Source organism: Lentzea aerocolonigenes (genome assembly GCF_000974445.1).
GTDB classification, from domain to species: Bacteria; Actinomycetota; Actinomycetes; order Mycobacteriales; family Pseudonocardiaceae; genus Lentzea; species Lentzea aerocolonigenes.
Map to the genome: position 1 here is coordinate 228984 of NZ_BBOJ01000002.1, position 55367 is coordinate 284350.

The 55367-nt window shown below is 69.3% G+C and carries 56 protein-coding genes and 1 tRNA gene (2 of these 57 cut by a window edge); 27 read left to right on the forward strand and 30 right to left on the reverse strand.

What is annotated here, in order from left to right:
- Positions 1-305 carry the 5' portion of an acetoacetate decarboxylase family protein gene (locus AOM45_RS04905; protein WP_162185709.1) on the reverse strand. The gene continues 286 nt to the left of window position 1, outside the view, so only the first 305 of its 591 coding nucleotides appear in the window; its start codon is at positions 303-305; its stop codon lies off the left edge, out of view.
- 268 nt (positions 306-573) lie between these two features.
- On the opposite strand from AOM45_RS04905, the gene AOM45_RS04910 reads away from it, so the two are divergent.
- On the forward strand, positions 574-1698 hold the full coding sequence (locus AOM45_RS04910) for an alpha/beta hydrolase (protein ID WP_051784111.1): 1125 nt from the start codon (positions 574-576) through the stop codon (positions 1696-1698).
- Here the strand turns inward: AOM45_RS04910 and AOM45_RS04915 are convergent.
- On the reverse strand, positions 1668-2522 hold the full coding sequence (locus AOM45_RS04915) for an alpha/beta fold hydrolase (protein WP_030470140.1): 855 nt from the start codon (positions 2520-2522) through the stop codon (positions 1668-1670). The genes AOM45_RS04910 and AOM45_RS04915 overlap by 31 nt on opposite strands.
- Positions 2523-2590: 68 nt before the next feature.
- Here AOM45_RS04915 and AOM45_RS04920 point away from each other — a divergent pair, with 68 nt between their 5' ends.
- Positions 2591-2977, forward strand: coding sequence for an SgcJ/EcaC family oxidoreductase (locus AOM45_RS04920; protein ID WP_236703143.1), 387 nt, complete (start codon positions 2591-2593; stop codon positions 2975-2977).
- A 10-nt stretch (positions 2978-2987) separates the two neighbouring features.
- Here the strand turns inward: AOM45_RS04920 and AOM45_RS04925 are convergent, their stop codons facing one another.
- The gene (locus AOM45_RS04925; RefSeq protein WP_051784112.1) at positions 2988-3983 is read right to left on the reverse strand and encodes a chitinase; all 996 of its coding nucleotides are present in this window, start codon (positions 3981-3983) and stop codon (positions 2988-2990) included.
- A gap of 111 nt (positions 3984-4094) precedes the next feature.
- Positions 4095-4673, reverse strand: coding sequence for an Lrp/AsnC family transcriptional regulator (locus tag AOM45_RS04930; RefSeq protein ID WP_269083627.1), 579 nt, complete (start codon positions 4671-4673; stop codon positions 4095-4097).
- Here AOM45_RS04930 and AOM45_RS04935 point away from each other — a divergent pair.
- Both AOM45_RS04935 and AOM45_RS04940 read left to right on the forward strand, forming a co-directional pair.
- Complete coding sequence (locus AOM45_RS04935) at positions 4672-5562, forward strand: EamA family transporter (RefSeq protein WP_030470144.1); 891 nt, start codon at positions 4672-4674, stop codon at positions 5560-5562. The genes AOM45_RS04930 and AOM45_RS04935 overlap by 2 nt on opposite strands.
- Positions 5562-6542: an aldo/keto reductase gene (locus AOM45_RS04940; RefSeq protein WP_030470145.1), complete on the forward strand. Its 981-nt coding sequence runs from the start codon at positions 5562-5564 to the stop codon at positions 6540-6542. The genes AOM45_RS04935 and AOM45_RS04940 overlap by 1 nt, the downstream gene beginning before the upstream one ends.
- Positions 6543-6708: 166 nt before the next feature.
- Here AOM45_RS04940 and AOM45_RS04945 read toward each other — a convergent pair whose 3' ends face one another.
- The 3 genes from AOM45_RS04945 to AOM45_RS04955 are packed head-to-tail and all read right to left on the reverse strand — an operon-like array spanning position 6709 to position 9029.
- The gene (locus tag AOM45_RS04945) at positions 6709-7140 is read right to left on the reverse strand and encodes a GNAT family N-acetyltransferase (RefSeq protein WP_030470146.1); all 432 of its coding nucleotides are present in this window, start codon (positions 7138-7140) and stop codon (positions 6709-6711) included.
- A gap of 18 nt (positions 7141-7158) precedes the next feature.
- Positions 7159-8088 carry an SDR family NAD(P)-dependent oxidoreductase gene (locus tag AOM45_RS04950; RefSeq protein WP_030470147.1) on the reverse strand — a complete coding sequence of 310 codons (930 nt, stop codon included), beginning with the start codon at positions 8086-8088 and terminating at the stop codon, positions 7159-7161.
- Positions 8085-9029 carry an SDR family NAD(P)-dependent oxidoreductase gene (locus AOM45_RS04955; RefSeq protein WP_030470148.1) on the reverse strand — a complete coding sequence of 315 codons (945 nt, stop codon included), beginning with the start codon at positions 9027-9029 and terminating at the stop codon, positions 8085-8087. The genes AOM45_RS04950 and AOM45_RS04955 overlap by 4 nt, the downstream gene beginning before the upstream one ends.
- Positions 9030-9142: 113 nt before the next feature.
- On the opposite strand from AOM45_RS04955, the gene AOM45_RS04960 reads away from it, so the two are divergent.
- A complete protein-coding gene (locus tag AOM45_RS04960) occupies positions 9143-9733 on the forward strand; it encodes a TetR/AcrR family transcriptional regulator (RefSeq protein WP_063757115.1) in 591 nt (196 codons plus the stop codon).
- Here AOM45_RS04960 and AOM45_RS49185 read toward each other — a convergent pair.
- Entirely contained in the window at positions 9630-10139 is a 510-nt protein-coding gene (locus tag AOM45_RS49185; RefSeq protein WP_236703148.1) for a GbsR/MarR family transcriptional regulator, read from the reverse strand. The two genes, AOM45_RS04960 and AOM45_RS49185, sit on opposite strands and share 104 nt — an antisense overlap.
- A gap of 66 nt (positions 10140-10205) precedes the next feature.
- Between AOM45_RS49185 and AOM45_RS04965 the strand changes: the two genes are divergently transcribed.
- From AOM45_RS04965 to AOM45_RS04975, 3 genes are read left to right on the forward strand one after another with little or no spacing between them, the layout of a single operon-like run.
- Complete coding sequence (locus tag AOM45_RS04965; protein WP_030470150.1) at positions 10206-10751, forward strand: FAD-dependent oxidoreductase; 546 nt, start codon at positions 10206-10208, stop codon at positions 10749-10751.
- A gap of 11 nt (positions 10752-10762) precedes the next feature.
- Positions 10763-12277, forward strand: a complete 1515-nt coding sequence (locus AOM45_RS04970; protein WP_030470151.1) for an alkaline phosphatase D family protein — start codon at positions 10763-10765, stop codon at positions 12275-12277.
- Positions 12274-13395 (forward strand): hypothetical protein, encoded by a 1122-nt coding sequence (locus AOM45_RS04975; RefSeq protein ID WP_236703150.1) that lies wholly within the window; start codon positions 12274-12276, stop codon positions 13393-13395. Before AOM45_RS04970 ends, AOM45_RS04975 begins: the two co-directional genes overlap by 4 nt.
- Before the next feature lies 1 nt (position 13396).
- Here the strand turns inward: AOM45_RS04975 and AOM45_RS04980 are convergent, their stop codons facing one another.
- Positions 13397-14431, reverse strand: coding sequence for an aldo/keto reductase (locus AOM45_RS04980; RefSeq protein ID WP_030470152.1), 1035 nt, complete (start codon positions 14429-14431; stop codon positions 13397-13399).
- Positions 14432-14718: 287 nt separating this feature from the next.
- On the opposite strand from AOM45_RS04980, the gene AOM45_RS04985 reads away from it, so the two are divergent.
- Both AOM45_RS04985 and AOM45_RS04990 read left to right on the forward strand, forming a co-directional pair.
- Complete coding sequence (locus tag AOM45_RS04985; RefSeq protein WP_081902400.1) at positions 14719-15108, forward strand: MerR family transcriptional regulator; 390 nt, start codon at positions 14719-14721, stop codon at positions 15106-15108.
- 10 nt (positions 15109-15118) lie between these two features.
- A complete protein-coding gene (locus tag AOM45_RS04990; protein ID WP_030470154.1) occupies positions 15119-15787 on the forward strand; it encodes an MOSC domain-containing protein in 669 nt (222 codons plus the stop codon).
- A 92-nt stretch (positions 15788-15879) separates the two neighbouring features.
- Here AOM45_RS04990 and AOM45_RS04995 read toward each other — a convergent pair whose 3' ends face one another.
- Both AOM45_RS04995 and AOM45_RS05000 read right to left on the reverse strand, forming a co-directional pair.
- Positions 15880-16269: a DUF1304 family protein gene (locus tag AOM45_RS04995; protein ID WP_030470155.1), complete on the reverse strand. Its 390-nt coding sequence runs from the start codon at positions 16267-16269 to the stop codon at positions 15880-15882.
- Positions 16266-16652 (reverse strand): cupin domain-containing protein, encoded by a 387-nt coding sequence (locus AOM45_RS05000; RefSeq protein WP_236703156.1) that lies wholly within the window; start codon positions 16650-16652, stop codon positions 16266-16268. Before AOM45_RS05000 ends, AOM45_RS04995 begins: the two co-directional genes overlap by 4 nt.
- Positions 16653-16756: 104 nt before the next feature.
- Here AOM45_RS05000 and AOM45_RS05005 point away from each other — a divergent pair, with 104 nt between their 5' ends.
- Together AOM45_RS05005 and AOM45_RS05010 are read left to right on the forward strand one after the other, a co-directional pair.
- Positions 16757-17755 carry a helix-turn-helix transcriptional regulator gene (locus AOM45_RS05005; RefSeq protein WP_030470157.1) on the forward strand — a complete coding sequence of 333 codons (999 nt, stop codon included), beginning with the start codon at positions 16757-16759 and terminating at the stop codon, positions 17753-17755.
- Between the two features lie 50 nt (positions 17756-17805).
- Entirely contained in the window at positions 17806-19254 is a 1449-nt protein-coding gene (locus AOM45_RS05010) for an FAD-dependent oxidoreductase (RefSeq protein ID WP_162185710.1), read from the forward strand.
- Here AOM45_RS05010 and AOM45_RS05015 read toward each other — a convergent pair.
- Positions 19220-19705 carry a hypothetical protein gene (locus AOM45_RS05015; protein WP_030470159.1) on the reverse strand — a complete coding sequence of 162 codons (486 nt, stop codon included), beginning with the start codon at positions 19703-19705 and terminating at the stop codon, positions 19220-19222. The genes AOM45_RS05010 and AOM45_RS05015 overlap by 35 nt on opposite strands.
- A gap of 29 nt (positions 19706-19734) precedes the next feature.
- The gene (locus tag AOM45_RS05020) at positions 19735-20145 is read right to left on the reverse strand and encodes a VOC family protein (protein ID WP_035911811.1); all 411 of its coding nucleotides are present in this window, start codon (positions 20143-20145) and stop codon (positions 19735-19737) included.
- 91 nt (positions 20146-20236) lie between these two features.
- Here AOM45_RS05020 and AOM45_RS05025 point away from each other — a divergent pair, with 91 nt between their 5' ends.
- On the forward strand, positions 20237-21202 hold the full coding sequence (locus tag AOM45_RS05025; protein WP_030470161.1) for a helix-turn-helix transcriptional regulator: 966 nt from the start codon (positions 20237-20239) through the stop codon (positions 21200-21202).
- On the opposite strand, the gene AOM45_RS05030 is transcribed toward AOM45_RS05025, so the two are convergent.
- Positions 21156-21806 carry a Clp protease N-terminal domain-containing protein gene (locus AOM45_RS05030; RefSeq protein ID WP_030470162.1) on the reverse strand — a complete coding sequence of 217 codons (651 nt, stop codon included), beginning with the start codon at positions 21804-21806 and terminating at the stop codon, positions 21156-21158. The two genes, AOM45_RS05025 and AOM45_RS05030, sit on opposite strands and share 47 nt — an antisense overlap.
- 91 nt (positions 21807-21897) lie before the next feature.
- Here AOM45_RS05030 and AOM45_RS52220 point away from each other — a divergent pair, with 91 nt between their 5' ends.
- The 5 genes from AOM45_RS52220 to AOM45_RS05055 all read left to right on the forward strand — a co-directional run bounded on the left by AOM45_RS52220 (position 21898) and on the right by AOM45_RS05055 (position 27082).
- Positions 21898-23610: a serine/threonine-protein kinase gene (locus tag AOM45_RS52220; protein WP_035911814.1), complete on the forward strand. Its 1713-nt coding sequence runs from the start codon at positions 21898-21900 to the stop codon at positions 23608-23610.
- 7 nt (positions 23611-23617) lie between these two features.
- Entirely contained in the window at positions 23618-24355 is a 738-nt protein-coding gene (locus AOM45_RS05040) for an SDR family NAD(P)-dependent oxidoreductase (RefSeq protein WP_030470164.1), read from the forward strand.
- 114 nt (positions 24356-24469) lie between these two features.
- Positions 24470-25798 carry a glycosyl hydrolase family 18 protein gene (locus tag AOM45_RS05045; protein ID WP_030470165.1) on the forward strand — a complete coding sequence of 443 codons (1329 nt, stop codon included), beginning with the start codon at positions 24470-24472 and terminating at the stop codon, positions 25796-25798.
- A 55-nt stretch (positions 25799-25853) separates the two neighbouring features.
- Positions 25854-26729 carry a 5'-nucleotidase gene (locus AOM45_RS05050; RefSeq protein WP_030470166.1) on the forward strand — a complete coding sequence of 292 codons (876 nt, stop codon included), beginning with the start codon at positions 25854-25856 and terminating at the stop codon, positions 26727-26729.
- Positions 26730-26788: 59 nt separating this feature from the next.
- Positions 26789-27082 carry a YiaA/YiaB family inner membrane protein gene (locus AOM45_RS05055; protein WP_030470167.1) on the forward strand — a complete coding sequence of 98 codons (294 nt, stop codon included), beginning with the start codon at positions 26789-26791 and terminating at the stop codon, positions 27080-27082.
- Here AOM45_RS05055 and AOM45_RS05060 read toward each other — a convergent pair.
- The 4 genes from AOM45_RS05060 to AOM45_RS05075 form a co-directional block, all read right to left on the reverse strand.
- The gene (locus tag AOM45_RS05060) at positions 27066-27539 is read right to left on the reverse strand and encodes an HIT family protein (protein WP_201779890.1); all 474 of its coding nucleotides are present in this window, start codon (positions 27537-27539) and stop codon (positions 27066-27068) included. The genes AOM45_RS05055 and AOM45_RS05060 overlap by 17 nt on opposite strands.
- A 2-nt stretch (positions 27540-27541) precedes the next feature.
- Complete coding sequence (locus AOM45_RS05065; RefSeq protein ID WP_030470169.1) at positions 27542-28252, reverse strand: DUF2625 family protein; 711 nt, start codon at positions 28250-28252, stop codon at positions 27542-27544.
- A 62-nt stretch (positions 28253-28314) separates the two neighbouring features.
- On the reverse strand, positions 28315-33783 hold the full coding sequence (locus AOM45_RS05070; RefSeq protein WP_030470170.1) for an ATP-binding protein: 5469 nt from the start codon (positions 33781-33783) through the stop codon (positions 28315-28317).
- 160 nt (positions 33784-33943) lie between these two features.
- On the reverse strand, positions 33944-35167 hold the full coding sequence (locus tag AOM45_RS05075; RefSeq protein WP_051784116.1) for an MFS transporter: 1224 nt from the start codon (positions 35165-35167) through the stop codon (positions 33944-33946).
- A 50-nt stretch (positions 35168-35217) separates the two neighbouring features.
- Between AOM45_RS05075 and AOM45_RS05080 the strand changes: the two genes are divergently transcribed.
- Complete coding sequence (locus AOM45_RS05080) at positions 35218-35784, forward strand: GNAT family N-acetyltransferase (protein WP_051784117.1); 567 nt, start codon at positions 35218-35220, stop codon at positions 35782-35784.
- Here AOM45_RS05080 and AOM45_RS05085 read toward each other — a convergent pair.
- Positions 35744-36235 (reverse strand): LysM peptidoglycan-binding domain-containing protein, encoded by a 492-nt coding sequence (locus AOM45_RS05085; protein WP_030470173.1) that lies wholly within the window; start codon positions 36233-36235, stop codon positions 35744-35746. The two genes, AOM45_RS05080 and AOM45_RS05085, sit on opposite strands and share 41 nt — an antisense overlap.
- Positions 36236-36314: 79 nt before the next feature.
- Positions 36315-36397, reverse strand: a tRNA-Tyr gene (locus AOM45_RS50580).
- 122 nt (positions 36398-36519) lie between these two features.
- On the opposite strand from AOM45_RS50580, the gene AOM45_RS05090 reads away from it, so the two are divergent.
- Positions 36520-39090 carry an ATP-binding protein gene (locus tag AOM45_RS05090; protein ID WP_201779891.1) on the forward strand — a complete coding sequence of 857 codons (2571 nt, stop codon included), beginning with the start codon at positions 36520-36522 and terminating at the stop codon, positions 39088-39090.
- A 50-nt stretch (positions 39091-39140) separates the two neighbouring features.
- A complete protein-coding gene (locus tag AOM45_RS05095; protein ID WP_030470175.1) occupies positions 39141-39419 on the forward strand; it encodes a hypothetical protein in 279 nt (92 codons plus the stop codon).
- Positions 39420-39602: 183 nt separating this feature from the next.
- Here AOM45_RS05095 and AOM45_RS05100 read toward each other — a convergent pair whose 3' ends face one another.
- The 6 genes from AOM45_RS05100 to lnt are packed head-to-tail and all read right to left on the reverse strand — an operon-like array spanning position 39603 to position 44542.
- Positions 39603-40079: a TspO/MBR family protein gene (locus tag AOM45_RS05100; RefSeq protein WP_051784118.1), complete on the reverse strand. Its 477-nt coding sequence runs from the start codon at positions 40077-40079 to the stop codon at positions 39603-39605.
- On the reverse strand, positions 40076-40372 hold the full coding sequence (locus AOM45_RS05105; protein WP_030470177.1) for a hypothetical protein: 297 nt from the start codon (positions 40370-40372) through the stop codon (positions 40076-40078). Before AOM45_RS05105 ends, AOM45_RS05100 begins: the two co-directional genes overlap by 4 nt.
- Before the next feature lie 10 nt (positions 40373-40382).
- A complete protein-coding gene (locus AOM45_RS05110; protein ID WP_030470178.1) occupies positions 40383-41171 on the reverse strand; it encodes a MerR family transcriptional regulator in 789 nt (262 codons plus the stop codon).
- A 58-nt stretch (positions 41172-41229) separates the two neighbouring features.
- On the reverse strand, positions 41230-42183 hold the full coding sequence (locus AOM45_RS05115) for an aldo/keto reductase (RefSeq protein WP_030470179.1): 954 nt from the start codon (positions 42181-42183) through the stop codon (positions 41230-41232).
- 60 nt (positions 42184-42243) lie between these two features.
- Entirely contained in the window at positions 42244-43011 is a 768-nt protein-coding gene (locus AOM45_RS05120; RefSeq protein ID WP_030470180.1) for a polyprenol monophosphomannose synthase, read from the reverse strand.
- Entirely contained in the window at positions 42995-44542 is a 1548-nt protein-coding gene (gene lnt / locus AOM45_RS05125) for an apolipoprotein N-acyltransferase (RefSeq protein ID WP_051784120.1), read from the reverse strand. Before lnt ends, AOM45_RS05120 begins: the two co-directional genes overlap by 17 nt.
- Before the next feature lie 37 nt (positions 44543-44579).
- On the opposite strand from lnt, the gene AOM45_RS05130 reads away from it, so the two are divergent.
- On the forward strand, positions 44580-45965 hold the full coding sequence (locus tag AOM45_RS05130) for a class I adenylate-forming enzyme family protein (protein WP_030470182.1): 1386 nt from the start codon (positions 44580-44582) through the stop codon (positions 45963-45965).
- A gap of 27 nt (positions 45966-45992) precedes the next feature.
- The gene (locus AOM45_RS49190; RefSeq protein ID WP_081902403.1) at positions 45993-46598 is read left to right on the forward strand and encodes a TetR/AcrR family transcriptional regulator; all 606 of its coding nucleotides are present in this window, start codon (positions 45993-45995) and stop codon (positions 46596-46598) included.
- On the opposite strand, the gene AOM45_RS50585 is transcribed toward AOM45_RS49190, so the two are convergent.
- On the reverse strand, positions 46502-47764 hold the full coding sequence (locus tag AOM45_RS50585; RefSeq protein ID WP_030470184.1) for a hypothetical protein: 1263 nt from the start codon (positions 47762-47764) through the stop codon (positions 46502-46504). The two genes, AOM45_RS49190 and AOM45_RS50585, sit on opposite strands and share 97 nt — an antisense overlap.
- 137 nt (positions 47765-47901) lie before the next feature.
- Between AOM45_RS50585 and AOM45_RS49200 the strand changes: the two genes are divergently transcribed.
- Positions 47902-48096: a PspC domain-containing protein gene (locus AOM45_RS49200; RefSeq protein ID WP_030470185.1), complete on the forward strand. Its 195-nt coding sequence runs from the start codon at positions 47902-47904 to the stop codon at positions 48094-48096.
- On the opposite strand, the gene AOM45_RS49205 is transcribed toward AOM45_RS49200, so the two are convergent.
- From AOM45_RS49205 to AOM45_RS05150, 3 genes are all read right to left on the reverse strand, one after another.
- A complete protein-coding gene (locus AOM45_RS49205; protein WP_081902405.1) occupies positions 48074-48241 on the reverse strand; it encodes a DUF397 domain-containing protein in 168 nt (55 codons plus the stop codon). The two genes, AOM45_RS49200 and AOM45_RS49205, sit on opposite strands and share 23 nt — an antisense overlap.
- An 11-nt stretch (positions 48242-48252) precedes the next feature.
- Positions 48253-49050, reverse strand: coding sequence for a helix-turn-helix domain-containing protein (locus AOM45_RS05145; RefSeq protein ID WP_030470186.1), 798 nt, complete (start codon positions 49048-49050; stop codon positions 48253-48255).
- Positions 49051-49155: 105 nt separating this feature from the next.
- Complete coding sequence (locus AOM45_RS05150) at positions 49156-49920, reverse strand: bestrophin-like domain (protein ID WP_030470187.1); 765 nt, start codon at positions 49918-49920, stop codon at positions 49156-49158.
- 262 nt (positions 49921-50182) lie between these two features.
- Here AOM45_RS05150 and AOM45_RS05155 point away from each other — a divergent pair, with 262 nt between their 5' ends.
- The 3 genes from AOM45_RS05155 to AOM45_RS05165 form a co-directional block, all read left to right on the forward strand.
- A complete protein-coding gene (locus AOM45_RS05155) occupies positions 50183-52192 on the forward strand; it encodes a hypothetical protein (protein ID WP_030470188.1) in 2010 nt (669 codons plus the stop codon).
- A 64-nt stretch (positions 52193-52256) separates the two neighbouring features.
- Complete coding sequence (locus AOM45_RS05160) at positions 52257-52973, forward strand: GNAT family N-acetyltransferase (RefSeq protein ID WP_030470189.1); 717 nt, start codon at positions 52257-52259, stop codon at positions 52971-52973.
- A 53-nt stretch (positions 52974-53026) separates the two neighbouring features.
- A protein-coding gene (locus AOM45_RS05165; protein WP_030470190.1) for an ATP-binding cassette domain-containing protein crosses the window boundary here: on the forward strand, positions 53027-55367 show its 5' portion. It continues 38 nt past the right edge of the window; the window shows 2341 of its 2379 coding nt (coding positions 1-2341); its start codon is at positions 53027-53029; the stop codon falls past the right edge of the window.

Genomic DNA, 55367 nt, shown 5'->3' on the forward strand with positions numbered 1-55367 from the left:
TTCGGAATCGCCCACAGCTCGCGCCCGCCCAACCGTGAGGCCTCGCTGTCGACCCAGATCTGCGGCACCGACACGGCCACCGCACCCCGGTCCCACACCGGGACCGCTACGAGCAGCTCTTCGTAGGTGAGCACGCTGCCCGGTTCGTACGAAACGAACGCCACAGCCACGAAAGCGTTGCCCGCCAAAGTGATCACCCGCGCACCGACCGGCAGGTGGTCGTCCGGCACCAGTCTTCGCGGCACTCGGAACACCGAGAGCACGACGGTCCCCTGCATGTGCCACGGTTCCGGTGGATAGCGCACGATCACGACCGTACCGCTGCCACCTGCCATTTCCCGGTACCAGGACCGCAACGTCAGGAAAGTCCCAAGTTTGTGCGAGTGAACTGGACCACATGCCGGGCCGGACCCACGATTCCCGCCATGAACGTCCTGCTGGCATTCGCACTCACCGCGAGTCTCACGTCGCCGGTGCACCTGCCCCCCGGCCGCGCCGTGCCCGGAGAACGTCCCCAGCGGCACCACCTGCTACGAAGGCCGGGACGCCAACGGCGCGTACTACACGATCGCCGTGCCGAAGAAGTGGAACAAGACGCTCGTCGTGCACTCGCACGGCGGACCCGACCTCGGCGACCCCACCCCCGACCGCACGCGGGACGACCTGAACCGCTGGGCCGTCATGGTGAAGGAGGGCTACGCCTGGGCGGGCACCTCGTACCGGCGTGGCGGCTACGGCACGCGAATGGCCGCGGAGGACACCGACAACCTGCGCAGGACGGTCAGCGCGATGCTCAAGCCGCACAAGGTGTACCTCCACGGGCAGTCGTGGGGCGGCAACGTCGCGGCGAAGACCATCGAGCTGTACCAGGGCTACGACGCGGCCCTGCTCACCAGCGGCGTCATGGCGGGCGGCTCACGCGGCTACGACTACCGCGTGGACCTGCGCGTGGTCTACCAGTACTACTGCGGCAACCACCCGCGGCCGTCCGAGGTGCAGTACCCGCTGTGGCAGGGACTTCGCGCCGGCTCCACGATGACCACCGCGGGCCTGCGCGCCCGCATCGAGGAATGCCTCGGCACCGCGGGCAACCGCACCCCCGAACAGCAGCAGAAGCTCACCGACATCCTCACCGTCACGAAGATCCCCGAGGAGACGCTGAACTCGCACCTGAACTTCGCGACGTTCACGTTCCGCGACATCGTCCACAACCGCCTCGGCGACAAGAACCCGTGGAGCAACGCGGGCGTCGTCTACAAGGGCTCGCACGACGACGCGGCCCTGAACGCGGGCGTCGAACGCTTCTCCGCCGACCCCGAGGCACGCGCCGCCCTGGCCTACGACAGCGATCTCACCGGCAAGATCGACATCCCGGTGCTCTCGGTGCACGCCATCGGCGACCCGACCGCGTTCGTCGAACACGAGTCCGCCTACCGCGACACGGTGCGGAAAGCCGGCCGCTGGTGGAACCTCGTGCAGACGTTCACGAACGAGGCCACGCACAGCGCGTTCAGCGACTCCGAGTACGCCGCGGCCATGCAGGCGTTGCAGGCGTGGGAGAAGTGGGGCGTGCGCGCCAACCCGTACCTGGTCGCGGCGAGCTGCCCCGGCCACGACACCAGGTACGGCACGGGCTGCTACTTCAACCCGGGCTACCGGCCGAACTCCTACGAGTCCCGGGTCGCACCCCGCACGTGACCCGCGTGCCGGGACAGGAACCGGCGCACGAGATCGAGCACCGGACCGGGCGCGTCGAGCTGCACGAGGTGCCCGGCCCGCGGCACCAGGTGCAGCTCCGACCGCGGCACGGCAGCGGCCAGCTGCTCGCCCTTGGCCGGCGGGATCCACTCGTCGTCCTCGCCCCAGCACACGGTGACAGGGATCGAAATGTCCCCGTACCGCTGCTCGATCTCGTCGGTGTAGCGCTGGTCGGCCTGAGCGATCTGGCGGTAGAACGCCGGTTGCCCCGCCTCACCGGTCCAGGGCGACACCAGCTCGTCGAGCACCTCCGGAGCCAGTCCAGGGCTGCTGGCCGAGCGCACGTACTCGCGCACCAACGCCTCGTGCAGGTTGCCCGGCAACCGTTCGAAGACGGCGGAGTGCTCCTGCACCAGCCGGAAGAACGGCGATCCCCAGGGCGCCAGGGCAACCGGGTCGAACAACGCCAGCGCGGCGTATTCGGCACCGTGCAACAAGTGCGCGCGCAGGGAGACAGCACCACCGAAGTCGTGGGCGATCACCACCGGCCTGTCGAGCCCCCACTCGGCCAGCAGATCGGCGAAGATCCGCCCCTGAGCCCGCAACGAGACGTCCTGCCCGGACCGCATCTCGGATTGCCCGTACCCCAGCATGTCCCACACGAACACCTCGTGGTCGGTGGCCAGGTCCGCGGCGATCGCCCGCCACACAACCGAACTGAACGGCGTGCCGTGCAGGAGAACCACCGGCTCTCCCGCACCGCGACGGTCCCAGCGCACGACGCCGTCCGCGGTGACGAACTCCTCGGAAAGTTTCCAGTCCATCGTCCCCACGTTACCCACGTCACTCCGAGCTTGACCTCCACCATGGTCGAGGTACCAAGATCATGACCATGAACGACATCGCAGAGATCGAGAAGCTCGTCGCCACCGTCCAGCACGCCCAGCAGAACGAACTCACCGAGGAGTTCATCGACCAGTTCCGCGAGGACGCGATCTGGACGACCGCACACGGCAAACGCCTCACGGGCCGCGACGAGATCGCCACCTTCACCCGCCAGGTCCTCCCCGGCGCCACGAAGCTGGGCACCGCCACGTACGAGGTGGTGCACGTCGTGTTCATCAGACCGGACGTGGCGGCCGTCAAGATCCGCCAGCGTCCGTTCAAGCCCGACGGCACTCCCGCGACCGACGAGAACGAGGGATCACCGCTCTACGTCCTGTCCAAAGAGGACGGCCAGTGGAAGATCGCCGCCGGGCAGAACACGAAGGTGCTCTAGCAGCGACACACTACTGGCGGCCCTGCAGCGACTTCACCTTGTCGCCGAAGGTCCAGTTCTTCGAGCCGTCCCAGTTGATCGACCAGGTCATCAGCCCCTTGAGCTGACCGCCGAAGCTGCCCCACGCCTGCCCGACGAGCGACGGACTCAGGTAACCCCCGCCCGCGCCCGGCTGGGCAGGCAGGCCCGGCACCTGCTTGTCGTAGGGCACCTTGATCGTGGTGCCCTGCACCACCAGTCCCTTGTTGAGGCACTGGGTCTGCGCCACGAAGCCCTGCACGGTGCCGGCCTGGTAGCTGTCGCCGGAGCAGCCGTACATGGAACCATTGTAGTACTGCATGTTCAGCCACCACAGGCGCCCGTTGTCCGCGTACTTCTTGATGATCGGCAGGTACGCGCCCCAGATCGAGCCGTAGACGACACTGCCACCCGTCACGTACGCGGTCTCGGGCGCCATGGTGAGCCCGAAGCCCGACGGCATCGCCGCCAGCACACCGTCGATGATGCGAATGAGGTTGGCCTGCGACGGCGACAGCTGGTTGATGTTGCCGCTGCCGACCAGCCCGGTCTCGATGTCGATGTCGATGCCGTCGAAGTTGTACTTCTTCAGAATCGGCACGACGGTGGCGACGAACCGGTTGGCCACGGTGGCGGAGCTCAGGTCGATCCCCGCCGCCGCACCCCCGATCGACAACAGGATCGTGGCGCCGGCCGCCTTCGCCGCACACATCTCCGCGGGCGTGGCGACCTTGACGCCGGCGTCCATGCCGTCCTCCCACAGCACGGTGCCGTCGGAGCGGATCACGGGAAACGCCGCGTTGATGACGTTGTAGCCGTGCTGCTTGATGCGGCTGTCGGTGATGGGAGTCCAGCCGAACGGCGGGTGCACCCCGTTCGACGCGCCGTCCCAGTTCTCCCAGTAGCCGTGCAGGACCTTGCCCGCGGGCCGGGATTTGAGCGCACAGGTGTCGGCCGCTTGGGCGGTGGTGGGGAGAACGGTGGTCATGAGCAGAAGCAGGGCTGTCAGTGCCCTCAGCAACAAGCGGGCAGACATTCGCTCACCTTTCGCGTTCAGGCGGCGACCCGTTGTCATTGAAGCACGAAATGGTCCAGACCTCTACTGGCGGCGCTGGCCCGAGGCGGAAACGGGAAGCGGCCGCCGCGGCACCGGCTCGGACACGACGATGGAGGTGGTCGTCTGCCCGAACACGAGGAACCGGTCGAGCACCTCCTCGAGCTGACCGATGGACGGCCCGTGCACCTTGAGCAGGAAGCAGTCCTCGCCCGTGATCCGGAAGCACTCGACCACCTGCGGCGTGTCCCGTGCCGCCGCCACGATCTTGGGGAGCTGGCCGGGACCGGGCCGGATGCGGACGAGCGCGGTGACCGGCATGCCGAGGGCCGCCGGGTCGACCTCCATCCGGAAGCCGGTGATCACGCCGGCGCGCTCCAGTCGCTGCACCCGCTCGGTGACGGCCGGCGCCGACATGCCGACCCGGCGGGCGAGTTCGGACATCGACAGCCGCGGATCGCTGTGCAGCTCGTTGAGCAGCCGCACGTTCACCTCGTCCAGCAGCGGCGAACGTCCGGTGAAGGAATTTTGGCCGTTTGAGCTTGATTCTCCAGGCAACTCGCGCCGTCTTCCTGGATAGTGCCATTCCGGCAGTGGATGTTGCTTTTGGAAGATACTCCGCATGACAACACCGCCCGGGAGCGCAGCGCGGCTCACGGCGCCGTGGCTGCCGGCACCGGCGTACTTCGCCGTCAGCGCCGTCTTCCACTACCTCGGACCGGCTTTCGCCGTGGTGCTCTTCGCCCGTGTGGACGTGCTCGGCGTGGTCTGGCTGCGAATCGCGGCCGCCGCGGTGGTGTTCGCACTGTGGCGCAGACCGTGGCGGGCGATCCGGCACCTCGGCGCGGAGCAACGACGAACGCTGCTCTTGCTGGGCGTGGTGCTCGCGGCCATGAACACGACGTTCTACCTCGCCATCGCCCGGCTGCCCCTGGCAACGGTCGGCGCGATCGAGTTCCTCGGCACGATCGTGCTCGCCGCGATCGGTTTGCGCAGCCGCCGCAACGTGATCGCCCTCGTGCTCGCCGTGGGCGGGGTGGTCGCGCTGACCGACCTCCAGCTCACCGGTGCGCCCCTGGGGCTCCTCTTCGCCTTCGTCAACTGCGCGCTGTTCATGCTCTACGTGGTGCTCGGCCACCGGATCGCCAACACCGGCACGGGATTCTCCGGAATCGACCAGCTCGGCGCCGCCATGCTCATCGCCGCGGTGATCGCGGCACCGTTCTGCGCCGCCGCCGCAGCCCCTGCCTTCACCAGCCCGGCAACGCTGCTGGCCGGGGCAGCCGTGGGCATCTGCTCGTCGGTCATCCCCTACGTGACCGACCAGCTCGCCATGGCCCGGTTACGCCGCAGCACCTTCGCGCTGATGCTGAGCATCCTGCCCGCGGTCGCGACGGTGATCGGGATCGTGGTGCTCGCCCAGATCCCCACCGCCCAGGAGCTGGCCGGCGTCGCGTTGATCGCCGCGGGCGTCGCGGTGCACCAGGAACCACAGGAAGACAAGGAGAACTGATGGACCACGTCCGGTTGGGCACGTCGGGCCTCACCGTGTCCCGGATCTGCCTCGGCATGATGAGCTACGGCAGTCCCCACGCGCGGGACTGGGTCCTCGGCGAGGACGCCGCGGAGCCGATCGTCCGCCAGGCCGTCGAGTCGGGAGTGACGTTCTTCGACACCGCCGACATGTACTCCGACGGCGCCAGCGAGCTGATCACCGGCCGGTTGCTGGCCAAGCTGTTCCCCCGCCGCGACGACTACGTCCTGGCCACCAAGGTCTACTTTCCGACGGGCCCCGGCCCGAACGACAAAGGCTTGTCCCGCAAGCACATCATGGCCGCCATCGACGCCTCGCTCGACCGGCTCGGCGTCGACCACGTCGACCTGTACCAGATCCACCGCTGGGACCACGAAACGCCGATCGAGGAAACCATGAACGCGCTCAACGACGTGGTCACCTCCGGAAAGGCCAGGTACATCGGGGCGTCGAGCATGTACGCCTGGCAGTTCGCCAAGGCGCAGCACGTCGCGGAGACGCACGGCTGGACGAAGTTCGTGTCGATGCAGAACCACTACAACCTCGTCTACCGCGAGGAAGAACGGGAGATGATCCCGCTCTGCCTCGACCAGGGCGTCGGCATCATCCCGTGGAGCCCACTGGCACGCGGCCTGCTGACCGGCTCGCGCAACCGCGGCGGCCACCACACCACCACACGGTCAGGCTCCGACCCCATCGCCGACAGCATGTACACCGACGACGACTTCGACGTGGTGGACGCGGTGCGCACGATCGCCGCCGAACGCGACCTCCCTCCGGCGCAGATCGCGCTGGCCTGGCTGCTCGGCCGGCCCGGGGTGACCGCGCCGATCATCGGAGCAACCAGGACCGAACACCTCGACGACGCGATCGCGGCGGTGCGGACACAGCTGAGCGAGGACGAGCTGGAGAGGCTGCACGCGCCGTACCGGCCGCATGTGGTGCTGGGCCACGGCTGAGAGGCCACCTCTGCCCGGATTGCTGTCGCGGGCCGGCTTTCCGCCGTGTGGTCGGACTCCTACACAAAACGGATCGCCGCCGCGGTGACGCTTCATGCCTTTGCCGCAGCGGGGGTTCGTCGCACGCTCGTTCCGTTCGTGCAGTGATGTGTGGTGGTTGGTGCGCTCAGCGCAGCGTTCGCTGGTAGAACACCGCGGAGTCCTCGTAGCCGAGAGCGAGGTAGAAGGCACCTGCTCGCTGGCTCGCGAGGGCGACGTAGGCGGCGTCGATGGACCGCGCCCAGTCCGCGGCGTGGTCCATGAGTCGACGGCCAACGCCTGAGCGTCGGTGGCTGCGTTCGACCATCAGCTCCTCGACCCAGGCCACGGGGCCGTTCGCGAAGAACGTTCGATGGCTGTTGCCCAAGAGGTAGCCGATGATGCCGTCCGTCTCCGCGACGAGCACGAGTGTGCCGGCAGCGGCCACTGCCTCGTGCCACGTCATGTCGAACGCCGTGCGCTCGGGGGTGAACGACGTGGCGAAATCCTGGACGAGAGGCCAGACACCCTCGGCGTCCTCGGGCCGGGCGGGACGGATCAGCTCGTGACGGTTGGACATATGGTCGGCGCGGAATGGTTAGAGGGAAAGGGTTTCTGTTGAGACCTTCCAGAGTTGGGAGGCCGCTTCTGGGTCCTGGGCGTAGGGGGCCACGCCGGAGAGGACGCCACCGGTGTTCGGCTGGGCCTCGTTGCAGTCTTCGAAGTAGAGGCCGGAGCGGCCTTGGAGCAGCGGGGAGGTCGCTACCACCAGGGTGGTGGCGGCGCCTTGTTCTGGAGTCTTCACGCGGCGCTTGGTTGCGGCGCCGCTCTGCCTGATGCGCTCCTGCAGCTCCTCCTGGGTCAGGTGGCGCTGGAGGTTGGTCGCGATGCTGCCCGGCATCAGGGCGTTCATCGTGATGCCTTCGGAGGCCCAGCGCTTGCCCGCCTCCACGCCGAACAGGATGTTCGCGGTCTTGGACTGGCCGTACGCCTGCCAGCGGTCGTACTCGCGGCGCTCGTAGTGGAGGTCGTCGAAGACGACCTCGCCCATCAGGTGGGCGGAAGAGCTCACGTTCACCACGCGGGCGCCTTCGGCTCGCAGCGAGTTGAAGAGGCCCAGGGTCAGGGTGAAGTGGCCGAAGTGGTTCGTGGCGAACTGGAGTTCCCAGCCCTCCGGCGTGCGCGTCAGCGGGGTGGCCATGACGCCCGCGTTGTTGATCAGGAGGTGGAGAGGGCCGTCCCAGTTGCGCGCGAAGGCTTTCACGGAGGCCTGGGAGGACAGGTCCAGCTTCGCCACCGAGATGTACTTGTTGCCCGTCGCCTTGATCAGGGACGACGCCACGCGCTGGCCCGCGTCGACGTCGCGGGCGGCGATCGTGACCTCGGCGCCGGCCACGGCCAGGGCTCGCACGGTCTCGACGCCGATGCCCGACGCGCCGCCCGTTACGACGGCGCGGCGGCCCGCCAGGTCGGCCACCTGGGCGACTTCCAGGGCCGTCGTCTCGAATCCGAATCCAGTGGTGATCATGCCTGCACCTTCAGCGTTTCCTCGGACACCTTCCACAGCTGCGCCGCGGCCTCGGGGTCGGCCGCGTAGGCGGCGAGCCCGTTGGTCATGCCGGCGGTGTGCGGCAGTGCCTCGTTGCAGTCTTCGAAGTAGAGGCCGGAACGGCCTTCGACCAGTGGCGACACGGCGAGCACCAAGGTGGTGGCCGCGCCCTGCTCCTGCGTCTTGAGCTTCAGCGGCTCGTCGCCGCCGCGCAGCCGGATGCGCTCCTGCAGGTCCTCGGGTGTGATGTGCCGCGCCAACGCGGTCAGGATCACGCCCGGCATGAGCGCGTTCATCGTGATGCCCTCCGACGCCCAGCGCCTGCCCGCCTCGACACCGAACAGGACGTTCGCGGTCTTGGACTGGCCGTACGCCTGCCAGCGGTCGTACTCGCGGCGCTCGAAGTGGAGGTCGTCGAACACCACCGGGCTCGTCAGGTGACCGGCCGAGCTGACGTTCACGACGCGGGCGCCCTCGGCGCGCAACGCGTCGAACAGGCCCAGCGTCAGCGTGAAGTGCCCGAAGTGGTTCGTGGCGAACTGGAGCTCCCAGCCCTCCGGCGTGCGCGTCAGCGGGGTCGCCATCACGCCCGCGTTGTTGATCAGCAGGTGCAGCGGTCCGTCCCACGAGCGGGCGAACTGCTTCACCGAGTCCTGCGAGGTCAGCTCCAGCGGAGCCACGAAGATCGCCTTGTTGCCCGTCGCCTCGGCCAGCGTCGCGGCGACGCGCTCGCCCGCCTCCACGTCGCGAGCCGCGATGGTGACCTCGGCGCCAGCGGCGGCCAAGGCCCGCACGGTCTCGACGCCGATGCCCGACGCCCCACCGGTGACCACGGCGCGACGGCCCGAGAGGTCGATGCCCTCGACCACCTCGAGAGCGGTGGTCTCGAAGCCGAACGGCGTGGTGATGCGTTCACTCATCCGATTTCCCCAGCCTGTGTCGTACACTGAAACGGAGGTTCCTCCGGTTCGGGTTCCACCGTAAACGGAGGGCCCTCCGTTTAGCAAGTGACGTACCCCATAGGAGTGAAGAAGTGCGCGCTGACGCCGTCCGCAACCGAGGGTTGCTGATCGAGGTGGCGCTCGACGCGTTCACGCACCAGAAGGACGTGACGCTCGGCGCCATCGCCAAGAAGGCGGGCGTCGGCATCGGCACGCTGTACCGGCACTTCCCGACGCGCGAGGCGTTGATCGAGGCCGTCTACCGCACCGAGCTGGAGAAGCTCTGCGACGCGGCCCCCGAACTGCTCGAGACGCACGGGCCGGAAGCGGCGCTGCGAGAGTGGATGGATCGCTTCATCGCCTACGCGGCAACGAAACACGACCTCAAGGAAGCGCTCCAGGCGGTGATCGCGGCGGGCATGAACCCGTTCGAGCACAGCCGCGCGAAGATGACCGAGGCGGTGTCGGCCCTGCTGGCCCCGCTCGGCGCGCGCACGGAGCCGATGGACCTCCTGGCACTGCTCATCGGAGTCGCCCAGAACGGCGACCCGGATCAGGCCGAGCGGATGCTCGACCTGATCATGGCCGGGGTCCTCCACGACGCCGAGACCCGGAACCCCGAGAACGCTGGGACCCAGCACGTTGCTGCTCGAACCGCTCCACCAGCGCGGGAACCTCGTTGAGCAGGAACGTGTAGAAGTCGCGCATGTAGAGGAGCCGGTCACGTGCCAGCCCCGGCCCGACCGCGTCGACCCCCTTCTCCGCGGCACTCAGCACGTCGTCGACCATCGAGTGCTGCCGCGAGTACACCGTCGTCCAGGCGTTCTCCCGCATCCGGAAGTGCTCGCGACGACTCCCCGCCACGAAGCTCCGCTCGATCAGCCCCAGCTGCGCGAGCGTCCTGATCGCGCCCGACACAGAGCCCGCGCTCACCTCCAGCTCGTCGGCGAGATCCCCCGCGGTCAGCGACTCCTCGTCGGAGAACAGGAACGCCGCCAGCGCCCGCGCCGCCATCCGCTGCATCCCGACGGCGACCAGCGCGAGCGCCAGGCGCTCGGCCGCTTCCCTGCGATCTGTCTCGCCCGTCACAGTCACCCTGTCTTCAGAAATTTCTGAACGTTCGCTAGCCTCAATCCTAGGGGGAAGGGGCTGGTCATGGCCACAGCGCACATCGGCACAGGGCACAGCTCAGCACTCGTGGTGGGTGCCACCATCTCAGGCCTCGCCACCGCGCTCCGGCTCGCTCGCAGCACGTGGAACGTGGTCGTGCTCGACCACGGCGTGCACCACGAACCGGTCACCATCACCGGCCCTGACCTGCGCGCCGCGAAACGGCTCGCCGCCCTCCCCCACCCGCTGCACTACGAGACCAGACGCAGCACCGTCACCGCGCTGCACCCGGACCGGTTCGGCGTCACGGTCGCGTTCAACGACCACGACGACGAGTGGTTCGACCTCGTCGTGTGCGCCCAGCCGTGCTGCGAGGCCGACCGATTACCCGGCCTGCGCCTCGAGTCCTGGTCCCGCGACCACGTGGCCCTGCTCCACCGCGCCGTCCGCGACACCGGCATGCCGCTCTGCGCGGCCGAGCTCCTCGCCGACGCGTTCGACATCCATCCCGACGACTACGCCGCTTTCGCCTGGCGGGAAACCACTCTGAAGCCGCATGCAATTAGGCGGCCCTTTACCCGCGTCCGGTAAGCCTGCGGGTCATGAGCACGTTACGGAGACGCACCTTCATCGTGGGTGGCCTCGCGGGAGCGGGCGCCGGAGTCCTCCTCCCCAAACTGGCCAACGCGATCGGCTACCCCTTCACCCTGGGTGTCGCGTCCGGCGAACCAGCGGCCGACGGCTTCGTCATCTGGACCCGCCTGGCCCCCAGCCCCCTCAACGCCGACGGCCTCGGCGGCATGCCGAACACCAACACCGCCGTCGAGTGGCAGGTCGCCACCGACGAGCGCTTCACGAGCATCGCCCGCACCGGCACGTTCACCACGACCCAGGCGAGCGCGCACTCCGTGCACGTCACCCTCACCGGCCTCGAACCCGGTCGCGAGTACTGGTATCGCTTCCGCACCGGCGGCCACATCTCCCCAGTCGGCCGCACGCTTACCGCGCCGGCCGTCGGCACCTCCCCCGAGCTGACCATGCTGTTCGCGTCGTGCGCGCACTACGAGGAGGGCTACTTCACCGCCTACCGGCGCATGGCCCAGGAACACCCCGACCTGATCCTGCACCTCGGCGACTACATCTACGAGGGCGCGGCCACCACCACGAAGGTCCGCGAGTTCGCACCCGACGCCGAGATCAGCACGATCGCCAACTACCGCGTCCGCCACGCCCAGTACAAGACCGACCCGGACCTGCAGGCCGCCCACGCCACCGCACCCTGGCTCGTCGTCTGGGACGACCACGAGGTCGAGAACAACTACGCGAACCTCGTCCGCAACGACACGAGCCCCGCCGGTGACTTCAAGGCCCGCCGCGCCGCCGCCTACAAGGCCTACTACGAGCACATGCCGCTCAGAAGCGCCCAGGCTCCCAGCGCGGAGAACATGCTGCTGCACCGCAGGGTCCGCTGGGGCAGCCTCGCCACGTTCCACATGCTCGACACCCGCCAGTACCGCGACGACCAGGCCTGCGGCGACGGCACGAAGGTCTGCCCGGAAGCCGACGCCGCCACCCGCACGCTCACCGGCACGTCGCAGGAGACGTGGCTGATCGACGGACTGCGGCAGAAGCTCGGCACCTGGGACTTCCTGGGCCAGCAGGTGTTCTTCGCGCAACGGCTCGCGAACGCGGACGGCGCGAAGAGCATGGACGCCTGGGACGGCTACACCGCCAACCGCACCCGCATCCAGAACGCCTGGGACACCAACGGCAACAAGGGCACGGTCGTGCTGACCGGCGACGTGCACCGCAGCTGGGCCGCGAACCTCATGCAGAACTACGGGACGCAGAACCGCATCATCGGCACCGAGCTCGTCACCACCTCGGTCACGTCCGGCGGCGACGGCAACGCGGCCGACAACAGCCTCAACCCGACGCTGAACCCGCACGTGAAGTACTTCAAGAACCTGCGCGGCTTCGTGAAGACCCACACCACCCCCACCGAGATGCGGGTCGACTTCCGCGCCGTCGACAAGGTCACCGTGCGCGACTACCCGGTGAAGACCGTCGGCAGCTACGTCGTCGAGGCGAACAACCCCGGATTGCAGGCACCGTGAAGACACTGCTGATCGCCAGCCTCCTGCTGGCCCCCGCCCCCATCACGTGGTCCACGGTCAACAGCGCCTCGACCGGCGACCAGGACAACGCGTCCGTCTCGGCCACCCGCAACGGCTACACGGCCGTCGTGTGGGAGGACGACCGCGACACCACCGACCCCGCCGACCCGGTCCACTCCGACGTCTGGATCCGGCTCTACAAGGAGGGAACGTCGGTCTACGAGAAGAAGCTCAGCGACGGCGGCACCGGGAACTGGCGCCACTGGCAGCCCGACGTGGCGCTGCACGAGAACGGCAGCGCCGTCGTCGTCTGGTCGGAGGACCCGGACGGCAACGGCTACTACAACATCGCGGTCCGCTCGGTCAGCGCGAGCGGCACCGTCTCCGGCTCCGGCACGGCCAACGCGAGCTCCGACGGCCAGCAGTACTTCCCCAGCGTCGCGGCGGATCCGGACACCGGCGCCTTCGCGGTGACGTGGGAGGACAAGCAGGGCACCAACGCGCCCACCGTGCGGGCCAGCGGCTTCGCGTCCATCTCGTCCAAGACCTACGAGGCCCAGGTCAACAACGCCGGCGGCACCCACGCCAAGCCACAGGTGGCGATGGGCGCGGCCGGCAACGCGATCGTGGTGTGGGAGGCGGACGCGAACATCGCCCGCAAGATCCTCACCCCGTCCGGTGGCGTGAAACAGGCGCAGACCACGACGGGGCAGGGGAAACGCCCCGACGTGGCGGCCAACTTCAACGGCGACTTCGCGGTCGCCTGGGAACAGTCCGGGGTGCGCACGCAGTCCTTCACCGCGGCCGGAGCGCCACGAGGCGCCGCAGCCCAGACCACCGGCACCGATCCCCAGGTCGGCATCGACGACCAGCTCGGCGTCGCGGTGGTCACGGAGGAGGCCGACGACGTCTACACGCACGTCTACAACCCCGACGGCACCACCACCGGCAGGCCGGCCCGCCGGCTCACGGTCTCGAACGCCACCGGCAGGCAGGACGAGCCCGCCGTGGGCGTCGACCCGTGGGGCCGCATCACCGTCGTCCACACCGACGACAACGACGGCAACGGCTACGACCAGGTCCACCTGGGCACCGGCCAGACCACCCAGGAGTGGTGAGTCAGCGCTGATCGACGGGCCTGCGTCGCTGGTGGACGTCCAGCAGCGACGCGGGCTTCCAGAACCCGCTCACGTCGTAGGTGTCGGTGCCGGGCGGCACGATCTCGTCGATCCGGTCCAGCACGTCGTCGGTCAGCACCAGCGAAGCGCCCTCCAGCAACGACTCCAGCTGCTCCATCGTGCGCGGCCCGGTGATCGCCGACGTCACCGCAGGATGCGTCGTCACGAACGCGATCGCCAGCGCGGGCAGCGACACCCCCATCTCGTCGGCCAGCTTCGCGAACTGCTCGACCGCCTCGAACTTCGCCGCGTTCGCCGGCAGCGACTCGTCGAACCGCTCCGGCGTGAGCGTCGCCCGGAACGCGTCGGCGTTCGCACCCCGCCGGTGCCTGCCCGAGAGGAACCCGCTCGCCAGCGGACTCCACACCAGCACACCCATCCCGAGCCGCTGACAGACCGGCAGCACCGACCGCTCGATCCCCCGCGCCAGCATCGAGTACGGCGGCTGCTCGGTCCGGAACCGCATCAGCCCGCGGTTCAGCGACACGTGGTGCGCCTCGACGATCTCCTCCGCCGGGAACGTCGAACACCCGAACGCCCGGATCTTCCCGTCCCGCACCAGGTCGGTCAGCACCGACAACGTCTCCTCGACGTCGGTCGCGTAGTCCGGCCGGTGCACCTGGTACAGGTCGATCCAGTCGGTGCCGAGACGCCGCAGGCTGTCCTCGACGGCGCGCACGACGTACCGGCGCGAGTTGCCGCTGCGGTTGCGGCCCTCACCCAGCGGGAAGTGCACCTTCGTGGCCAGCACGACGTCGTCGCGACGGTCCTTCAACGCCTTGCCGACGATCTCCTCGGACTCCCCCGCCGAGTACATGTCCGCCGTGTCGACGAAGTTGATGCCAGCGTCGAGGGCGCGGTGGATGATCCGCACGCCCTCGTCGTGGTCGTCGTTGGCGACGGAGCCGAACATCATGGCGCCGAGGCAGTGGTGACTGACCTCGATGCCGGTTCCCCCGAGTACGCGATAACGCATGTTCATGAGCGAAACCTAGGAACTAGAGTCGTCTCTAGGTCAAGAGCTTCTCGACGGCGGTGTCACTTCTCGGCGGCGGTGTCCGGGTCCAGTGGACGCGGCGGCTTCGGATGACAGGTGAGCGGTCCGTCTGGTGAACCGTTCTCGGTGGTCCGCCGGAGGGAAGGGCCGGGCTGCTGGTCGTGAGCGTTGTGCGGGACCACGCCGCGCTGGAACTGGCGGCCGGGCGGCACGGACCTGATCCAGAGCCAGGTCCGCGGCGTGGGCCGCCGCCTATGCTCGGGCTTATGCAGTTGAGCATCGGACAGGTCGCCGAACGCACCGGGCTGAGCGTGCACGCCCTGCGCTTCTACGAGAAGGAAGGCATCCTCGCCCACCAGGTCCACAGAGGACCGGGCGGCCGCCGGGTGTACACGCAGCAGGACGTCGACTGGCTGCGCATGTGCATCATGCTGCGCATGTCCGGGATGCCGGTGCCGGAGATCCGCCGCTACACCGAGCTCGTCCGCCAGGGCGACGGCAACGAGCTGCAGCGCCTCGACATCCTCAAGGAGCACCAGGAACGGGTCCGCCAGCAGATGGTCCAGCTCCAGGACTGCATGGACCTGATCACGCACAAGGTCGGCATCTACCAGGACTACGTCAATTCGATCGCCGCCAAGGCGATCGGGCAATAACCTCGGGTCCATGCCCGTCGTGCTCTCGCTGAACATCGCCCAGAAGACGATTCCGGTCGACTACGCCCAGAAGGGCGCCACCGGCATCGACAAGCGCCCGGTCGAGGGCCCGCTGCAGGTCAGCCCGCAAGGACCGAAGGGAACCGCGGGAAGCGGCGTCGCCGGCGACACGATCGCCGACCTCGACCACCACGGCGGCGAGCACCAGGCCGTGTACGGCTACGCCCGCGAGGACCTCGACTGGTGGCAGGCTGAGCTCGGCGTCGACCTGCACAACGGCCAGTTCGGCGAGAACCTCACCACGCAGGGCATCGACCAGACGCACGCCCTCATCGGCGAACGCTGGCGGGTCGGCACGGCGTTGCTGGAGGTCACCGCGCCGCGGGTGCCGTGCCGGACGTTCGCAGGCTTCCTCGGTCAACGCGGGTGGGTCAAGCGGTTCACTCAGGCAGGCAGGCCCGGTGCGTACTTCCGCGTGCTCGAGGCCGGACTCATCGCGCCCGGCGACGAGATCGCCGTCGTGCACAAGCCCGACCACGACGTCACGGTCGAGATGTTCCTCCGCGCCGTGCTCACCGAGGCCGAACTGCTGCCCCGGCTGCTGGAGGCAGGCGACGCGGTGCCACCGGGAGTGATCGCGCTGGTGCACAAGCGCACCACGATCGAACTCGACTCCTGACTGGGCCTGCTTCTGCTCGGGCCTGCTTCTGACTGGGCCTGCTTCTGACTGCGCCTGCTTCTGACTGGGCCGGTCGCCACAGCGGCGTCCCTTCAGGCGAACAGCAGCACGACCAGCGGTGGCACGCCCTCCGCGGCCACGCCTCCCCACGCCTGGTTGCGCGGCCTGCTCATCGCGAGCTGGTCGGCCACGGCCAGCACGACGCTGCCCAGCACCATGAACCACGACACGTAGAAGATCAGCGTGCGGCCGACCAGCTCCTGCCCCGAGTGCAGCGCGATCAGCCCCGCGATCAGGCCGCAGGCCAGGAACAGGTTGTAGAACCCCACGCCGAACGCCCACAGCCGGATCGCCGGCACGTCCGAGGCCGGCTGCCGGAACATCGAGTGGTGGACGCGGTGGATCAGAAACGCCTCGCACACCCACACGACCAGGTGAATCAGGGCCGCGACCGCCGCGGCGACCTGAGCCACGACGCTCACATCGTCACCCCGTGCCGTTCCAGCGCCGAAAAGCCGTTCTCCGACAGGTCGCGGAAGAACGCACCCATCACGTCCCCCACGGCGAACGCCAGGAACTGCACCGACGGCGTGTGCACGGTGAACGTGTGCGGCGCGTCGGGCGGGATCGTGATCACGTCTCCCGGCGACAGGTCGTGCAGCTCGCCGTCGAGCAGCACGGCCATGCGTCCGTGCAGCACGTAGTAGACCTTCGGCCACGGCGTGCGGTGCGGCGGCGCGGCCTCCCCACGTGGCGCGTCCACCTCGAACAGCTCGTAGGCGCCACCGGTGTCCTTGCCCGAGATCCGGACGGTGATCTTCGCGTCGGGGACGGTCAGCTCGTCACCATCGCCGACTGTGCTCATCATTCCAACGGTCATGCGAAGAAGCGTCCGCGTGCCGGACGGACGGCTGTATCCCGGAAAACTGGGATGCCCGAACCGCTCGAACCGCGCGCATACTGCCAACCATGTGGGAGGGTCGGGCGCACGGCGTGCGACGCGACGTCACAGCGCTGGCCAGCGCGGGTCTCGACGTCGCGGAACTGCACGCGGCCGCCATCGCCCTGGTGGACCGCGTGGTCCCGTGCGAGCTCACCTGCTGGGCCTCGATGGACCCCGACTCGGGCGCGATCAGCTCGATGACCAGCGGCGTCAACCGCATCCCGGCGCAGTACGAACCGGTGCTCGCCAGCTGCGAGTACACGCCCGGCGAACCGCACACGTTCGCGGCACTGGCGCAGCGCGGTGACACCGTGGCCCGGCTGGAGGACAAGCGGTCCACACGTCTCAACGAGGTCTGGCGCCCGCTGGGACTCAGCCACGAGCTGCGGGTGCTGTTCCGCGCCGACCACACGTGCTGGGGCGCGGCGGGCGTGGTGCGCACGAGCGAGTTCAGCGAACGCGAGGTGGAGTTCCTGGCCTCGGTCGCACCGGCGCTGGGCGCCGCCACCCGCCTCGCGGCCCGCACTGGGGCAAGGCGATCACACCCGCTCCACGACGCGCCCGCGATCATCGTGGTCGCCACCGACGGCACGATCCGGGCATCGACGGCCTCCGCCACGCGGTGGCGAGACGAACTGGAAGAGGTCGCGCCCGGCCGGTTCGCGGTGATGCTGCGCGCCGCCGCGGCAGGAGCACGCACCGGCGCGTTCAAGGCGAGGGTCCGCGACGCGCACGGCGGATGGATCCTGCTGGAGGCGAGCGAGCTCCTCTCCGACGACAGCTCCGAGGCGGCCGTGACGATCAGCCGTGCATCCGGAGCCGAGCTGATGGGACTGCTGCTCAAGGCCCACGGCGTCACCGCCCGCGAACAGGACGTCTGCCACGAGGTCCTCGCCGGACAGCCGACTTCGGAGATCGCGGCGCGGCTCGACATCTCCCCCTACACCGTGCAGGACCACCTCAAGTCGCTGTTCGCGAAGTTCGGGGTGCGCAGCCGGGCCGAACTCGTCGCGAAGTTGAGCTAGGAACTTTCGGAGGATCGTTCCGGAAGCCCGGCTCTGCCAGCATGACCGCCATGTACTCCGACCGCGCCCTCGTCATCGGCGCAGGCTTCGCGGGGCTGCTGGCGGCCAGGGTGCTGTCCGAGTCGTACGGCGACGTGGTCCTCGTGGAACGGGACCAGATCGCTCCGGACACCGAACACCGCGCCGGCACTCCCCTCTCGGGCAGCCAGGCCCACGACCCGCACACGCTGCTGGCCCGCGGCGCCGAGGTGCTGGACACCCTGTTCCCCCGTCTCGGCGCCGAGCTCGAGTACGCGGGCGCGGTCCGCGCCGACGTCGGCAGCGACTTCCTCATCCGGTCCGCGGCCGGATGGGCACCGCGCGACCACGTCGGCCTCAGCGTGCTCTCGACGTCGCGCGCGACGATCGAACGGATCATCCGCCGCCGCGTGCTGAAGCTGCCCAACGTGTCCCTTGTGGACGGTGTGACGATCGACGGCCTGCTGCACGACCGCGGCACCGTCACCGGGGTCCACGGCAGGCGCGAGGCTGTGTCTTCCAAAGACGCCGTGTCTTCCAGAGACACAGTCAGAGGCATGGTCAGGGGCACCGTCAGAGACGAGGTTTCCGCGGACACGGCCTTCACCGACTACACGGCCTTCACCGACTACGCGGACCTCGTCGTCGACGCGTCCGGCCGCAACAGCAAGCTCGTGTCGTGGCTCGCGGAGCTCGGCGTGCACTGCCCGGCACCGATGATCGTCAACGGTCACCTCGCCTGCAGCTCACGCCTCTACCACGTGAACCCCGACCTGAAGCTCGACTGGAAGACCGCCCGCGAGTTCACCCACGCGCCCGCCACGAAACGCGGTGGCGCGGTCGCCTCCGTCGACGGCTCCCACTGGTTCGTGACGTTGTTCAGCGCCGGCGGCGAAGCGGCCCCGACGGACGAGGACGGCTTCCTCTCCCACGCCACCGCGCTCGAGTGCCAGGACATCGCGGAGATCATCAAGACGGCGACACCCGCCTCGCCGATCCACCACGCCGGCAACCTGCGCAGCCGCTGGAACCGCTTTCACAAGGTGCCGAACTGGCCCCGCGGCCTGCTCGCGCTCGGAGACTCGGTCGTCTCGCTCAACCCCGTCCACGGGCACGGCACTACCCTCGCCGCCCTGAACTGCGCGGACCTCCGAACCCTCCTCCACGACCACGACCTGGCCAAGGAACCCCAGCTGTTCCAGCGCGCGGTCGCGAAGGCGGCCTGGACCCCGTGGACGTCGGCGACGACCCACGACCTGGGCTGGAGCACCAGGAGGCGGTCGCCGAGCGCCCGGTTCGCGCAGTGGTACGCGAGGCGTCTGGCCGACGTGATCCCCCACAGCAAGCAGGTCTACCGCGCGTGCGTCCGGGTCTCACAGATGGTCGACCACCCGACGGCGCTCCTCAGGCCGGCCATACTCAGCAGGGTGCTGGCAGGAAGGGTTCTCAGCGGATCGCGCCCTCAGGCCAGAGAACGGTGACCGGCACACCCTGAGATCGCGCGTAGGCGACCACGTCGGCCGTTCCACCCGGACCGCGTCCCGGCTGCCCGTCCCACACGGCGAGCAGCGAGTCGGACTCGTCCACCATCCGCTTGCCCGCCTCCATGTAGGCGTGCGGATCGGGCGTCACGAACGGCAGCTGCACGACCTTGCCCGCACGGGCGAGCAAGCGGTCGTAGACCGGCTGGTACTCCTCGGGCAGCGTCTCGCGGTACCGGGAGGCCGGCAGCACCGCGACGAGCGACCCGCCCGCGTCGAGCACGGCCTGCGCGAACACCGCGTCCGCACCGTCCGCCAGACACGAAACACCCACGACAGCACCGGTTTCAGCATCCGTCCGAGCAACGGCGGCGCGGATCATGCGATCGACCTCCGCCTCCAGCTCCGCGGAGAGGCCCCGATGTCCGGTGATGGCGAGCTGCGTCGTCATCTGTGCAGGATAGGCGGCAAATGGGCTTCTCAGGAGGCCTGTTCCACCATCGACAGGTAGTGCGCGTTCGTCATGATCCCGAGAACGTTCCCGAACGGGTCGACGACCGACGCCGTCACGAACCCCTCCCCACGCGGGCGCGGTTCGTCGTGCACCTGCGCACCGAGCTCCTGCAACTTCGCGAAGGTGCCCTCCAGATCGTCCACGGCCCAGTACAGGACGGCCCCCGCCGGCCCCGCGAAAGGGCTCACCTCGAACTTGCGGTCCACGATGCCCAGCTCGGCCTGGTGGTCGCCGATCCGGAACTCGGCGTACCCCAGCGTCCCGTCGGGCATCTTCCGCTCGTAGTACGCGTCCACGCCGAGGAACGACGCGTACCACTCGCGTGCCTCCGCGACGTCGTCGGCGAAGTAGTTGACGGTCGACATGCCTCGCAACACGAGATCCTCCAGAAGTTTTCGGGTCGGTCGGTTTTCAGCTTCGGCCGTAAAGTGCTCATCCAGTGAGCACTTTCACCGGAAACCTGGAGACATGCGCGCAGACCGTCTAGTCGCCACCCTCCTGCTGATGCAGGCCCGCGGTCAGGTCACCGCTGCTGACCTGGCCGAAGAGCTCGAAGTCTCGCGAGCCACGGCCCGCCGCGACCTGGAGGCGCTGTCCGCGGCGGGCGTTCCCGTCTACTCCCAGCCGGGCCGCGGCGGCGGCTGGTCGCTGATCGGCGGCGCCCGCACCGACCTCAGCGGGCTCACCTCGGCGGAGGCGCAGGCACTGTTCCTGATAGCCGGCCCCGCCGCCTCTGTCGCCCCGCAGATCAAGTCGGCGCTGCGGAAACTCGTGCGCGCGCTGCCGCAGACGTTCCGCGCGGACGCCGAGGCCGCCGCCGAAGCGACGATCATCGACACCGCCGCCTGGGGCGAGGACACCAAGGACCGGCCGGGCCTCGTGGCGGTGCTGCAGGAGGCGGTGGTGCGGCAGATCCGGGTCCGGCTCACCTATCAGAAGCGCGGTGAAGCGCCGAAGGGGCGCGTGGTCGACCCGTGGGGACTCGTCGACAAGGACGGCACCTGGTACTTCATCGCCGGCACGAGTGACGGCCAGCGCACGTTCCGGCTGGACCGGATCCTCGGCGCCACGCTGACCGGCGCGAAGGCGTCGAGGCCCGCCGACTTCGAACTGGCGGGCACCTGGGACGAGATCGTCACGGCGATGGAGCAACGCCGCTCGGCGACGACCGCGACCGTCCTGGTGCCCACCCGGTTCCTCGACATCTTCCAACGACAGCACGGCCGCCACTGCACGGTCGTCGAGCACCTGGACGACCACGCGAAGGTCGAGCTGACCGCGCCGACCCCGCTCGACATCGCGCGCAACGTCGCCGGGTGGGGCGGCCTGATCACCGTCGAGTCCCCCGCGGTGCAGGAGCACCTGGCCGCCATCGGCGAGGAGCTGGTCAGCCGATACCGGCGTGCTTCTCCAGCCGGTCCAGTCGAGCCATGATCATCTCCAGGATCTTGGCGGCGTCCGGCGTGGCGGTCTGCGTCTTCTTCGCGTGCACGATGCCCGCGAGCGCCGTCTGCACGGCCCGCCGGGTGCCCTTGAGGTCCGCGCCGAGCGAGCGCAGCACCTCACCGCCCCTGCCGTCCGGCTCGGCGACCAGCCCGAGCAGCAGGTGTTCGCAGCCCACGTAGTTGTGGCCCAGCGCGATCGCCTCGACCACGGCCAGCTCCAGCGCGTTGACCGCGTCGGACGCGAACCCGGCACCCTCCTGAGGCTCCGAAGGGAAGCTCAACGTCCGCGGGTCGATGTCGATCGCCCGCAGCACGTCGAGCGCCAGGTTGCCGCCCTCGTCGACGAGCGCCTGCGCCAGCTCGGCGGTGGTCACCACCGGGGCAACGGCCGCCAGCCGAATCACCGCGCGCAGGCGCTGGGTCAGCTGGGTACCCCGGTCACCGTCGAGGTCGTCGACGGTGAGGCCGCGCACCGCCGTGATCCGTTTGACCGAGACCTCCAGCGCGCGCTGACAGATGGCGGACACCGGGAGGTTGAGGTCCTTGACGGTCTCGGCCAGATCGTCGGGGAGGTACACGTTGATTTTTGGCATAACCCCATATGTACCCCCATGTAGGGTTACGGTCAATCGTGAACGCGGCAACCGTCACACTTGCGGATGATCAGAGGGGACGGTCAGGCGCGTGGAGGAGAGCAGCAGGCTCATCGGGAGCCGCTACCGGTTGAGGCAGAAGGTCGGCCAGGGTGCGATGGGAGTCGTCTGGCAGGCCTATGACGAGCAGCTTCACCGGGTGGTGGCCGCCAAGGAGCTGCTCGTACTGGAAGGCGTCGACGACGCCAAGATCGAACGCGCCAAGGCGAGAGCCATGCGCGAGGCCCGCCTCGCCGCCCGTCTCGAACACCCGAACGCCATCCGCGTCTACGACGTCGTGGAGGAGGACGGGCAGCCCTGGCTGATCATGGAGTACCTCCCCTCCCGCAGCCTCGCCGCCGTCATCTCCGAACAGGGCACGCTGCCGCCGCGCGAGGTCGCCCGCATCGGCTGCTACACCGCCGCCGCCCTCGCCGCCGCGCACCGCCACGGCATCCAGCACCGCGACGTGAAGCCCGGCAACGTCCTGATCGGCGACCAGGAAGTCAAGATCACCGACTTCGGCATCTCCCGCACCACCGACGACGGCACGGCCACCGCGACCGGCACCGTCGGCACCCCGGCCTTCTTCTCCCCCGAGGTCGCGCGCGGTGAGGACGCAGGCCTCGCCTCCGACGTGTTCTCGCTCGGCGCCACCCTGTACAACGCGGTCGAGGGCGGACCGCCGTTCGGCACGGCCGACAACCACATCGCGATGCTGCACCGCGTGGCCAGCGGTTCGATCATGCCGCCGGCCAACGCCGGTCCGCTGCTCGCCCCGGTGCTGTTCCGGCTGCTCTCCAACGATCCCGAGCGCCGGCCGTCCATGGAGGAAGCGGTCCACCTGCTCGCCGCCGTGGTGAACGACTCGCCGCAGGTGTCCGAGGCGACCGCCGTCATCCCCGCCACCGTGCAGCTGCCTGCCGAGGCCCAGCCGGAGGAGAAGGCGAAGCAGGACTCCGCTGCCGCCGCGGCCGGGCTGGTGGCAGGTGCCGCTGCCGCCGAGGCCGCGGAACTCACGGCTCCGAAGCCCGAGGAAACGCCTGTCGAGCCGGAAGTTCCGGTTGCGGCAGAACCAGAACCGGAGCCGGAACCGCAGCCCGAACCTGAGCCTGAGCCCGCACCGACGCGGCCCGCTCCGGAACCGGTGTTCGCGACTACCCCGCCGGCGCCTCCCGCCGAACCCGACCAGAACCGCCGCAAGTTCCCGCTCGTCCCCATCGCGATCGTCCTCCTCGTGCTGGCAGTGGGCGTCGGGTCGTTCCTGTTGTGGCCCAAGGGAAACAACAACCAGGCGAACAACCCGCCGGCGTCGGGCTCCACGAGCACCACCCCGACCACCACGAGCCAGACGCAGCAGCAGCCCCCGACCGAGACGCAGACCCAAACGCAGACCACCACTCAAACGAACCCGCCGACCGACACCCCGAGCCAGGGCGAGACCCCGCCACCTCCGCCCGCGGGACCGAAGAACGCCCAGGAGGCGATCACCGCGTACTACGCGTTGATCCCCGGCGATCTCCAGACCGGGTACTCGTTGCTCACCGACCGGTTCAAGTCGGTACGCGTCAAGACCTTCCAGGAGTACCAAACGTTCTGGAGCCAGTACACCGGGGTGCAGCTGTCGAACTTCGTGCCACAGGGCGACAACGTCGTGACCGTGACGCTGCAGTACATGAAGGGTTCGGCCGTCTCCTCGACCGAGACGCACACGTACACGTTCGTGCAGCAGAACGGCAAGTGGATGATCGACAATCAGGCATGATCGCCACATGACCCGACGCGCACTCGTCACCGGAGCGTCCCGCGGCATCGGCGCGACCATCGCCCACGCCCTCGCCGCGGGCGGTCACCAGGTCGCCGTCCACTACCGGTCCGACCCGGCCGCGGCCCAGGCCGTCGCCGAGGGCCTTCCCGGCAGCGGCCACGTGACCGTCCAGGGCGATCTCGGCGCGAACCAGGCGGAGCAGATCGTCGCCGAGACGGTGGCGAAGCTCGGCGGGCTCGACGTCCTCGTCAACAACGCGGGCATCTACTTCCACCACCCCATCGCCACGACCGGTTTCGAGGAGTGGCAACAGGCCTGGCGCCGCACGATCGAGCTCAACCTGTACGGCCCCGCCGACCTCACGTGGCACGCGGTCCGGCACATGACCGAGGGTGGCCGCATCATCAACATCGGTTCGCGGGGCGCGTTCCGGGGCGAGCCGGACGCTCCGGCGTACGGTGCCGCGAAGGCCGGTCTGCACGCGCTGACGCAGTCGCTCGCGCAGTCCCTCGCCCCGCAGGGCATCGCGGTCGCCGGTGTGGCACCGGGATTCGTCCGCACCGACATGGTCACCGACTTCCTGGCCGGGCCGGAAGGTGACGCGATCCGCGCGCAGAGCCCGTTCAACCGCGTCGCCGAACCGGAGGAGGTCGCCTCCGCGGTCGCGTGGCTGGCGACCGAGCACGCCACGTGGGCCAGCGGCACGATCATCGACGTGAACGGCGCCTCCTACCTGCGGTGATTCCCTGCACGGCGACCGGAACCAGTTCCGGTCGCGAGTTGATCTTCCCGACCACCGGTCTAGACCACTAACGTCGCGAGTGGGCGCTCGACGAAAGTGGAAGGCAACCCTGCAATGCGTTCACTCCGCTCACGCCTCGGTGCCGCCGGCCTCGCGCTGGCCGCCGCCGCGGCGACGATGACAGTCCTGGCGCCTGCCGCGCAGGCCGCCTATCCCCAGGGATTCAAGAGCGTCGGCTACATGCCGTCGTGGTCCGGCAGCGTCAGCGCGATCCAGTACAGCAAGCTGACGCACATCAACTACTCCTTCGCGCTGCCGAACTCGAACGGCACGCTCCAGGGCACCCCCGACCCCGCCAAGCTCCAGCAGCTGGTGAGCCTCGGCCACCAGAACGGCGTCAAGGTATCGATCGCCGTCGGTGGCTGGAACAACGGCAACGACGACAACTTCGAGATCCTCGCGGCCAGCACCAACGGCCGCACGACGTTCGTCAACTCCCTGGTCAACCTCGTCAACCAGTACAACCTCGACGGCGTCGACATCGACTGGGAGTACCCGGATCCCGGTGCCGAGGGCGACAACTACACCCTGCTGATGCGCCAGCTCGGCGACGCGCTGCACAGCCGCGGCAAGATCCTCACGGCCGCTGTGGTGAGCGAGGGCGGTACAGCCAACGGCGTGCAGCCCGCGGTGTTCGGCATCGTCGACTGGCTGAACATCATGGCCTACGACGGCGGCAGCCCGCACGCGAACTACGACTGGTCGATCAACGCCGTCAACTTCTGGAAGGGCCGCGGACTGCCTGCGAGCAAAGCGGTTCTCGGTGTGCCGTTCTACAGCCGGCCGACCTACATCGCCTACCGCGACCTCGTCGCGCAGGACCCGGCGAACGCCAACCGCGACTGCTACAACGGCAACTGCTACAACGGCATCCCCACGATCAAGCGCAAGACGACGTGGGCGGTGTCGAACGCGGGCGGCATCATGAACTGGGAGCTGTCGCAGGACACCACCGGCAGCACCAGCCTGCTCAACGCCATCTGGGAGGCCGCGTCCGGCGGCACCCCGCCCACCGGCGGCACGATCGTCGGTTACGGCGGCAAGTGCGTCGACGTGGCTGGGGCGAACTCGGCCAACGGCACGGCGGTGCAGCTCTGGACGTGCAACGGCACCAACGCCCAGCAATGGTCCCGCAACGGCAACACCGTGCGCGCTCTGGGCAAGTGCCTCGACGCGTCCGGCACCGCCAACGGCGCCGTGACCCAGCTCTGGGACTGCACCGGCGCCGGCAACCAGCAGTGGACCGCCGAGTCGAACGGTCAGCTGCGCAACGCGGCGTCAGGGAGATGTCTCGACGCCACCGGCCCCAGCTCGGCCGACGGCACCAGGCTCCAGCTCTGGGACTGCGCCGGAACCGCCAACCAGCGCTGGACGTTCTCCTAGCAGCCGCGCGGGCGATGATCTCGTGATCATCGCCCGCGCGGCTACGATCAGCGCTGTGGCTCCCAGCCTGGAGAACCTGCTCGTCGTGGGCGTCGCGTCGAGCGCGCTGTTCGACCTGACCGAGTCCGACGCGGTCTTCCACGCCGAGGGCGAGGAGGCCTACCGCGCCTACCAGGAAGCGCACCTGGACGAACCGTTCGGGCCCGGCGTCGCGTTCCCGTTCCTGCGCAGGCTCCTGCAGCTCAACTCGCTGGGACCACTGGTCGAGGTGATCGTGCTGTCGCGCAACTCCCCCGACACGGGCCTGCGCATCCTCCGCTCGGCCGCCCACCACGGCCTCGCGATCTCGCGGGCGATCTTCACGCAGGGACGCGCCCCGCACGAGTTCATGCCCGCGTTGAACATGTCGCTCTTCCTGTCCGCGCACGAGAACGACGTGCGCAAGGCGACCGCGGCCGGCATGCCCGCGGGCCAGGTGCTCAAGTCGTCGTTCCAGGACGACGACGACCCGGCGTTGCGGATCGCGTTCGACTTCGACGGCGTGCTGGCCGACGACGCGGCGGAGCGGATCTACCAGAGCGGCGGGCTCGACCAGTTCCAGCAGCACGAGGCGACGAACGTCGTCACGCCCCTCGATCCCGGACCGCTGCGGAACTTCCTGGCGGGCGTCAACCGGATCCAGCGACTCGCCGAGGACCGCGTCCGCGTCTCGGTGGTCACCGCCCGGTCCGCTCCGGCACACGAACGCGCGATCAACAGCCTCAAAGCGTGGGGACTGACGGTGAACGACGCGTTCTTCCTGGGAGGGCTCGAGAAGGCGCCGATCCTCGACGTGCTCAAGCCGCACATCTTCTTCGACGACCAGCGCGGCCACCTGGTCCAGACGGTGCCGTGCGTGCACATCCCGTTCGGGATCACGAACGAAACGTGATCCGACATTGAGTAGCCGTACTCATGACAGCCCTGGTGTGACCCAGGACTCTCAGGATCATGACTTCTACGACGCCCTCGCACACCCCGACGACCGGTGCGTTCTACATGCAGGCGGTCCTCTCGTTCGGGCTCTCGCTGACCGCCGTCGGCATCGGAGTCGTGTTCCTGCCCGTCGACGGGTGGGTGCGCGCGTTCCTGGGGATCGCGATGCTCTACACGGTCACGTCGGCGTTCACGCTGTCCAAGGTGATCAGGGACCGGCAGGAGGACACGTACATCACGAGCCGCGTGGACAGAGCCCGGCTCGACAAGCTGCTGGCCGAGCACGACCCGTTCAAGCTGGACGCCTGAGTCGATCGATCTCCGCGGTGAGCTCGGCCCGGAGGTCGTCGTGGGCGGGGCCGAGCGCTGTTCCCGGGTCGGACCAGCGCTCGAGCGGGTACAGCCAGACAGGTCGGCCGACGAGGTGCTTCGGCTCCCAGTCGTAGCGCGGCCAGACGTGGGCGTGCAGGTAGGGATCGGTGTTGCCGAGGATCTCGAGGTTGACCCTGCGGAACCCGTCGTCGCGGCGGGCGCAGACGCGTTCGACCGCCTCGCCGAGCACGTCCATGTCGGAGAGGAACTCCATCCGCTTGGGGCGGGGCAGGTCGGTCAGGCGCTGGACGTCCGGGATGTCGGTCAGCAGGACGCAGTAGCCGGGGAGGAACTGGACGTCGCCGATGTTCGCGAAGCCCGCGGTGAGGCGTCGCAGGACGGTGGGGTTGGTGCCGCGCAACGACGTTCCGATGCGGTCCTTCTTCCAGTCCACGGTCAGGCCTTTCCGAGGGGTCCGGGAGCGGCGAGTCCGAGCTGTCCGCACGTGTCCGCGTGGAACGAGAGGAGTTCGCGCATCGGCACCGCCTTGCGGCTTGCGGCCGCGATGTTCTCCGAGCCTTCCTTCGACCACAACGGCGGATACGTCGTGATTCCGTCACGCAGGCCGAGGTTCGCGACCTCGGCCTGCCAGGACGGCCAGAACACCGTCGAGTAGTACTCGGGCAGGCCGCCGTCCAGCATCCACGTCAGCCAATGGCCGTGGCCACCGTCGAAGGTCTCCCACTCCAGGGTGTCCGGCGCGAAGTAGACGACCTGGCCCGGATCTCCCGGCCTGCCGAACCGTCCGGCATCCATGCCGTTCAACGCGAACACGCCGCCCAGCACGTCGTGCGCGAGCACCAGGCCCGCCTGGGGCGCCCATGACGGGTCGACCGACGCCGGAAACCCGTTCACCTCGGCCAAGCTCGGCAACGAACCACTGGATCCGCCGTACACGCGCAGCCAACCGTGGTGCAGCACCAGCCCACCGGTGTTCAGCACGACCGCGCCGAGCAACGACCTGGCGGTGATCTGCAGCTGCAGCAACGTGGCGCGGCACGCGGAAGCCTCCGGCGCCAACACGACGTGATCCACCGCCGCCAACGCCTCGATCACCACCGGCCAGCCGGGATCGTCCACCTCGACGTGTTCGGCGATGTCTCGCACAGCATCCCCCACACGAGAAAGAGCCCCGGCCACAGCGACCGGGGCTCCCCTCAAACTAGCGACTAAGCCCGAGCCAGCCCGTCCTCGATCGCCTTGATGATCGCCGGCCTCAACTCAGCAGCCGAGATGATCGCGTCCACCGACCCGACCTCGACCGCGCGCTGCACGCTGTGCACCCGGTCGAACTCCGCCGCCATCTCGTTCAGCTTCTCCGTCCGCACCGCCTGCCGCGTCGACGCCAGGTCGGCCGTCAGCGCCGCACGCTCGGCGCCGGACGCCTCCGCCACCGCCGACTCCAGCTTCTTCACCCGCGGGTCGTTGGCCGTGCGGCCGTCGACCTCGCGAGCGAACACCACTGCCGCGGCCGGTGCGCCGCCGATGACCGACGCGTACGAGCCCTCTACCGCCAGCACCGTCATGGACGGGTTCAGGGCCTTCGAGAAGACCACGAACGCGCCGCCGTGGTAGCGCGAGATCACGCAGAACACGATGGGGCCGCGGAAGTTGACGATCGCTCGGCCGATCTCCGCGCCGTACTCCAGCTGCAGTTCGCGCATCGACTCCGGCGAGCCGTCGAAGCCCGACAGGTTCGCCAGCACGACGAGCGGGCGGTTGCCCGAGGCCGCGTTGATCGCGCGGGCCGCCTTCTTCGACGACTTCGGGAACAGCGTGCCGGCCGTGTAGGTGTCGGGGCCGTCGGTGGGCGGGAAGCCGGTGCGGGCCACGCCTCGAGACTCGATGCCCAGCAACGTCACCGGGACGCCGCCCAGGTGCACGTCCTGGACGACCGCGGTGTCGGCGTCGGCCATGCCCGCCCAGCGCTCCAGGACGTCGTGGTCCTGGTCGGACAGGGCGCGCATCACCGTGCGGATGTCGAACGGCTTCTTGCGGTCCGGGTTGGCTTCGACCGAGAAGATCTCGCCGACCGTGGCGAACGGGCTGTCGCCGACCACGTGCGGGTAGGAGGACACGTCGCGGGACACGGGGTCCGAAGTGGACACTCGGCGCGGGCCGGACTCACCGGGAGCGATGTAGCTGTGCTCGTAGTGCGCCAGCAGCACGTCGAACGCGGACCGCAGGTTCGGGGCCCAGTACTGCGCCTGGCCGTTCGGGCCCATGACGCGGTCGTAGCCGCCGATGCCGTAGTTGTCCTCGGCCGAGACGCCGCCGGAGAAGTCCAGCGCCTGCTTGCCGGTCAGCACCATGGCCGAGTCCGGGGTCATGACCAGGATGCCCTTGGTGTGCATGAGCATCGTGGCCTCGGCGTTCCAGTACGGCTGGGCGCCGACGTTGATGCCGTTGACCACCACGTTGATCTCGCCACCGGCCTGGGTGAACTCGACGATCCGCTTCAGCGCGGCCGCGACCCAGTCCATGTTCTCGACACCGGAGCTCATCGAGATCTTCGCGCCGGACGACAGCGAGAACCACTCCAGCGGAACGGAGAGCTCCTCGGCCAGGTCCAGCGCGTGGATCACCCGCGAGCACTCGGGCTCGGCCAGCGCGCCCAGCGACTTGGTCGGGTCGCCGAGCAGCACCACGCGCTTCATGCCCTCGGGGTAGGCCGGGGTCGGCGTGGTCACCACACCGACGACGAGGCCCGCCTTGTTGCCGCCGCGCGGACGGTCCACCGGCACCAGCGTGCCGTCGACCAGGTCGTGCTCCACGAACGAACCACCGTCGCCCACGAGCATGTCGACCAGCTCGTACGGGTAGATCGTGCCGCGCGACTGGGCGCGCAGGACGTTCTGGCGGTAGTCGTCGAGCGGCTGGATCGGCTCGGTCGGCGGCTGCACGAACGAGAACGAGACGCCGGAACCCGCGTCGTTGGCGATCCGGACGCCGATGTCGGTCAGCTCACCGGTCGCGGCGTCCTTGCGACGCGCCAGGAACAGGACCTCCTCCAGGTCCAAGCCCGTCGTCGTCGGTCCCACACGGGTCGCGACGGCGTCCAGGTCCTTCGAGGACAGGTCGGTGGGCGGCCACGCGTAGAGCACGACCCGGTTGGTGGCGAGGCGGGTCCGGCCACCGGACTGGGCGCGAGCGCGGCGAATGCCGTCCAGGCAGGCCGCGAGAACGTCCTCGGCGGCGGGCAGGGCGACGATCCGGCCGTCGTCGTCGCGCAACGGGGTCAGGTCGCGCACCTGGCCCAGCGCCACCAGACGCTCGTCGGACTTGTTGGACTTGGCCACCGCGCGGAACAGGTACACGTCCTCGTCCACCGCGGGCAGACGGGTGAGGTCGAACTCGCGCAACCGTTCCAGCTGCATGCGTTCGGCGATGCGCGGGTGCAGCCCGCGCACCAGCCTCTCCTCGGCGAACCCGTTGGAGGACGGGCGGAACGTGAAGTGGTGGTGCATCGACTCGCCGCGGCGGCCCGCGACCGTGGTGGTGATGCGGGTGACCGTCGGCGGCAGCTGGTGCGCGGCGAGGGCGGCGCCCAGGGCCGCGGCCATCTCGTCCTGGTCGGACGGGCCGTCGGTCCAGTTGACGTAGACGTCCGCGACGACGGCACTGCCGTTGCCGTGCTTGACGACGTCACCGACGGCGTCCGCCAGCGCCGGGAACTCCACCGCGGTCGAGACGAGACGGGTCTGCTCCGGCTCGTTCTCGGCGATGAAGAACGCGCCGTTCACGCGCGGGTTCGCCAGCGCCTTGTTGGTGTAGTAGCGCCGTGCCAGCACCTCCAGCAACGGGGTGTTGTCCGCGCCGGGCTTGCCGATGCGCTGCCCGAGCAGGCGCACCAGCGGTTCGGCGGACGCCACCATCGCCGCGATCCGCTCCTCGCGGTCGGCGGCGTTGGGCGAGGCGTCCAGGTGGATGAGGTGCTTGCGGACCTCGCTGTGCACGCGGGCGCGGGTGCGACGCAGCAACGGCTGCGCGAACCAGGTGAACACCACGCTGCGGGCCAGGTCGGCGACCGCGGGGTAGCGGACCTGGGTGGCGGCGACGATGTGCTCCAGCACCAGGCCGACCTGCACGCGCTCGGACTCGACCGGCGGCGCCTCCTGCACCCACTGGCGCAGCAGAGTCGTCGCGACGGCCGCGTCGAACACACCGCGGCGCAGCGCGACGAAGATGCGGAAGACGGCCTGCTCCAGCTCCGGCGTGCGGTCGAGCTCCGCGATGCCGTAGTGGCCGATCACGTTCGTCAACCGGGCGCGGAAGCTCTCCGGCAGCGCGGCGCGGTCGGCGTCGAGCGTCTTGAGGTAGGTGTGGAAGTGCTCGCGCGGAGAGTGGATGTGGTTCTCCGGCTTGGTCTCCTCACCGGCCGGGCGGTTGCGCGAGAGGTCGCACAGGTCGGCGAAGATGCCGAGCAGCTCGGCCTCCGCGACCAGCGGCCGTTCCCTCAGGTCACCCCTCGCGTCCATGTAGTTCTTCAGCACCCGGTCGGTGTCCGCGGCCGTGGTGTCGAAGCCCAGCAGCAACGCGCGCAGGTCGTCGAGACCGCGCGCGACGAGCTCCTCCGGCCGGACGTCCGTGCGCGGCGCCGGCAGCTCCAGCTCGACCGACGACTCGGACTTCTGCTCGACCTCGGCGCCGTCGGCGTCCTCGATCTCCTCCAGCTTGAGCAGCGCGCCACCGGCGGGCACCTGCGTGCCGACGACGACGGCGAGCTCCTTCAACCGCGCACGGAACGGCGCGCGCAGCACCGTCTCCATCTTCATCGCCTCGAGCACCAGGACGGGTGCGCCGGCCTCGACCTCGGCACCGACCTCCAGCGGGGTCGCGACGACGAGCGCGGGCATCGGCGACCGCAGCACACCGCCCTCGTCACGGGTGACGCGGTGCGTGACGCCGTCGACCTCGACCTGGTGGACGGGGCCGTGCGTGCCGGTGACGACGCGGAACCTGGTGCCGTTCACGGTGATCTGGCCGACGTGGTGGTCGAACCGCTCGACGTCGACGTCACCGGTCAGCACGGTGGCGGAATCCGCGGCCGATACGCCGACGCGGTACTTCGCGGCGCCGATGCGGGCGACGTTCACGACGTACGGCTGGCCGCGCAGCACGAACTCCAGCTTGCGCGCGCCCTCGTGGTTCGTGCGGGGCTGGCCACCGCGGGCGGACGCGAGCAGCTGCGTGCGGTTGATCTGCTCCTCGTCCTCGTACACCTCGATGGCGGCCGCGGCCAGCGCGATGGCGGAGTGGCGGTGCGAGACCAGGCCGCCCTCGGCGCGGACGCGGTCGATCCAGGACGTGTCGGCGGAGCCGTCGATCACGGCGGGCTCGTCCAGCAGGTCGAGCACGAAGCTCTTGTTGGTCGTGCCGCCCTCGATGATCACGGTCGTCTCGGCCATGGCGCGGCGCAGCTTGCCGAGCGCCTCGTCGCGGTCGCGGCCGTACGCGATGATCTTGGCGATCATCGAGTCGAAGTCGGCGGGGATCTGCGAGCCCTCGGCGACACCGGTGTCGACGCGGATGCCGGGGCCCGCGGGCAGTTCGAGACGAACGATCGTGCCGGGGCACGGCGCGAAGTCGCGGTCCGGGTCCTCGGCGTTCAGGCGGGCCTCGACGGCGTGGCCGAGCTCGGCGGGCTTGGCGCCCTCCAGCCTGCCGCCGCCCGCGACGTGCAGCTGCGCCTTGACGAGGTCGAAGCCCGTGGTGATCTCGGTGATCGGGTGCTCGACCTGCAGACGGGTGTTGACCTCCAGGAACGCGAAGAGCTTCTCACCGGGGTGGTAGAGGAACTCGACAGTGCACGCGCCGCGGTAGCCCACGGCGTTCGCCAGCCGTTCCGCCGACGCCTTCAGCTCGTCGACCTGGTGCTGCTCCAGCACGCAGGACGCCGACTCCTCGATGATCTTCTGGTTGCGCCGCTGCACCGAGCAGTCGCGGACGCCGAGCGCCCACGCCGTGCCCTGGCCGTCGGCGATGACCTGCACCTCGACGTGGCGGGCGCCGGTGACGAGGCGCTCCAGGAACATCACGCCGGAGCCGAACGCGCGCTCGGCCTCCATGCTGGTGCGGTCGAAGTTCTCGCGCAGCTCGTCGGGTGACGTGATCTTGCGGATGCCGCGGCCGCCACCACCGGCGGTCGCCTTGAGCATCAACGGGTAGGTGACCTCCTCGGCCACCTTCAGGGCGTGGTCCAGGTCCGTGACGGCACCGCGCGACCACGGCGCGACGGGAACGCCGACCTCCTCGGCGATCAGCTTCGAGCCGATCTTGTCGCCGAGCTTGCGCATCGCCTCGGCGGACGGGCCGACGAAGGTGACCCCGACCTTCTCGCACAGCTCCGCGAACTCGGGGATCTCGGCGACGAAGCCCCAGCCGACCCACGCGGCGTCGGCCTTCGTCTCGACGAGGGCGGTCTCCAGCACTTCGAGGTTGAGGTACGGACGATCCGCCGCCAGGCCGAGGTTGTAGGCGAGGTCGGCTTCCCTGACGAAGGGCGCGGACTTGTCGACATCGGTGTACAGGGCGACGGTCTCGATCCGTTCCCCTGACTCGGCGGCGAGCTCACGGACGGCGTGGATCAGCCGCATCGCAGCTTCCCCGCGGTTGACGATCGCTACACGACTGAACAACGACTTGGCTCCTCGCGGACATTACGACCTCAGCGGCAGTCGCCGCCCACTCGACGTACACACTCTCGGCTACTACCGGGTAACAAAATCGCTGGTTCGGAACGAGTTGAGCAGCGTGCTTTGTATGAAACCAACAAGGCACCAGGTCCTCGGCACAGCTTCACTTGAGCCCGTGTCCCAACTCACGGCCGGGTGCGGGCTTCAGCTGCGACCACCCGATCGCCGCCGCGAGCACGAGCGGTAACGCCGTGATCACCAGGGCGGACTGGACGGACAGCGCGTCGGCGATCACTCCGCCCGCCATCGCTCCGAGGGGCTGCCCGACGCCGAAGGTCAGCATGCGCCCGACCAGGTTCACCCTCCCCTGAAGATGATCAGGGGTGATCATCTGGCGGACCGTGATGCCGTTGACGATGACGATCGTCGAGGTCAGGCCCCACAGCGCCGTGCTGGTCACGGCCAGCGCCCACGTTTGCACGCCCACCAGCGACGCCGTCACGACAACCCCGGCGGAGAGCCCGATCGTCGTGACGTGGCGGGGCGCGCAGGCGTCACTGATCTTGGGCATGACGACGATCGCCGCGAACGACCCGGCCGCCAGCGCGCTGAACAACACGCCGATCCGCGCGTCGTTCTCCGGGACGTCGAACACCCGGAACGCGTACACGACGAGAAGTCCCGACACGGCACCACCGTTGACGGCCTGACCGACGCCCAGGGCGGTGAAGAGCCGGACTGTGGGGTCTCTCCAGAGGAACTCGAGCCCTTCCCTGATGTCCGCCCGGAGGGAGATCCGGGGTTCCCGTCGCTGGTTGAGCGGCCTGAGGATCATGCGGACCAGCACCGCGGACACCGCGAAACTCAGTGCGTCGAGCGCCATCGTCCCCGCCGGCCCGATCACCGCGATCAGCACGCCCGCGACCGACGGTGCGGCGATGTGCACGGCGGTGGAAGCGCTCCAGATCGCGCTGTTGGCCCGGGCGAGGTTGTCGTTGCCGACGAGCGCGGGCACGGCACCGAAGTTGGCCGCGTCGAACCACACGGTCACGCTCGCCACTCCCCCGGCCACCACCAGCAGGTGGACCGGGGTCAGCGTGCCGGCCGCCGCGGCCACGGGCACGCTGGCGAGCAGCGCGGCGCTGACGAGGTCGGTGACGACCATGACCGTGCGCCGGTGCATGCGGTCGACGAGCGCTCCCGCGGGCAGCCCGAACACCAGGTAGGGCGCGGCCGTGAGAGCCGCGAGAGCACCCGTGTGCACGGCGCTGCCGGTGAGCGAGTACATGAGGACGGGCAGCGCGACGCCCGACACCGCGGACCCGGCGTTCGAGATCACCCTGGCGAGCCAGAGCTTCCCGAACTCGCGGTCGGTCCACAGTCTCACCCGGTCGCGATCACGTCCGGGCAGCCCACTCAGATGCATATCATGTGCAAGTGCACAACTATGGCATCAAGGTGGCGACGGCGGAGGACCTCGGGGGCGCGCGGTCGGTCATGCTCGACGCGCTGTACCGCGACTTCGGCACCGGCTACGTGCCGGGGTGGCACAACGACGTCATCGACCTGACCGGCCACTACCTGGCGCCGCGACGGCACATGCTGGTGGTCGCGATCGACCGGCGGGACGGCACGATCGCCGGGACCGCGGCCCTGGACTCTCGTGGACCGCGCGAACCCGGCTGGCTCGCGCAGCGGTACCCGTCCGGGGCGACCGCGCAGGTGCGGCGGGTGTACGTGCGGCCGGAGCACCGCCGGCGCGGCCTCGCTCGTGCGATGGTGGCCGAGCTGCTGGCCTTCGCACGGTCCGACGGTGGCTATCAGTCGATCTACCTGCACGCCTACCGCCACTCTCCCGGCGCACTGGACCTGTGGCAGTCGCTCGGCGAGGTGGTGTGGGAGGAGGACGGGATCGTGCACTTCGAGCTGCGCGATCCCGTCGTGGACTCCGGTCGTCACGAGGTCATGCCTGCGGAATTCGGATCACATCCCCGGGGTGGATGACGTTGGGGTTCGTGATCACGTGCGGGTTCGCGCGCACCAGCCGCGTGTAGAGGTTGGCGTTGCCGTAGAACTGCAGGCTGATCGCGGACAGCGTGTCGCCGGGCTGGATCGTGTACTCCAGGTACACGCGGTAGCCGGGCACGATCCGCGGCCCGTACACGACGGGCACGATGACCTTGTCGAGCTCGGCGCCGTCCTTGGGCGAGGTCCAAAACACCTCGACGAAGAGCCTGTCGAGCGCGAACGAGGCGCCGGAAACGTCGACGCTGATCTGGAACTGGCCGTGGCCGCCGCCCCCGTCACCGGCCATGAACCCGCCGGTGACCTCGTCGTGTCCCTCGTGGATCCGGTAGTTGAACTGCGCCTCGAACGCACCGCCCGCGGTACCGGCGATCTGGACGTGGCTCCCGACCAGACCGAGCGGCCTCGGCTGCTGGACATCGATCGACATGGTGACTCCCCTTCCTCCTCTACTAGGTCGCGAGGAGGAACGGGGTCGTTGCCCCGGGTCACCCCGGTGGCGCAACGGCTGGTGGTGGAGGACGGAGTCGAACCGCCTTTGCGTGAGCTCCCGTTTTACAGACGGGCGGGGCTCCACAGCCCCATCTCCACCATTGCGCAAATGCATTTCTTATGCCCCTGAGCTGCGCAGACACCAATATCATGGCGACACGCGCGAGACCTCTCAACTGATTTTCCCGAAACACCTCCCGGGGCTTGTGCGATATTCGGGACGTGAAGGTGGTGGGACGCGGCCGGGAGCTCGCGCTGGTGCGGTCGCGGCTGGACGCGGAGACAGGTGGGCTGGTGCTGTGCGGCGGCGAGCCGGGCATCGGCAAGACGAGGCTGGCGCAGGAGCTCGCGGGGCAGGCGCTCGCGCTGGGCCGTCAGGTCGTGTGGGGACACTGCGTCGAAACCGCGGGCGCACCGGCGTTCTGGCCGTGGCGGCAGGTGCTCAAGGCGGTCGGCGCCGACCCGGACGTGGTGCTCGCCCACGACGCCGAGGTGCCGCAGGACCGGTTCCGGGTGTTCGACGCGATCGCGACCGCGCTGGACCGCGACGGCCTGGTGATCGTCGTCGAGGACGTGCACTGGGCGGACGAGGCGTCGCTGCTCGTCCTCGCGCACCTCGCCACGCAGCAGCGCAACGTCCTGATCTTCGCGACCTTCCGCGACCCGTGCCCGGCCGTCGCGGACCTCATGCGCTCCGCCGTCCGCATCGACCTGCACGGCCTGTCCGCCGACGAGGTCGCCGAGCTCGTCGGGCCCGAGCACGCCGCCGCCGTCACGTCGCTGACCAGCGGGAACCCGTTGTTCGTCACGGAGATCGCCCGCGCGGTCTCCGACGGCACCTGGCGGGCGGACCAGCCACCGCGCAGCGTCCGCGACATCGTCACCGCCCGGCTGGCGAGGCTCGGTGACGACACCCGCGAGCTCGTCAGGACGGCCGCGCTGATCGGCCGCGACTTCGACCTCGACCTCGCCGCCACCGCGTCCGGCCGGCCGATCAGCGCGCTGGACGAGGCCACGACCCTGATCGACGCGACCGGTCACCGGTTCGTGCACGCGCTGACCCGGGACGCCGTCGAGGCCTCGCTCACCACCGCCGAACGCCGCACGATCCACCGCCGGATCGCCGAGGCGATGACGGACAGCACGCACTACGCCGACGTCGCCCGGCACTGGAACGCCTGCGGTGCCACGAAAGAAGCCCTCGCGTGGACGATCCGCGCGGCCGGGGACGCCGTCGACCGGCTGGCCTACGAGGAAGGCGCCCGGCTCTACCGCGCCGCAGCGGCGCTGGAGGACAGCCACGAGATCCAGGTGGCGCTGGGCAAGGCCGCGTACTTCGCGGGCGATCTCACGGGATGCGTCCAGGCCGCCCAGCGCGCCGCCGAGCTGGCGCGGACGCCCGAGCAGATCGCCGAAGCCGCGCTGGTCCTCGAAGCCGCCCCCGGCGCGGGGGTGAACGCGGTCGCGACCCCGTTGTGCGACAACGCGTTGCGCCACGACGTCAGCCCCGCCACCCGCGCCCGGCTGCTCGCCCAGCGCAGCCACCTCGCGTTCTACCGCGGCGAGCAGCACCGGCTCGACGAGCTCAGCCGCGACGCCCTCGACCTGGCGCGTTCCTGCGGGGACGACCGCGCGCTCGCCGAGGCCCTGCACGCGCGGCAGGAGGCCTGTCCCGGTCCGGCAGGACGGGCGGAACGGCTCGGGCTCGCCACCGAGATGATCGACCTGGCGCAGCGCACCCGCAGTCCGCGCGGCGCGATGTGGGGTTCGCTGTGGCGGATCCACGCGTTGATCGAGAGCGGCGAACTCCCTGCCGCGCAAGAGGAACTGCCTGCCCTGCGGCTCGCGTGCGACCGCGTCGGCGGCCACGTCCCGCAGTGGCACCTGGACGTCGTGACGGCCTGCCTGGCCCAGGCGCAGGGCCGGTTCGCCGAGGCGCAGGAGGTCGGCCGGCGCGCCTACGACCGCATGCGGGTGATCGAACGCGAACCGGCGTCCGGCGCGTACTTCGCCCTGCAGTGCGGACTGGCCTGCCACCTCCCCGTCTCCGAGGACGGACTCGCCCTCGCCCGCCACTTCCACGACCCGCCACCGCGCTTCCGCCTGATGTCGAAGGTGACGCGGGCGTTCCTGTTGCTGCGCGCGGGTTTCCGCGACGAAGCTCTGGAGTGGTACCGCCGCACCGGCCCGCTCGAGGAGTGGGACCTGCCCGCGTTCTTCGTGCTGCCCGGCCTCGTCGACGCGGTGCTGGTGACGTCGGGCCTGGACCTGACCGACGACCTGAAGCTGGTGCTGCCGAGGCTCGAGGAGTTCCGCGGCGAGCACGCGGCGGGCAACGGCGTCGCGTACATGGGCCCGGTGTCCCTCGCGCTGGGCCGCGGCCACCTGGCGCTCGGCGACCTGGACCAGGCCGTCACCGACCTCACCACCGCCGTCGACGAGGCGTCGCGGGCAGGCGCCCAGGCGTTCGCAGCGGAGGCCCGCTGGCACCTCGCCGCCGCGTTGCGCGCACGGGGTGAGGACGCCGACGCCGTGCAGCGCGCGGCCGACCGCGCGATCCGCTCACTGGGCATGACCGCGTTCACGACCGTCGAGCTGAGCAGCCGTGAACACGAGGTCGCGTCGCTGGTCACCGAGGGCATGACGAACCGCCAGATCGCGCGGCGGCTCGTGATCTCCGAACGCACCGCGCAGAACCACGTCCAGCACATCCTGACCAAGCTCGGCTTCAGCACCCGCAGCCAGATCGCGGCGTGGATGAGTACCCGCCCGAGTACTCCGGCGGATGGCTGACCAGCGCGAAGTTCCTAGGTTGGAGCCACACCGACTTCAGGAGGAACACCATGTGGCTCACCATCGCGACCCCGCCCACCAAGTCCCTCGAGCAGCTCGACAAGGCGTTGAACTCGGGCGTCCCCGAGGGCCTCAGGGCCCGCTACGCCTGCCAGACCGACGGCGAGTTCCGCGTGATCGCCGTCTGGGAGTCCAAGGAGCACGCCGACCGCTTCTTCCGCGAGGTGCTGGGGCCGGTTCTCGCCCGCGTGCTCGGCCCGGAACCCGCCGGCGCTCCCGCGATCGTCGGCATGGAGGTGCTGCGGGAGCTCATCCCGGCCACGTCGTGACCGCGTGAGCTTCGCCGGCCGCGAGTACGGCGCCAGCGCAGTGCCCTTCACCCACACGAACCTCACCAGCCACATTTCTTCGCACGCGGGGAGCTTTCGTACTGCAGGAGCGCACGAAAGGGCCCCGCGTGCCGATCAGCAGGCAGGGGGTGATGGGGGTGCGAAGCGAGTTCGATACGCGCGTTAGTTCAGCGCCGCGATCGACACGTTCAGAGCGCCGGCGAAGCTCACCCACGCCAGATAAGGCACCAACAACAACGCGGCCGTCCTGCTGCGCCACCAGAACACGACCGCCAACGCCACGATCGACAGCCACAGCAGCACGATCTCGGCGAACGCGAGCGCGTACCAGCCGAGCCCGAAGAACAACGGCGTCCACAGCGCGTTCAACACGAGCTGCACGCCGAACATCGTCAGCTCACCGCGCCCGGCACCGTTGCGCCACGCCAGCCACCCGGACAGGGCGATCAACGCGTACAGCACCGTCCACACCGGACCGAACAGCCAGGCGGGCGGCGCCCAGGACGGCCGTTGCAGGCCGAGGTACTCGTCGCCCGCGGACACCGAGAACAGCGATCCCACCACGGCGGTCACCACGACCGCCGCGACGAACACGAACAGGACGCGCACGGGGTGGTGGCGCAACGGCAACGTGGTCATGAAGAACTCCCGACAGGCAGGGCGCGGATGATGGCGAGCACCGTGGCGCGGCTGGGGGCCGCCCGTTCGGCGTCGTCGAGCAGGGTCAGTTCGTCGGCGAGCACGGCCTGGCGGATCGCGTCCCACCGGCCGGGCACCTCATGCGCGAGCACCTCGACCAGCCGCCCGCGCAACGCACGGCCAGCGGGGTCGTCGGACGGCAACAGCCGCCAGTGCGCACGCAGAACGCGCTCGGCCACGTCCTCGCCACCCACCGCCCACGCGAGGCGGATCATGCGGTCGGCGAGGCTCATGCCCCGAAGTCTAGATTCGATTCAAAATCGTTTCAACCGCGGTCAGGAGCGTGTCCACGCGCTGAACGCCCTCCGGCAACGCCACGTCGTCCCATCCCGGCCCGCCCACCAGCACCGGAACCCCTTCGATCTCGGTCAGCGGCACCTGGTCCGCATACACCCGGTCGTGTGCCCACACGAAGACGATCCGCGGCCCCAACCGAGTCACCGCGCTCACCAACGCGGCCGCCGGCACACGGGCGCCGAGGTTGCGCGACACGCACCCCTGCTCGGCGAGCGCCGCCGCGAGCACGTCCAGGGGCAGGCTGTGCTGCTCGTCCGGCGCGCACGCCAGCAACGCCGCGGGCGACCCCACCGCGACCCCGGACACCCGCATCGCGTCCGAGATGCTGCCGCTCGCGACGTGCTCGACCTCGACCCCGCACGCCTGCGCCGAGACCCGCTCGCCCATCTCGACGAGGAACGGCATCAACACCGCGTCCCACGTGTGCACGACGCCGTGACGCGCGATCAGCCCGACCGCCACCCTGCGCATCCTCGCCGCGTCGAGCTGGTCGGCGGCGGCCTCGAAGTCGAGGTCACCGGACGGCATGAGGGACGCGGCGGCCGACGCGGGCGCCACACCCGAGTTCGTCAGCTCGACCATGCTCTTCAGCCGTGCGACGTCATCTTCGCTGTAGCGGCGATGCTTGCCCTCGTGCCGTGTGCTGGGGCCTAGCCCGTAACGGCGGTCCCACGTGCGCAGGGTCGTGGGCGAGATGCCGAGCATCCGCGCGACCGCTCCAGCGCTCCACTCCACCGCTCACCTCCGTCGCATCGATTTTGAATCGTAAATGCGGGGAGGCCGGACTGCGGAATCAGGTGTCGAGGCGCCGCCGCTGCTCGTCGTCCAGCACCACGTCGAGCGCGCCGAGACACTCGTCGAGCTGCTCCACCGAGCTCACGCCGAGCACCGGCAGCACCGGCGGGTCACCGCCCAGCAGCCAGGCGAGGACCACCTGGTTCGGCGTCGCCCCCAGCTCCCGCGCCACCTCGGCCAGCACCGCCAGCCGCCGCGTGCTGTCCGAGTGGTCGTACTGCTCGGGCAACGGCCGGTCGGACCGCGTGTACGCGCCGGACAGCAGCACCGAATAGCCCAGCACGGTCAGGTCGGGCTCCGAGCGCGTGTAGTCGAGCATCTCGTCGCTGATGTGCGGGTTCGCCCCGAAGTCCGCGCCCGGCCGCGGCCGCAGGTAAGTGTGGCGCTGCTGCACGCACGTGAACCCCGGCAGGCCCTGCGCCCGCGCGATCTCCCGGGCCTGGGCGACGCGCCACGCCGCGTGGTTGCTGCACCCGGTCACCCGGACCAGGCCGTCGGTGACCAACGACGCGAACGTCGCCACGGTGTCGTGCAGCGGGGTGCGACGGTCCTCGATGTGGGCGTAGTACACGTCGAGGTGGTCGGTGCCGAGGCGGCGCAGGCTGGCTTCGGCCTGCCTGCGCACCACGTCGTGCGACAGGCCCTCGGCGTGCTCCGGCCAGGCGGCACCGGGCGGGTCCGGCAGCGCGCCGACCTTGGTGGCGAGCACGACCCGGTCGCGGACGCCCCGTGACGCGAGCCAGCGACCCAGCAGCTCCTCGCTCTCCACGCCGGTGCCGCCGGGCACCCAGAACGAGTAGGTGTTGGCCGTGTCGATGAACGTGCCGCCGGCGTCGAGGAACCGGTCGAGCACGGCGAACGCCCGCTCTTCGTCGACCGTCGTGCCGAAGTACATGGTGCCCAGGCACAGCGCGCTCACGCCGAGTCCGCCGGACAGGGTCCGTTGTTCCACGTCTTCCCCCCAGAAAACGACCTCGGACCGCCCGGTGTGGACGGTCCGAGGTGGACGGTGCTACTTCTTCTTGCCCGCGAACAGCTCCTTGAGCTGCGTGCCGCGGCGGCGCAGGCCCCACTTCGTCACGCGGATCAGCGCCTCGCGGACGATGTTGCCGCTCATCTTCGACTCGCCGAACTCGCGTTCCTGGAACGTGATCGGCACCTCGCGCACGCGGAAGCCGAGCTCCAGCGTCCGCCACAGCAGGTCGATCTGGAAGCAGTACCCGGCCGACGCGACCGAGGCGAGGTTCAGCTTGCGCAGGGTGTCCGCGCGGAACGCCCGGTAGCCGCCCGTCATGTCGCGGATGTTCGCGCCCAGCGCGAGCCGCGAGTACAGCGAGCCGCCCAGCGACAGCAGCTTGCGCTGCGTCGGCCAGTTCACGACCTCGCCGCCGGGCACCCAGCGCGAGCCGAGCACCAGGTCGGCCTTCGGCAGCGCGTCCAGCAGGCGGTGGAGCTGCTCGGGGGCGTGCGAGCCGTCGGCGTCCATTTCGCACACGACGCCGTAGTCGCGGGCCAGCGCCCACTGGAAGCCGGCGACGTACGCGGCGCCCAGGCCGGCCTTCTCGGTGCGGTGCATGACGTGGACCCGCTCGTCGGCGGCCGCCATCTCGTCGGCGAGCTGGCCGGTGCCATCGGGGCTGCCGTCGTCGACCACCAGCACGTGCACCTCGGGCAGTGCCGTGTGCAGTCTCTTGACGATCTTTCCGATGTTGTCCCGCTCGTTGTAGGTCGGGATCACCACCAGCACCTGCCCGAGTTCCTGGTCAGGCTGCTGCGCCATTCGAGTCCTTCCGTCGTCGTGCGAAGCCCAGCGCCAACGCGGCAAGGCCCGCAGCGGTCATCACCCACTCGGGCCAGGCTCCTAGCCAAGTCGCCAGCGTAGTCTGCGACCGAAGTGGCAGCTCCGCGACCAGGGCACCGGGCACGAACAAGCCAGTCTTCTGAGTGACGGAACCGTCGGGTTGGACGATCGCGCTGACCCCGGACGTGGCCGCCACGACCACCGCCCTGCCGTGCTCGACGGCACGCAGCCGTGACATGGAAAGCTGCTGGTAGGTCATCTCCGTGTACCCGAACGTGGCGTTGTTCGTCGGGATCGCGATGATCGTCGCGCCGGCCGTCACGGAGTCGCGGACGACTGAGTCGAACGCCACTTCGTAACATGTGTCAATCGCGACCTTCGCGGGCCCCATGACGAAACCGTCCGGGTCCGAACCGGGCTGGAACACCCCCGCACGGTCCACGGTGGACGTGAACAGCCGGAAGAACGACCGCATCGGCATCGTCTCGCCGAACGGCTGGAGCTTGCGCTTGGTGTAGGTGTCCGTCGGCCCCTTGCCCGGCTCCCACAGCACGACGGTGTTGCGCGGCAGCCCGTCCTTGCGGTCGACGACCACGGCACCGACCGCGATCGGCGCCTTGATCGCGTCGGCGGCCGCGTCGATCACCGCCGCCGCGTCGACGTTGCGGAACGGGTCGATGTCGGACGAGTTCTCCGGCCAGATCACGATGTCCGGCTGCTTCACCTTGCCCGCGGCGACATCCGCGGCCAGCTCCACGGTCTTCTTGGCGTGGTTGTCGAGCACGGCCCGGCGCTGCGCGTTGAAGTCGAGGCCCGCGCGCGGCACGTTGCCCTGGATCGCGGCGACGGTGACGGTCCCGGCCGAGGCGTCGACCCCGACGGGCACGACCAGTCCGGCCAGCAGCGGCACCAGGAACAACGGCACGCCGAGCTTCCAGTTCTTGAGCACCCAGAACAGCCCGAACCCGGTCAGCACCACCGCGAACGACACCAGCGGCGCCCCGCCGAGCGAGGCCAGCGGCAGGTACCAGCCCTCGGGCTGACCGAACGCGATCTTGCCCCAGGTGAAGCCGCCGAACGGGAAGACCCCGCGCAACGCCTCGTCGCCGACCCACAGCAACGCCGCCCACAACGGCCACCCCGGCACGCGCGACGCGAACGCCATCGCGGCCGTGCCGATGGAGATCATCAGCGCGCACGCCAGCGCCAGCGGCAGCCACGCGATCAGCCCGACGAACTCACCGGTCCACCGCAGCAGCGGCACCATGAACCCGAGCCCGAACAGCAGTCCGTAGCCGAACCCGGCCCGCGCGCGCCGTTCGTGGATCGTCCAGGCCAGCAACGCGAACCCGACCGGCGCGAGGAACCACAGCGGGCGCGGCGGGAAGCTCAGGTAGATCAGCACGCCGCCGGCGACGGCGAGTGCCATCCGCAACAGCACCGGCGGGCTCACTCGGCGCTTGCGAGCGGGCAATTCCGGCGATTCCGGCGCGATGGGGGGTGCGACCACCCGATCAGCCTACGAGGCCCAGGAGTAGACAGGACGTATGACCTACGTGGATCTTGTTCTGCAGAAGCTTTCCACGGATGGCGACCGCGAGGCGGTGATCGGCGGCGACACCAGACTCACCCGTTCCCAGGCACGCGACCTGCTGTTCCGGCTCGCGGACGGTCTCGTCCAGCGCGGTGTGAAACCGGGCGACGGCGTGGCGGTGTACGTCGGCAACACCCCAGAGGCGGTTCTGCTGAACCTCGCCGTCCACCTGCTCGGCGGCCGGCTGGTGTACGTGCCACCGGAGCCCGGTCCCGCCGAGCTCAAGGCCCTCGTCGAGCGCGCCGAGGTCGCCGGGGTCGTCGTCGACCCGTCGTTCGGCGAGCAGATCGACGGCTGGCACCTCCAGGACCTTCCCGGCGACCCCGTCGAACGCGTCCCGGCCCCGGAGTTCGCCACCGTCGCCTACACCGGGGGCACCACCGGGCTGCCGAAGCTCGCGGTGCACCGGCCCAACCCCCTCGCCGCTACGGATCCCCGCGCGGCCATGCCTCCGGTGACCATGCTGTGCAACACCCTGATCACCCACGGCAGCGGATCCTCCATGTCGAAGGCCGCGCTGGTCACCGGGTCGAAGCTGGTGCTGGGCCCGTCGACGTTCGACGCGGACACGTTCGTGCGCCTGGCCCGCGACGAGCAGATCGCCGTGACGATGTTCGTGCCGCCGATGCTGTACGAGGTGCTCGACCACCCGGACTGTCCCGGCCCGCAGTTCGGCATGGTCCTCGTCGGTGGCTCGCCACTCGCCCCGAGGCGGCTGCGCCAGGCGATCGAGAAGTGGGGCCCGGTCGTCAACCAGGGGTACGGCATGACCGAGGCACTGGGCATCGCGATGATGCCTGGCACCGACATCGATCTCGACCGCCCGGAAACCCTGCGCACGGTCGGCAGGCCCGACCCGGCGATGGAGGTCGAGATCCGTGACGGCGACGTGTGGGTGCGCGGCCCGTTCGTCATGGAGGGCTATTGGGGCGAACCTCCGTTGAGCGAAACGGCCGATGGCTGGTTCAACACCGGCGACATGGGCTATTTGGACGACGACGGTTATCTGTACCTCAACGACCGCAGCAAAGACGTCATCGTCACGGGCCGGACCTCGGACAACGTCTATTCACGCCTGCTTGACGACTTCCTCGTCACGCTTCCCGGCATCCGTCAGGCGGCAGCGGTCGGGCGGCCGGACGAGGCGCTCGGCGAGGTCGTGCACCTTTTCCTGGTCACCGACGGACAAGAAGATGTCGATGTCGACAGGATTCGCGATTCGGTGGTGGCCGAACTGGGTGATCTTTACCAGCCCAGAGGCGTCACGATCGTCGACCAGCTCCCGCTGACGAAGGTGGGAAAGGTCGACAAGCGCAAGTTGCGTTCCCAGTTTCGGTAAGGTTCGAGGTAAATCAGGAGGTGACGGATGCCCCGTCCAAGCGTGGAAGCCGAACGCAAGGCGCAGATCCTCGCGTCCACCTGCAAGGTGATCGCGGCCGAGGGCTTCCGCCACCTCCGCGTCTCCGACGTGGCCAAGGACGCGGGCGTCTCCGGTGGCACGGTCCACTACTACTTCGAGACCAAGCGCGAGCTGACCGACGCGGCGTTCGAGCACTGCTTCGAACAGTCGGTCGCCCGCCGCCGCTGGATCCTCGAGTCGGACGAGCCGCCGCTGTCACGCCTGCGCATGGTCGTCGAGTCGTACCTGCCGGAGGGCGCGGAGACCGTCGAGGCGTGGAAGGTCTGGGCCGAGCTCTGGGTCGAGGCCATCCGCAACCCCGAGCTGCAGGAGCTCAACGAGCGCTTCTACGGCGAGTGGCGCGACATCGTGGCGAGCATCTTCCGCGACGGCCAGCGCTCCGGCGACATCCACGCGCCGGGCGACCCGGTCGAGCTGGCGAACATGATGGTCAGCATGCTCGACGGCCTCGCGCTTCAGGTGCTGGCGGGCTCGAAGGCCATGACGGTCGACGCCATGCGCACCACCTGCCTGAGGTTCGTCGACCAGCTCTCCACGGCGTCCGTCGGGTAGCTCACCCCGCCGACCGTCACGCACAGGACGATCAGCAGCACCACCGGCGTGCGCGTGAAACCGAGGAACAGCAACCCCTTCGGCACGGGCACGGTCTCCGCGAACCGCTGCGCCTCGCTCAGCAACAGCCCGCCGAACATCAGCACCAGTACCGCCAACGGCATCGTGCGCCCCATCGCGTTCACCGCGACGAGCGACGCGCCCGCGGTGGTGACGATCGCGGCCGTGAACCACCAGTGGTGCGGAGAGTGCCAGGGCCCCTTCCCGCTGTGGGCCATGAGCCAGTCCCCGAACAACACGGCGACAACGGTGAGCACGAGCACCCGCAACGCCGTGAGCACACCCTGCCCGTCGGCCTCGTACGCGATCGGCACGTAGGCGATCCCGAGCGAGACGAGCGGCGTCACCGCCAACACCCGAGCGACCCGCGTGACAGCCGGCCGTTGTTCTGCGGGCGGCCGCATCGCAACCCTGGCCCTGACCCGCTCCGCCTCCCCGACCTTGCTGCGCGCCGCCTCCGCGTCCCCCTGCTCCCACACCACCCACACGAGCCCGAGGAACACGACGACCCCGAGCACCACCGCGTACCCGGTGAGCTGCCGCGGCCCGTAAACCCACCCGATCCCGCCGACCAGAACGCACAACCCCAGCCGTATCAACGACCCCAGTTCCGGCCGCGCGCTCCGCCACGTCTTCTGCGGCCACGACGTCAACACGAGCCGCCGCGCAACGAACCACACGCTGGCCCCCGTCGCCACGGCCGCCAGCCACATCGCGAGCCCAACCCCTGGCTGCCGCAACGACTTCGTGTCACCGAGGAGCACCATGGCCGCGACGAGCGCGACGACCGCCGCCGGAATCCTGAGCCGCCCCAACGCCCACAGGTGCTGACGCACCCACCGATCCCTGTTGCGCCAGGCGGACTCTCCCGCGACCAGGGTCAGCAGTCCGAGCGCGCCGAACGCGAGGGGATTGCCGGCGAGATGCGCTGTGGCCAGCACCCCGATCGGCAGAGCCCGCGGGATCGGACTTTCAGCGAGAGTGACGCTGCGCAACGGCGACGGCTGCCCGTTGAGCTCCTGGACGCGCAGCCACTGCCACGCGCGCCAGAGCAGTGGGACGTACACCGCGACAAAGACCGCGTCGACGAGAAGATCGATGCTCATCTCGGCCTCCCCAAGGGTTGCGGGACAACCGTGGAGTCGCAGGTCAGAGCGTCGGGGTTACGTGCTGTAGCTCATCCGGGTGAAATCAGGGTTCATCCCCGATGCAACACGTGGACTAGTTGGCGCATTGTGGGTATATGACCACGACAGTTGCTTTGAGCAGGCCCAGGACCAACCGGATGATCGCGGGTGTGTGCGCGGGGCTCGCCCAGCGCTGGGGCATGAAGGCGAGCACGGTGCGCATTCTGTTCCTGCTGTCCTGCCTTCTGCCCGGACCGCAGTTCGTCGTCTACCTCGTGCTCTGGGTGATCATGCCGGACCGCGGTTACTGACCGACCGCAGGAACGCCGTCCACGCTGCCGGGCTGACCGGCAGGTGGGTGGCGGGAGCCTTGGAGTCCCGGATGCCAACGCGCCGACCGACCTCAACACAGTCAGAATCGGTCGCGCTGTAGCTGCTCTTCCGCCACTCGACCATCCGGGGCCTCCTCAGGACACGATGCTGGTGATCAACTCCCTCGATTCTTCCGCACTGAGCGCCATTCGGTCCATCGCCTTCACCACATCCTGGTAGAGCGCCATTGATGCCTTGTCATCGAGAAACAGCGCCGAGTTCAGACTGCCCTGGTAGACGACAGGCTCGTACTTCTCGAACTTCAGCAGGGTGAAGTCACCGGTCAGCGCACGCCCGGCAGGCAAGACACGCAGGCTGATGTACGGTCTCACCAGCATGCGCAGTAGCTCGTGAAGCTGGTCGCGCATCACGTCGCTGCAGCCAACCACGGAATACAGCACCGGCTCGTACACGTAGAACACGAACTTCCTGTGCCCCGCAACGATGGTTCGCCGCTCCATTCGTGCTGCCACCATCTGCGGCACGTCCTCAGCCTTGATGAAGGGTGAGTCCTCAGCCACAGCGCGCGCGTACGGCTCGATCTGCAACAAGCCCGGCAGATAGAGCGAACTCCAGTGGACGATCTCCTTCGCGATCCGCTCGTGCTCGATCAAGGTGCGGACGTGAGGCGGCAGCACCGAGTCGTACAGCTGCAGCCAGCCCTTCTTCCTCGACTCCAGGTAGAGCTCCGTCAGATGCTGGACCTCACCCGGCGGCACCTGACACACGCCGAGCAAGTAGGTGAACTCTTCGAGGCTGACCCCACCCTTGCCGTTGACGAAGTCCGACAGCTTGGGCGGGTCCCACCCGAGCCGCCGCGCGAGTTCGGACTCCTTCAGACCCGTTGGGGCTATCACGGCGCGAACGCTCTCGCCGAACTCGCGTCCCAGCACTGTGGACACTCTCTTTGGCATGTCGGCGAAACTAGCGCCGCAGACGGCCCGTGCTCCATCATTTCGGACCCAAAATGACCTGAAGGTAGCACTGTTAGAAGGGTTCTACGGAATCCCGCCCAACTCCTCCGTCAAGCTCGTGAACGACTCCGGCTCCACCCGCAACCACCCGCTGAACGGCTGCCGCATCCCCACGCACAACACACACACGAACGCCAACACAGCAGCAGTGACACCCATCTGCAGAACGTGCCGCCGCCGCGCCGTGAACCCGACCAACATCGGAAACACCACCATCCCGACAGCCCCGACGATGGTCCCGACCAGCATCAGCTTCCCGGTGTTGTCCAGCCCACCGGCGGAATCCAGCCGATCTCGCCGCAGATCCGTGATCTCCCGCAGCCGCTCCAGCGCCCGTTCCCGCGCGCTCTTCACCTGATCCGGCGAGGACGGCAGCGACAGGATCTCGGTGTGCAGCGAGTTGAGCACCGAGGTCGTGCCGGCGTCCGACTCCCCCGCTGCCAGCCGCGGCCATTCCTTGTCCGCCACCAACTCGGGGTACGACACGAGCAGCCCTCGGATGTGATCACGTTGCGGCTGCGGCATCACCGACGTCTGCCAGTACACGTCGGCGACGGCGGCGGCCTCGCGCGCCGCGTTGTCCTCCGCCGCGCCGCTCTCCTCCCACACGATCACCATGTAGAACGCCAGCGCCACGATGAACAGGCCGCTGATCACCGCGCCGAGGAAGCCGCGCGAGTCCGCGTCGCGGTCGTCGGCCTGCTCGTCGGCACGGGAACGTCCGAACAACACGCAGGCGACGGCAGTGACGACCACTGACGCCAGAACGATGACGACCGCTGTCCACATGGCTCCATCTCCCCACAGCAAGAGCCCGTGCACCACCAACTCCACGCTTCTCGGCGGTTTCAGCCGCCCGTCAAGAGCAACGGGTCGTTGATCATGCCCACGGCTGGTCCACTTGAGAGCGTTCACAGAAAAACGTTGAACACGAATGGGAGAACCGCGAACCCACTGTCCTCAACAGAGAGTGAGGGCACCCCGATCAACGTGCGGTGACAACCACGACCAGGCGTGCCAACCTGTGCCGACCCCGACCGGAAGGCGTGGCATGCGTGCACCGATCCTCATCGCCGTCGTGCTGCTGGTTCCGCTGTTCACGCCGAGTCCGGTCGCCGCGGCCGAGACCTGGCGCGTCCAGTTCGACGAGGCGGTGCGCGGAGACGTGACGGTCGTCGGCAACTCCGTCCTGACCTGCCCGACGGCCGAGCAGGCGGGGCCGGATCCCAAGTATCCCGTGCAGTCCTGTGTGGACGCTCTCAACCTCAAGGGGCGCGGGCCGTCTGCGCAGAACAACGGCCACAGCATGATGTGGACCGACACGGACGGCAACCCGGCGACGTTCAACTCCTCCAGCGTCGAGCTCAGCCTCCCGCCACAGGCCACCATCGCCTACGCCAAGCTGGGCTGGGCCGGCAACGCGACCTGTCACGGCGGGACCACTCCACCCGGCAAGCCCGAGGACCCGGTCCTCCTCAACGGCACGAGCGTCGCCCCCGACCGGTTCGCGGTCGACTCGCCCGACGGCCTCGCCCACACCGACAACACCTTCTACAGCGCCGAAGCCGACGTCACCAAAGCGCTGAAACCCGGCACGGTGACCGTCGGCAACGTGTGGACGCCGCAAGGGTTCGACTGCTTCGGCGGCTGGTCGCTGACCGTCGTGTGGAAGTCCGCGACACGAGCGAAACGTCACGTCACGGTGCACGGCGGTCACGTCCGCCTGACCACGGAACAACCGGCGCTGCACACCCCGATCGCACCCACCCACGCCGCGGGTGGCGCGATACGGCTCGGCATCACGGCCTACGAGGGCGACTGGGCGACCGACGGCGACCAAGTGCTGGTCAACGGCACGTCCGTCGCCGGCCGCAACGCGTTCGTCGCGTCCGCCCAAGGTGCGACGCACCCCAACAACATGAGCGTCGACGCCCGCACGCTCACCCTCGCCGAGGACGTCTTCAAGCCCGGCGCCAAGACCGCAGACCTGACGTTCAAGCGGGACGAAGACGCTTTCCTCGTGCAGAGCATCGCCTGGTCGTTCCCGCTGCCCGAACTCACCCTGGCCGTCGACCCGGAGAAGCCCGCCGCGCATCCCAAGGACACCGTCGTGCAGACCGCGACGATCACCAACACCGGAGACGCGCCAGCCGCGGACGTCACCGTGTGCGGCCAGCAGGTCGGCACCATCGCGCCGCACGCGAAAGCGATCCGCACGTGCTCGTCCACAGCGGCGGACGACGACTACCCGGCCACCGTCGCCGCGACCGGCAGCAGCCTGGCGGGCGACCAGCTCACCGCGTCCAAAGCCTCCACCGTCGACGTGCTGCACCCGGCGTTGCGCGCGACCACCAGCACGAATCCCTTGACCGCGTTGCCCGGCCAAGCCGTCCGGTTCACGACGACCGTCACGAACACCGGAGACACCCCGCTCCACGGACTCAGCGGCTGCGGCCCGGTGCAGGGCCAGCTCGACCCCGGCGCCGCCGCCGCCCTGACCTGCACGGCACCCGCCGGCGACGAGAGCGGCACGCTGACCGCCACCGTCACGGCGGCCGACAGGATCGGCGGCCACGTCGAGGCGTCGGCGTCCGTGCAGGTCAAGGTCATCCACCCCCGGCTGACCATCGAGGCGCTCTGGTCGAAGGACCGGGCGGAGGACGGCGAGCCCGTCACGCTCACGATCACCGTCGGCAACCCGTCGGACGTGCGGATCGACGACGTGAAGGTCGAGGGTGACCCCGCCGCGTGCCGGCGGACCTTCCCCGCCCTCCAGCCCCGCGAGCGCCTCACCTACACCTGCCAGGCCGAAGCGCCGGTGAGCTCGCGGTTGACGATCTCCGGCGCGGGTGCCGGGCACACCGTCAGCGAAAGCGCCGTCGTGCGGATCGAGTCGGTGTCCGCGCCACCCGCACAGGCACCGGACGAACCAGCGCCTCCGCGGCCGGTCGCCCACGTCCAGCAGGTGTCGAAACCGGCCGTCGGCGGGGTCGCGGCGGTGCTGGGCGTGATCGGCATGGTGATCGTGGCGAGCGCGTTCTCCGGTCTGGGCAGGCGCTGACGGGCGTGTTCCTCCATACCGGGATGCGGTAGAAGGGTTTCATGGAGATCACCGCTGGACCGACGTGCTGCTGAAGACGCTGCAGGAGCACGCGGCACGGGCTCAGCCCGCCGCGCACGTCGAGGAGGCGGGCGGCTGGTGGCTGCGGCACTCCCCCGGCGACGCCTGGTGGGTGAGCGCCGTCCTGCCGCACGACCGGGAGGACCGGGTCGCGCTGGCCGAGGAGTTCTGCGCCGAACGCGGGTCCGGCGTGCGGTTCCAGATCACGCCCGGCGTGTGCGCGGACGACCTCGACGGTGTGCTCGACAGCAGGGGCTACACGCGCGGGCACGACATGTCGTTGCAGATCGCGTCGACTGCCGAGGTGCTGCGGCACGCCCAGGCCGACGCCGGCGAGGTGACGAGCAGACCGACCGACGAGTGGCTGGCGGCGTGGCAGGCGGTGACCACGCGGGACGTCAGCGCCGAACGCGACCTGCTCAGCCGGGTCGAGCACCCCAGCGCGTACGCGTACGCCGAGGTCGACGGCCAGGTGGTGGCCGTGGGGCGTGCGGTGGCCGAGCAGGGGTGGGCCGGAGTGTTCGGCATGGCGACGTTGCCGCACGCACGGGGTCAAGGCGCCGCACGGTCCGTGCTCGCCGCACTGGCCTCATGGGCGGCCGCGCGCGAGGCGAACCACATGTACCTGCAGATGGAGAAAGCGAACACCACGGCGTTCCGGCTGTACGAACGGACGGGGTTCCGTGAGGTGTGCACGTACCACTACCGGATGCGTGTGTAACCGATCAGGAATCAAGAAGGCAGGACGGGGGTCGCGGAGTTAGGTTTTGCGCCATGACGCATGAGGCCGACACCCACGATCTGATCCGCGTGCAGGGTGCGCGCGTGAACAACCTGCGCGACGTCGACGTCGAGATCCCGAAGCGACGCCTGACGGTCTTCACCGGAGTCTCCGGTTCCGGCAAGAGCTCGCTGGTGTTCGGCACGATCGCCGCGGAGTCGCAGCGCCTGATCAACGAGACGTACTCGGCGTTCATCCAGGGCTTCATGCCCACGCTCCCGCGTCCCGAGGTGTACCTGCTGGAGGGCATCACCACGGCGATCCTCGTCGACCAGCAGCGGATGGGCGCCGACCCGCGCTCGACCGTCGGCACCGCGACCGACGTGAACGCGATGCTGCGGATCCTGTTCAGCCGCCTCGGCGCGCCGCACATCGGCGGCCCGCAGGCGTTCTCGTTCAACGTCGCCTCGATCTCCGGCGCGGGTGCCGTGACGATCGAGAAGGGCGGCCAGAAGGTCAAGGAGCGCCGCGAGTTCTCGATCACGGGCGGCATGTGCCCGCGCTGCGAGGGCCGCGGCCAGGTCTCCGACATCGACCTCACCGAGGTCTACGACGAGTCGAAGTCGATCCTCGAGGGCGCGATCAAGGTGCCCGGCTACAACGTCGACAACCAGTGGACCGTGCAGACGTTCGCGCAGTCGGGGTTCCTCGACCCGGCCAAGCCGATCCGCAAGTACACCAAGAGGGAACTGCACGACTTCCTGTACAAGGACCCGGTCAAGATCAAGGTCAACGGCATCAACCTGACCTACGAGGGCCTGATCCCGAAGCTGCAGAAGTCCATGCTGTCCAAGGACCGCGAGGCGCTCCAGCCGCACATCCGCGCGTTCGTCGACCGCGCGGCGACGTTCGGCACCTGCCCCGACTGCGACGGCACCAGGCTCACCGAGGCCGCCCGCTCGTCCAAGATCAAGGGCGTGTCGATCGCGGACCTGTGCGACATGCAGATCACCGATCTCGCCGACTGGATCCGCGGGCTGAAGGACAAGTCCGTCGCGCCGCTGATCGAGAAGCTCGCGCACACGCTGGACTCGTTCGTCGAGATCGGCCTCGGCTACCTGTCGCTCAACCGCCCCGCCGGGACGCTCTCCGGCGGTGAGGCGCAGCGCGTGAAGATGATCCGGCACCTCGGATCGGCGCTCACGGACGTGACGTACGTGTTCGACGAGCCGACGATCGGCCTGCACCCGCACGACATCGAGCGGATGAACAACCTGCTGCTCCGCCTGCGGGACAAGGGGAACACCGTCCTCGTCGTCGAGCACAAGCCCGAGACCATCGCGATCGCGGACCACGTCGTCGACCTCGGTCCCGGTGCCGGCCGCAACGGCGGCACGATCTGCTTCGAAGGTTCTCTGGCCGGGCTGCGCAAGAGCGACACGGTGACCGGGCGTCACCTGGACGACCGGGCTTCGCTGAAGCCGTCGGTGCGCTCGAAGACCGGCGTGCTGGAGATTCGCGGCGCCTCCAAGAACAACCTGCGCGACGTGGACGTCGACATCCCGCTGGGGGTGCTCACGGTCGTCACGGGTGTGGCGGGTTCCGGCAAGTCGTCGCTGATCCACCAGTCGATGCCGAAGGACTCCGGCGCGATCGTCGTCGACCAGACCCCGATCAAGGGCTCGCGGCGGTCCAACCCAGCGACCTACACCGGTCTGCTGGAGCCGATCCGCAAGGCGTTCGCCAAGGCCAACGGCGTGAAGCCCGCCCTGTTCAGCGCGAACTCCGAGGGCGCGTGCCCGAACTGCAACGGCGCGGGTGTGGTGTTCACCGACCTCGGCATCATGGCGACGATCGAGTCCCCGTGCGACGTCTGCGAGGGCAAGCGGTTCGACCAGGCGGTGCTGGAGTTCAAGTTCGGCGGTCGCGACATCTCCGAGGTGCTCGCGATGCCGGTGTCGGAGGCCGCCGAGTTCTTCGGCGCGGGCGAGACGAAGGTTCCCGCCGCGCACGCGATCCTGGCGCGGCTCGCCGACGTCGGCCTCGGCTACCTGTCGCTGGGGCAGCCGCTGACGACGCTGTCCGGCGGTGAGCGGCAGCGGTTGAAGCTCGCCACGCACATGGCGGACAAGGGCGGCATCTACGTCCTGGACGAGCCCACTACCGGCCTGCACCTGGCCGACGTCGAGCAGCTCCTGGGCCTGCTGGACCGCCTGGTCGACTCCGGCAAGTCCGTCATCGTGATCGAGCACCACCAGGCCGTGATGGCGCACGCCGACTGGATCATCGACCTCGGTCCCGGCGCAGGTCACGACGGCGGCAAAGTCGTGTTCGAGGGCACCCCCGCCGACCTGGTGGCCGACCGTTCGACGCTGACCGGCGAGCACCTGGCGG

What these genes read in the sequence shown, in the direction of transcription:
- AOM45_RS04915 (WP_030470140.1), bottom strand. Translation starts at nt 2,522, where the DNA reads ATGGACTGGAAACTTTCCGAGGAGTTCGTCACCGCGGACGGCGTCGTG.
- AOM45_RS04920 (WP_236703143.1), top strand. Translation starts at nt 2,591, where the DNA reads ATGAACGACATCGCAGAGATCGAGAAGCTCGTCGCCACCGTCCAGCAC.
- AOM45_RS04925 (WP_051784112.1), bottom strand. Translation starts at nt 3,983, where the DNA reads ATGACCACCGTTCTCCCCACCACCGCCCAAGCGGCCGACACCTGTGCG.
- AOM45_RS04935 (WP_030470144.1), top strand. Translation starts at nt 4,672, where the DNA reads ATGACAACACCGCCCGGGAGCGCAGCGCGGCTCACGGCGCCGTGGCTG.
- AOM45_RS04930 (WP_269083627.1), bottom strand. Translation starts at nt 4,673, where the DNA reads ATGCGGAGTATCTTCCAAAAGCAACATCCACTGCCGGAATGGCACTAT.
- AOM45_RS04940 (WP_030470145.1), top strand. Translation starts at nt 5,562, where the DNA reads ATGGACCACGTCCGGTTGGGCACGTCGGGCCTCACCGTGTCCCGGATC.
- AOM45_RS04945 (WP_030470146.1), bottom strand. Translation starts at nt 7,140, where the DNA reads ATGTCCAACCGTCACGAGCTGATCCGTCCCGCCCGGCCCGAGGACGCC.
- AOM45_RS04950 (WP_030470147.1), bottom strand. Translation starts at nt 8,088, where the DNA reads ATGATCACCACTGGATTCGGATTCGAGACGACGGCCCTGGAAGTCGCC.
- AOM45_RS04955 (WP_030470148.1), bottom strand. Translation starts at nt 9,029, where the DNA reads ATGAGTGAACGCATCACCACGCCGTTCGGCTTCGAGACCACCGCTCTC.
- AOM45_RS04965 (WP_030470150.1), top strand. Translation starts at nt 10,206, where the DNA reads ATGGCCACAGCGCACATCGGCACAGGGCACAGCTCAGCACTCGTGGTG.
- AOM45_RS04970 (WP_030470151.1), top strand. Translation starts at nt 10,763, where the DNA reads ATGAGCACGTTACGGAGACGCACCTTCATCGTGGGTGGCCTCGCGGGA.
- AOM45_RS04980 (WP_030470152.1), bottom strand. Translation starts at nt 14,431, where the DNA reads ATGCGTTATCGCGTACTCGGGGGAACCGGCATCGAGGTCAGTCACCAC.
- AOM45_RS04985 (WP_081902400.1), top strand. Translation starts at nt 14,719, where the DNA reads ATGCAGTTGAGCATCGGACAGGTCGCCGAACGCACCGGGCTGAGCGTG.
- AOM45_RS04990 (WP_030470154.1), top strand. Translation starts at nt 15,119, where the DNA reads ATGCCCGTCGTGCTCTCGCTGAACATCGCCCAGAAGACGATTCCGGTC.
- AOM45_RS05000 (WP_236703156.1), bottom strand. Translation starts at nt 16,652, where the DNA reads ATGAGCACAGTCGGCGATGGTGACGAGCTGACCGTCCCCGACGCGAAG.
- AOM45_RS05005 (WP_030470157.1), top strand. Translation starts at nt 16,757, where the DNA reads ATGTGGGAGGGTCGGGCGCACGGCGTGCGACGCGACGTCACAGCGCTG.
- AOM45_RS05010 (WP_162185710.1), top strand. Translation starts at nt 17,806, where the DNA reads ATGTACTCCGACCGCGCCCTCGTCATCGGCGCAGGCTTCGCGGGGCTG.
- AOM45_RS05015 (WP_030470159.1), bottom strand. Translation starts at nt 19,705, where the DNA reads ATGACGACGCAGCTCGCCATCACCGGACATCGGGGCCTCTCCGCGGAG.
- AOM45_RS05025 (WP_030470161.1), top strand. Translation starts at nt 20,237, where the DNA reads ATGCGCGCAGACCGTCTAGTCGCCACCCTCCTGCTGATGCAGGCCCGC.
- AOM45_RS05030 (WP_030470162.1), bottom strand. Translation starts at nt 21,806, where the DNA reads ATGCCAAAAATCAACGTGTACCTCCCCGACGATCTGGCCGAGACCGTC.
- AOM45_RS05040 (WP_030470164.1), top strand. Translation starts at nt 23,618, where the DNA reads ATGACCCGACGCGCACTCGTCACCGGAGCGTCCCGCGGCATCGGCGCG.
- AOM45_RS05045 (WP_030470165.1), top strand. Translation starts at nt 24,470, where the DNA reads ATGCGTTCACTCCGCTCACGCCTCGGTGCCGCCGGCCTCGCGCTGGCC.
- AOM45_RS05055 (WP_030470167.1), top strand. Translation starts at nt 26,789, where the DNA reads ATGACTTCTACGACGCCCTCGCACACCCCGACGACCGGTGCGTTCTAC.
- AOM45_RS05085 (WP_030470173.1), bottom strand. Translation starts at nt 36,235, where the DNA reads ATGTCGATCGATGTCCAGCAGCCGAGGCCGCTCGGTCTGGTCGGGAGC.
- AOM45_RS05095 (WP_030470175.1), top strand. Translation starts at nt 39,141, where the DNA reads ATGTGGCTCACCATCGCGACCCCGCCCACCAAGTCCCTCGAGCAGCTC.
- AOM45_RS05100 (WP_051784118.1), bottom strand. Translation starts at nt 40,079, where the DNA reads ATGACCACGTTGCCGTTGCGCCACCACCCCGTGCGCGTCCTGTTCGTG.
- AOM45_RS05105 (WP_030470177.1), bottom strand. Translation starts at nt 40,372, where the DNA reads ATGAGCCTCGCCGACCGCATGATCCGCCTCGCGTGGGCGGTGGGTGGC.
- AOM45_RS05120 (WP_030470180.1), bottom strand. Translation starts at nt 43,011, where the DNA reads ATGGCGCAGCAGCCTGACCAGGAACTCGGGCAGGTGCTGGTGGTGATC.
- AOM45_RS05130 (WP_030470182.1), top strand. Translation starts at nt 44,580, where the DNA reads ATGACCTACGTGGATCTTGTTCTGCAGAAGCTTTCCACGGATGGCGAC.
- AOM45_RS49190 (WP_081902403.1), top strand. Translation starts at nt 45,993, where the DNA reads ATGCCCCGTCCAAGCGTGGAAGCCGAACGCAAGGCGCAGATCCTCGCG.
- AOM45_RS50585 (WP_030470184.1), bottom strand. Translation starts at nt 47,764, where the DNA reads ATGAGCATCGATCTTCTCGTCGACGCGGTCTTTGTCGCGGTGTACGTC.
- AOM45_RS49200 (WP_030470185.1), top strand. Translation starts at nt 47,902, where the DNA reads ATGACCACGACAGTTGCTTTGAGCAGGCCCAGGACCAACCGGATGATC.
- AOM45_RS49205 (WP_081902405.1), bottom strand. Translation starts at nt 48,241, where the DNA reads ATGGTCGAGTGGCGGAAGAGCAGCTACAGCGCGACCGATTCTGACTGT.
- AOM45_RS05150 (WP_030470187.1), bottom strand. Translation starts at nt 49,920, where the DNA reads ATGTGGACAGCGGTCGTCATCGTTCTGGCGTCAGTGGTCGTCACTGCC.
- AOM45_RS05155 (WP_030470188.1), top strand. Translation starts at nt 50,183, where the DNA reads ATGCGTGCACCGATCCTCATCGCCGTCGTGCTGCTGGTTCCGCTGTTC.